The following is a 57,671-nucleotide window of genomic DNA, read 5'->3' as shown; positions in this document are numbered from 1 at the left end:
TCATCATGCGCAATTAGAGCCACAGTTTGCCTTAGCACCGGGACAAGCATTCCTACGTAAAGAAAATCGTGGTCAAGGCTACTACAGTTGTGGCTGGCTATTCGGTGCGGAGTATCTATTTGATTTTGATGAGTTATTTTCAATGCTTAGTGCCTTAACCGCTGAACGAGTGAAAGGGGTGCTGAATACGAGTAAAGGTTGTTATGCTTTTAATGCCAATAACGGGGTGTTATCGGTTAACGAGTTAACCCTACAAGGCTTTGAATCTCGTTTAGAAGTCATTGATTCACAATTGATGCCATGGGATCAGTTGGAGTCAATTTTATTGACCTTAGCCAACATCAAATGATGATTGATTCAGCAAGATAAGAAGACTGTTTCTCAGCCTTCTTATCTTCTCCCTAAAGGGAGGAGTTTAAGCGTTATTCGCTTTGATCGCAGGCTTATCCGATAACACTTTACCATCCTTAATAGTAATGATCCGCCGAGTGCGCTGCGCCAGTGCCACATCATGAGTGACAATAATCAGCGTTCGCCCCGCTTGGTGGAGTTGATTGAACAGGGCTTCGATTTCAGCTCCTGATGTTGAATCCAGCGCCCCTGTTGGTTCATCGGCCAAAATGATTTGTGGGTCATTAACCAGTGCTCGAGCAATAGCCACTCGCTGTTTTTGACCACCCGATAGTTGATTGGGTTTATGATAGAGGCGATCGCCCAAACCAACGCTCTCTAATAAATACTTTGCCCGTTGACGCCTTTCTTTCAACTTCGTTCCGCTATACACCAGTGGCAGAGCGACATTGTCAATCGCATTCGCATAATCAAGTAAATTAAAACTTTGAAAAACAAAACCAATTTTTTGATTTCTTATCTTGGCTAACTGGTGATTGCTTAACGATGATACTTGTTTGTCTTCGAGTATATAGTTACCACTGGTTGGGGTGTCCAAACAGCCAAGAACATTCATTAAGGTCGATTTGCCTGAGCCAGATGGACCAAGAATAGCAAGGTATTCCCCTTTATTGATATTCAGTGAGACATTATCCAGCGCTTTGACGTGTTCTTCACCACTTCGATAATGCTTACAGATATTGGAGAGTTGCACGAGAGGAGATTGATCATTCACTTTGTAATGCCTCTAATGGAGTGATATTTGCTGCGCGATTAGCTGGAAACCAAGCCGCAATGACGCCGATGATAATTAATGCTGCCATAACCAAAAGCAGAATTGGCCATGATAGTTCTGGTTGAGGTTTACCTAACTGATCATAAAGAAAGTTACCTTGCAGTGGTAATTGTTGAATAAGACGGATAAGTGCGTAGCTAAAACTCAATCCAACGATTCCCCCCATAGCCATCGTTAGGATGGATTGCACTAAATAATGCAGGCGAATATTGGTGCTGGTAGCGCCAACCGCCATTCTGACACCGATATCTCGCGTAGCGCGTTTGACGGTCGCATACATCACATTGGCGATGCCAATGCCCGCGACACTCAGAGTAACAAGACCAATCACACCTAAAAAACTTTGCAGACCGAGTAAAAAGCGTTGCATACTTTTTTGTCTGAGTAGCATATCTTGGCTTTGAATTAACTGCTCATCACTCGGATCGGCAGAATATTTTCTGGCTAACACTTGTTTGATCACTTGAGCTAACTGTTCACGATCCGCTTGCACAATGGGCTTGACGTTAATTGCGGCAATCGGTTGGTTGGGATGAAAACGTTGCCAAGTGCTCAAAGGGACAAACAATGCATAATCAATTGGTAGGCCTTGCTCTATCAGTGAAGCGTTGGATTTTATTACACCAATCACGGTAAAATCTTCATCACCGACTTTAACGATTTTGCCGACTGGATTGATGGTTAACACGGGCGATTGCAAAAAATCCTCGTCGCTCTCTTGATTGAATAGCTGGCTTGCAGTGGTATAACCCAGCACGATGACTTTACGTTGTTGCTGATTATCTAATTGATTAAACCAGCGTCCCCCGGGCATCATTTCTATTCCTGTCAGTTGAGCATAATCAGGACTAACCGCATACGGGGTTTGCCAACTGCTATTTTCCTGATAACGGACGGTTTTATCCCACCCGGCGCTAATCTCAGCCTGTTGCACGCTCGGTAATGCACGAACCACATCGACATCTTGCGCTTGTAAGGATAAAGCTTGCCCAGTAAAGAAACGACCACTGTTGATACTAGCGTAGCCTGGTGTGATATAAATCAGTTGACCATTACCGCTTTGCGAAGCACGGCTTAAGCCTTGTCTTAAGCCTTCACCGCTCGCTAACATGATGCTAATGCACAAGGTCCCCCAAGCGACGGCAAGTATCGTGAGTAAAAGACGCTGTTTTTCTGCCAGCATTTCTTGAACAATTTGTCTGATTGGCAGCATGCTATCCTCTTGCACTTAAAGCTAACACTGGCGTTAAATGGGCGGCACGGCGCGCTGGAAAATAAGCGGCACATAACGCGAGGCAAGTGGTGATCAAGAGCGAGCCAATGATCGATGCGCTGGTGATGATCGGCGTACCCAGCCATTCAGGCAAACCCAATTGATTGAGCGTTGCAATGGTTAAATACGAGAGGCCAATACCGAATGTGCAGCCAAGAGCAACCAATAACGTGCCTTCGAGTATAAATTGCCAGAGGATAGTGTTTGGGGTTGCCCCTACCGCCAGTCGCACACCTATTTCTCGCGTTCGTTCTGTCACCGATAAAAACATAATATTCGCTACGCCTAACGCGCCAACGGCAAGTGTTATCATGCCACTCGCACCTAAAAACAGCTGAATACCGCGAAATAGCGCATTGATAAATTGAGCACCACTACTGAAGTCTGGTAAATAAACCGCTTCGCTATCGGTTGGATCATAGTGTTGCTGCTTGGCAAAAAACGTTTGTATGGTGTGACGTAAAGCCAGTCCGGGAATATCTACTTTAGGTTTTACCAATAGAGAATAGGGTTTACTTTGCCATAAATCGGTAAAGGTCGTGCTAGGGATCATCAATTGATTACTTTCATTATTTAATGATACACCGCCTTCTTTTTGCTCAGTGATACCAATAATAAAAAAGGGTACGCCATTCACCTTAACGCTATCGCCGAGCGCCAATTGACCGACTTGGGCTAATTGCCAACCGATGATCGCTACTCTCGCATGATTGAGTACATCATTAGGGGTTATCGCACGCGACGCCGGACGTAAGGTTAGACTTTGTAAAGCAAAATAATGCTCATCAACCCCAGCGACATAACCTGGTAGTGAGCGTCCTTGATCGTTGGTGACGTTGGCATCCCATTTTCCGTACATCACCGACAGTTGCTCTATCGCTGATTGTCTGGCTAACGCGTGCATTTGCTCCTCGGAGATCCGGATCGGTCGTTTCGCTGGTAGCCCTTGCCATGGTTTAGTCGTTTGACTAGGAAAAGCCATCTGAGTATCACTCATCAGTAACGCAAAGGATTGAGTATTCACTCGATAAAACCCTTCACCTAAAGCGACTAAAACCAGTACCGACAGCATTCCCCAGACAATAGCGATAATGGCTAATGTGCTGCGTAAGCGGTGTGCCAACAAAGTTTGGGCAACTTGTAAAAATAGGCCGTTCATGACTGCAGTGCTCGTGCGATTAACGCGATACTTTCATCATCTAATTTGCCAACGGTTTTTAGCAAGGCAATGCGATGATGCCAGTAGTCGTATAAACGAGTTTGTAAGGTATGTTTACTATTAAACAGTGCATTATGAGCAGTGATCACCTCAGAAGCTTCGGTCATCCCGGCGTTATACACCGCTTGCTTACTTTCTAACGCAGTTTGTCGCGCCAACACTTGTTGCTGGGCAATTTCAATCCGTTGCCATTCCAATTGCAGTTGATGAAAGCGAGTTTGAATTTCTTGTTGAATATCAATCTCAACTTTTCTCACCGCTTGCTTGTTGTTTAATATAGTGAGTTGAGCGCGATCCACACTAGAACGTGTCGCCCCATTTAAATCGATAGGCACGCTGAGCGTCAGCCCTGCATTCAAATCACCATCACGACCTTGATCAGTACTTTGATAGGACACGCTACCTGATAACGTCGGGTAATATTTGGCTTTGGCGGCGTCATGGGCAAATTGAGCCGCAGTTAACTCTTGTATGCTGGCTAACAAGGTCGGACTGTTGTCTTTGGCAAGCTTAATCCATTGTTGTTCAGTCGCAAAAGGCAAAGTGGGTTGCTCTGATAGCTGCGTATTGATTTCATTGATTTTATCAACTGGCTGATTAATGAGTGCCGTTAACGCATATTGTTTACTAGCAAGAGCCGATTGTGCGGCAAGTAAAGCTGCTTGCTCATCAACATGATTGGCGCGCATATCTTCTAACTCTGTGGCGCGAATTTTACCGGCCAGATAGCGCTGCTCAGTGATCTGCAGTAATTGTCCACCTTCACGCCATTTTTCTTGAGCAAGATTCAAATCGCCTTGAGCGCTTGCCACATCAAGATAAGCGGTCAGTAAACGGGCAGCAAGGTGATTGTATTCCGCTTTTGCCCGCAGTTGCGTAGCGACATAGTGAGCTTGAGACTGATCAAGCGCAGACCAAGCAGAGCTATCCCAAAGGGTTTGAGTCAATACAGCGCCATAACCCCTTTGGTTGTCACCATCATCATTCCAACTGGTTTGCGCCGTGATATTCAGCGATGGGCGTAAGACGCTAGTGGCAGTGGCGACGTCAGTTTGACTAATTTGCGATTGGATTTGCGCCTGCATGTAGGTTGGATCAGCGGTTTTTGCCGCTTGCCAAGCTTGTTCTAACGTAATAGCAAAAGCGGGCTGACTGATCGCAAGTGCTAATAATCCATAACGGGTAAAATTGATCAAGGCATTAGTTGGCATAAGAATGACCCAGCATACTGTTATCCACAATGGTTTGTTGGTTTTCAAGCCCAGAGATAATTTGCACATTGATGCCATCGGATAACCCTAATGTTACCGGCTGTGCGGTGAATCCATGTTCTGAATCATCAGCCATTAATACTTCGGCTTGATTACCTTGAAAACGTAATGCACGTTCAGGGATCGTCACGACATCGTCGACTTTCTCTAAGATGATATGAGCGGTGGCTGAAAAACCGGAGCGAAGGGTAATTGTATCAGGAAAGCTCAGTTGGCTAATCTCGACTTCAAAACCATTATCAAACCCTGTGCTATTGGTTGAGCTAGGGTTATTAAGCTTTTCTGATTGCACTGCGACTTTACTTAATACGCCATCGATATTAATGGTTGGAAAGGGCGCAAGTACGACCGTAACTGGCATACCAACGGCTAATTGCGCGGCATCGTGTTCGCTGACACTGCCTTTAAAAATCATGTTGTTCATATCTGCGATGGTCATTAATTCGGTCGCGGCTTGGCTGGAGGCGGTAGAGATGATTGGCTCACCCACCTCAACGTTTAAATTTAAAATAGTGCCGTCAATCGGAGCTGTTAGGGTTGAAGTTAATTTTGCGTCGCCCATCGAGGCTTCACCGCTACGAATTAATTCCAAGTTTTGACGTTTTTGCACCACATCAGCTAATTTTGACTTCAGTTCCGCTTGAGCTTGGACATAGTCGCCGTAGTTTTTAGGAATAATATTTTGTTGTACCAACCGTTCTAAATTGGCAACGTTTTGTTTTGCTGATTCTAAGCTGGCTTCACTTTGCATTAACATGGTGGTTGCTTCAGTGAGTGCTTGCGGAGTTGGGTTAGGGGTAATTTTAATTAATGGCGTACCTGCAGTCACGTGTTCACCGACCTGGTGGAAAATCTCGCCAACGATACCTTCAATTTGCGATTTGACGGAAACCGAGTGAGCAGGAACGATTTTTCCTACCGCGACGGCTTGTTTTTCAATTTGACCTAATTGTGCCGTGAGGGTTGGCAGTGAAGCTTTGGGCTGAGAAAAATGTGATTTAACCCAATAACCACTGCCGATTAATACGATGCCGACTGCAATCCAGCGTTTTTTCATGTTAGGTTCCGTAAGTGAGATAAGATCATGAACGTATGATGGTAAATTGATGATTAGGTTCCGCAGATAATCATCAGACAGTGCTTTGTGAAAGCTATCTGTGGGTCTTAATACGCCAGATAGCCTAACTGACCATAACCTCGTTTGTCACTTAGTGATGTGTCTTGAAATGTACGTTTGTGTATTGCTAAACACAGGAAGTGAGTGAATCAAAGCCTTAGACGATTAAGCGAGGGAGATAAAAAAGCCACAACCTTAAGTGACGTTGTGACTTTTTGTGTGAGAGGTTTTGCGTTGTGCTCTACTCGCTAGCGTTTATTGCGTAAATAGCGTTTACGACGCTCTTCTTTTATTTTCGCTTTTTCTTCCGCTTTGCGGATTTCTTCTTGTTCGACTTCGATTAATTCATTTGGAATCATCTCTGGGTGTTCTAAGGTGATTTGCCCAAGTACCCCTTGACGAAGTTCATGTAACAGAATTTCCGATGCTTTATGCAAATCTACTCGTCCACCAGCGCGCAGCGCGCCTCGTTTTTGGCCGATTGCTTCCATCCATTCCACATCAGACTGCGGTGTGCCATCAACTTGATAACGTGCGGTGAGTTTGTCGGCATAATATTTGGCGAGATACTCGACTGTGTAAAACGCGACATCTTCGTACTCCATTGCGGTATCTTTAATCGCGCCTGTCGCGGCAAGGCGAAACCCACTATGAGGGTTTTCAACTTTCGGCCATAAAATACCGGGAGTATCAGATAGCACGATACCATTTTGTAAATTGATCCGTTGTTGGCGACGTGTTACCGCCGGTTGGTTACCGGTTTGGGCAATCGCTCGACCAGCCAACGTATTGATGATGGTGGACTTACCCACGTTAGGGATCCCCATGATCATGGTGCGGACATTTTTACCCACTTCTTCACGATGGGGAACCAGTTTGCGACACAAATCGAGAATTCGATGTACTTCTTGTGGATTCGCCGTGGTGATGGCCATCGCTTTCACCCCTTGCTCTTGCTCTAAATGAGCAATCCACAGCTCGGTCATTTCGGGATCCGCTAAATCACGCTTATTCAGTACCTTAACGCAAGGTTTGTCACCGCGAAGTTGAGAAATGAGCGGGTTTTCACTGCTATAAGGAATGCGTGCATCAAGCACTTCGATAATCACATCAATTTGCGGAATGACTTCTTCAATTTCTTTACGAGCCTTGTGCATATGGCCCGGAAACCATTGAATTTTATTGTTAACCATTTGAAAAATATACCTTTTGTTTTTATGGTTAAGCTGGTGGATTATCAAGTGGGATACCAAAAGAAAAAATCAGATAGTGGGGTACTAGAAGTACTTTAAGTGTCACCTGAAGCCACGACAGCATTGTTGTGATCATTTTAACACTTTAACGGTTAGGACGAAAATCTTAGTCACTTTAAAAATCTAACAAGCCAATTTAGACATAGTGCCATTCGGGATAGTCGAAATGTTTTTAGTACCTATCGGAGATAGTGAAAGAAATGAAACATATTAGTCTATGGTATGATTTGTATATTTTACATGTGGTGATTGATATTCAACCCATTGCATTTTATGCAAAAATAGTTTAGTAACTTAAAATTTTTTTGAGATAACTTAATAAATAGTGATTTGCATCAAGAAATTAGTGCAAAAATATACTTACTGTTAGGCACCATTGTGGAATGAGATGGGGTCTGGTGGCCCTCTTGGTCTTCAAAACCAAAGTGAGCCGCACAGGCTTTGGTAGGTTCGATTCCTGCCTCTTCCGCCAATTATGTCACTATATCAATCGCCTTCGTAGTGACCTTGTTGCATTGATAAGATAACAAGGAATCATTTTGAACTCACAATCACCCCAGCTTTCAGAGGTGAGTGCTTCTCGCATCAATTACCGTCTTCCCCAAGTCGAACAGTTACTACAACTTGCTATTCTTGCTCCTTTTATCAGTCAACTGAGCCGTCCTGTTGTCACCGATATTATTCGAACTGAGCTGGCGAGCATTCGTCAGTCCGAAGCTTTCAAGACCAAAGGGGCTCAGCATATCGATATTAATCTGCGCATTGTGCAGCGCTGTGAGCGCGTATCGTTACAACGTCAGCATCGAGTGATCAATGCCACTGGTATCGCGCTGCATACGAATTTAGGCCGATCGCCATTGCATCGCGAGGTGTGGGATGCGATCTCGGATGTGAATACTGGCTACACCAATTTAGAAATTACTCTGGAAAACGGCAAACGGGGCGGGCGAAACGGACTACTGACCACTTTAGTAAGAAGCTGGCTAGGCGCAGAAAATGTACTGTTAGTCAATAATAATGCCGCTTCAATGTATCTGGTGTTGCTGGAACTGGCGAAAGGCAAAGAAGTGATTGTGTCTCGAGGCGAACAAATTCAAATTGGTGGCGGGTTTCGCATTCCCGATATTTTGGCGCTGTCGGGCTGCAAACTGGTTGAAGTGGGGACTACGAACGTTACCACGGCCGATGATTACATCAACGCGATTACCGAAGATACGGCGATGGTTTTGATGGTGCATCAATCGAATTTCTTCATTGGCGGGTTTACCGAATCTCCTGATATTCGAGAGGTAAAACGTCGTTTGCCCAGTCATGTCAATTTGGTGATTGATCAGGGCTCTGGCATGTCAACTGAACGTTTTTCATCAGACGAAACGCAACTGGCGACCTATCTAGACATGGGCGCGGATTTGGTCTGTTTTTCCGGCGACAAAATTTTGGGGGGCCCGCAAGCTGGCTTGATCGCTGGTCGTGATGAACTCATTCAACGTCTGGGTCGTAACCCGATGATGCGCGCATTTCGTTGCGGACGAATTATTTTGTCACTGATGGAAGAGTTGCTGGTTCGTAAGCTTAACCAAGAGACTTCAGGGCAAGGCATTGCTGAACGCACGCTGGCCAACTTGCCGCAGGCGCGTCAATGGTGTGAAACGCTCGCGCAGCGTTGGCATCATAGAGTGACATTTGTGCAACTGCCCACTCAAGTCGGCGGTGGTGCTATGCCTGCACAAACCTATTCTGGTTGTGGTTTAGTGCTGAACACGCCACTGAAACCACAAGCATTACTTGACCATTTACGTCTTGGCACGCCTGCCATCTTTGGTTATTTGCACAACAATCAGGTGGTGTTGAATCTCACCACGGTGCTTGAGGCGGATCAGGCGGCCTTTGTCGAACGCTTAGATAGTTTTTTTCAACAGCTCGACCGTGGTGAACACGCATGAGTGGTATAGAAATGTCACCACAGACCGTTATTGGTCTAGCGGGTCACGTCGATCACGGTAAAACCACATTAGTAAAAGCGCTAACGGGTATGATGACTGCACGCCCGCACGAACAAGCGCTCGGCATGACGCAAGATTTGGGATTTGCTCATTTCGAAGACCAACAGGGCTGCACCATAGGCATCATTGATGTGCCGGGGCATGAGCGCTACGTGCGTAACATGGTGGCTGGCGTGTGGCACATCAATATTCTGTTGTTAGTGATTTCTGCCACCGAAGGATGTATGCCGATGACTTTCGCCCACATGCGCTTGGCGCGCGCGATGGGCGTGAAAAATATCGTGGTGTGCATCAACAAAAGTGATCTCGTGAGTGAACAAGTACTCGCAGAAGTTGAAGAGTCGGCATTAGAAAGCATTATGGACGTTACGGGCATCGTACCTGAAGTGGTGTGTGTGAGTGCGCTGACGGGACACAAGATTGATACGTTGCGCCAAACCTTACTCGACATGGTGACGCGAGTTGAACCGTCCGACGCGATGCCGGGTGATACGACTACGCCGCTGCTGTATGTTGATCGCGTGTTTGTAGCCAATGGCGTCGGCACGATTGTAACCGGAACGCTGGCCCAAGGTACCGTGAGTGTTGGTGATAAGTTACTCAGTCCAACTTATGGAACGACGGGGGCGATCCGTTCGATTCAGTGTTATCACCAACAAGTGAATGAGATCTCGGCCACCTGCCGTGTGGCGCTCAATATTAAAGGTTTAAGCCGAAAACAGGTGCAACGTGGTGATTTGCTATGTGCGCCGTCGGCCCCGGTGACACTTACTGACAGTTGCATTGTACGGCTGAACGATCGTTATAGCGATGCGAGTTTAACCCGTTCGACCGAAGTGGAAGTTGCGGTGGGTACGTGGCATGGTCTTGCGCAGTGTATTCCATTGCCCAATACCCATTTGGCGCGTTTGCTGTTTCGTCAGCCACGGCCGATGTTTTTTGGTCAGCGGTTGGCGATCATTCAAAGCAACGGTCATGGATTGCTGGCACAAGCCGATGTGGTGTGGACGTCGTTTATCGCAAAAGCGCGTAAACGTGTGATCTATCAGGCGTTGTCTAGTTTGCCTGAAACACTGACGGCGCACGCGCAACTGAACATGCTGCTGCAATTACAAGGCTATTATTCGGTGGCATTATTGTGTGGCGAATCGGCGATGCAAGGCGTGGTCGAAGGGCAGTATGTGTTTGATCCGCAATGGCTAACCGAGACGCAAGCGCGTCTTATTCAATTATTGTCGGAAGGCCGTGCGATGGGGGCGGGTGAACTGTCGAGTTCGCTACAAATCGAGCCAGAAATTGTACAAGTACTGACACAACAACTCAAACAGCAACAACGTATTTTTTACAGCTACGCGAAATGGCAGTTGGGTAATGGACCAAGTGAAGATGAATTGCCCGAGGTGGCGAAAAACATTTTACGGCTTGCACGTGAAGCGGGGCAGGCTGGTTTGGAGCTTAATAAAGTTTCGCTTGGCCAAGATAAAAAATGGCTTCGTCAACTCGCGCATCAGAAATACATCACCGCCATCGATGAACAAATTTACTTCGACATGGCGGTGTATCAGGCATTGGTTAGTCAAGCCATTGGCAGCAATCACCCCCAAGATCGCATTACCTTGCAAGAGATAAAACAACGGGTAAGTTTGAGCCGGAAATACCTTATTCCGTTTGTGAATCGAATGGAAAAAGATGGCTGGTTACGTCGCGATGATGAGGTTCGAATCATCCTAAAATCGTCCAGCAAATAAGCTAAAGTGCAACACAATATGACATCAAAACGGCAGAGGGAATTCCTTCTGCCGTTTTATTTTTTAAGCAAGAAAATGTGAATGTCGTCACAAGTGTCGACGATGCGTGTCGAAGGAGAGCGCAACAGCAAATGATATGTTTAAATATACAACAATCCTGGGGGTTTAATTGGTTTAACTTATTGTTTTTAAATGATTTAAATTTAAATTTACGTTTTGGCATGTTTTATGCTTTTCAATGGGTACAATTAACAACCAGGGTATACTATGAAAAGCTTTGTGGTTGCCGACCCAACAAAATGCATTGGCTGCCAAACATGCATGGCAGCGTGTTCCGAAGTGCATAAAAAGCAAGGGTTGCAAAGTCATCCTCGCTTAACCGTAGTCAAGCATAACGACGCGACTGCGCCGATTATGTGTCGACATTGTGAAGATGCACCTTGTGCAACGGTTTGTCCGGTTAACGCGATCAAAAAAGAAGAGGATCGCATTCTCTTGCAAGAAACATTGTGCATAGGTTGTACTTTATGTGCTGTGGCGTGTCCTTTTGGTGCGATCGCACTGGATGGCAGCCGTCCCGTAGCTATGGCAAATAGCTATGAAACCTTTATCCCTTCTACCCCCCGTTCTAGTAATCCTTGTACTTCGAATCCGAAAAGTTTTGGCCACGATCTTCTGGCTTGGGAACCGGGCGTGAAAAGTATTGCAGTGAAGTGTGATTTGTGCGGATTCCGCGATAAAGGTCCTGCGTGTATAGAAGTGTGTCCAACAGGTGCGATTGTGCTGGTGGACGAAGCGAGTGCTTTGCAAGCGCGTGATGCGAAACGTGAAGCGACCTCTAGCGTGTCTGCTATTGTCAAAATGGAGCCGTAATCATGAATCCTCTTGTGCTTACCGCCTTATCTCTGTGTGGTTATATTGGCGCTGCATTTGTTGCTATGTTTTCTCGCCATCATGAGCGGGAAAATCTGCGCTTATCCTGTGTGATCAGTATGTTTTCGGGCATATTGAGCCTAATTTCTGCTGTAGCGGTGATCGTCCATCCGGTTGGTTATACGCTGCAATTTAGCTTGTTTTACGATGTGTTTTTGCTGGATAAATTATCCGCGTTATTACTGTTGGTGATTGCAATTGTTTCCATCGCTGCTGCGGGATACGCGATGAATTATCTTGATGAGTACCTAGGCCAGGGAGCCCGTTCTATTACGGTATTATTTAACCTGTTTGCCGGTGCAATGACGGTGTTAGTTACCGCCAATCAGGCGATCGCGTTCTTAATCATTGTGGAAATCATCTCACTCAGCTCGTTTGCTTTAGTGATTCAAGGAAACACGGCAGCACACCGTAAAGCAGGTTTACATTACTTGGTGATGGATCATGTGGCGAATGTGTTTATTGTCGCGACCTTTGCGATTTTAGCTTACCACGCAAACAGCTTGATATTTAGTGATTGGATCGCCACGCCACCTCAAGGTGAAATGGCGTCGCTAACCTTTGTACTAGCGCTGATTGGTTTTGGCATTAAATCGGCCGGCATATTCTTTCACGAATGGCTACCCAAAGCATACCCACTGGCACCGTCACATTGTGCGACGCTGATGTCGTGTGTAATGGTGAAACTAGGTGTGTACGGCTTGCTGAAAGTGGCTATTGTTTTTCTCGGTGCAACGCAATGGTGGTGGGGACTTGTAGTACTGATTTTTGGTGCCTTGTCTTCGGTGCTCGGTGTGATGTTTGCTTTGGCTGAACACAACATCAAACAGCTCTTAGCCTATCACTCGGTAGAAAACATTGGGATTATTCTAATGGGTGTCGGTGTAAGCATGATGGGCATTGCGACCGATCACATGGTGATTGCCGTGTTGGGTCTGCTGGGCGCGTTGTATCATTTGCTTAACCATGCTGTGTTTAAAGGCTTATTGTGTTTGGGAGCTGGCTCGCTGGTTTATCGCCTGCACACCAAAGACATGGAAAAAATGGGCGGTTTGGCGAAACATATGCCACAAACAGCGCTAACTTTTCTGATTGGTAGCATGGCGATCTCTGCCCTGCCACCATTGAACGGTTTTGTCAGTGAATGGTTTATTTACCAGTCGCTGTTTTCGATTAGCCAAACGGGTAGCGTGGCACACCTAGTCTTTGGCCCGTTTGGCGCGGTGATGTTGGCATTGACGGGGGCATTGGCATGCATGTGTTTTGTCAAAGTGTACGGTATCTGTTTTGGTGGTGCGCCGAAATCTGAAGCAGCGGAAAAGGCTACCGAAGTGGGCCGAGCGATGGTCAATGCCACCATTGGTTTGTCTGTGTTGTGTGTGGTGTTGGGCATTGCTGCACCATGGATTGCACCTTACATCGCCGATATTGCTAGTGCAACGCTACGAACAGGGGCCGTGACTGTGGCACAAGATATTACCTTGTTCCCAGCCAACAATATGCAAGCTCTGCTATCTACCCCGATTATTTTATGTGCACTTGCACTGTTGCTGTTGGTACCAATGGCCATTTTAGCTTTCCACAAACGTCAACGTTTAGCCAATCGCCACCAAGGTGACCCTTGGGCGTGTGGTTATCAGTACCAACAAAAAATGACGGTTTCTGCGGGAGGCATCACTCAGCCGATGCGTCATATGTTCCGCTATATCTACCAGTCTCGACCTAACCGCACTTGGATGGAGCGTTTTTTACTGTCTCAACCTCCTGCAGGAGAAGAAATCTCGTGTCGAGCTTACCGTAGAACCATGATGTTCTGGATTGGCTTTGTTGTGCTTTGCACGATCTTTTTCCCGTTGATTTCTGGAGTTATGTAAATGTATTCACTAGAAATGCCCAGCTTAAACTGGGTGATCTTTGCGGTGTTTCAAGCGTTGCTGATGTTATGTCTGGCACCGTTGGCGACTGGTTTTTCTCGTGTTATTCGAGCCAGAATTCACTCTCGCCGTGGTCCTGGCATCCTGCAGGATTATCGTGATATCGGTAAGTTATTACGTCGTCAATCGGTGGCACCAGCCAATGCCAGTTTTGTGTTTTGGATGATGCCTTGGGTACTGCTGATCAGCCTGTTACTGGTTGGTATGTCACTGCCAACACTCACTAGCATGTCACTGTTTCCGGTCTCTGGTGATTTGATCACCGACATTTATCTGTTAGCGATAGGTCGTTTCTTCTTTTCGTTGTCCGGTATTGACTCTAACAGCATGTTTGCCGGTATGGGCAGTAGCCGCGAATTAACATTGGGTATTCTGATTGAACCCATCTTTATTCTCGCAATTTTCATTATGGCATTGGGCGCTGGGTCGACCGACCTTGGCGTGATCAGCCACACCGTGCAAAGTGGCGAGTGGGCGCGTCCGGTGACTTATCTATTTGCGGGGATTGCGTGTGCGTTTGCGGTATTTGTGGAAATGGGCAAATTGCCGTTTGACAGTGCCGAAGCAGAACAAGAACTGCAAGAAGGCCCAGTGACGGAATATTCCGGTGCGGGTTTGGCGATGGTGAAACTGGGCTTGGGATTGAAACAGTTAGTGGTGGCTCAGCTATTTTTGGCCATTTTCATTCCTTGGGGACGCGCGACGAATTTGGACGGTGCAACGCTATGGAGCGCTGCGTTAATCCTGTTGGTAAAACTATTCGTTGTGTTCTTGTTAGCTGGCATTGTCGAAAACTGCATGGCGCGTATTCGGTTTCTCAACATGCATCGAACGGTTTTCCCCGTTATTGGCGGCACCGTTCTCGCGTTGGTCTTTTTTATTTTGGGTTGGTAACAGATGATGACAATGAATACACAAAACGATGCCTTGGCAAAAACGGGCAAACACTATCTGGCGGGGTTGGTGCAAAAATTCCCGAATGCCATCCTTGAAGAAGAGTGGCAAACCACGACTCAAGTTACCATCACGGTGAAAATGACCTCGCTGGTTGAAGTGATGCAATGGCTTTACTACGATCAAGGCGGTTGGCTGACAGTGTCATTTGGTAACGACGAACGCAGCATTCATGGTCACTTTGCGGTGTACCACGCGTTGTCGATGGAAGGGGTTGAAAAATGCTGGATCACCGTCAAAGTATTGGTGGATGCCAACAGCCAAGAGTTTATTTCTATCACACCAACCATTCCTGCAGCGGTATGGGGCGAACGTGAAATTCGTGACATGTTCGGTCTGCGCCCAGTAGGCCTGCCTGATGAGCGTCGCTTGATCTTACCGGATGACTGGCCAGACGATGTGCACCCACTACGAAAAGATGCGATGGATTATCGTCAGCGTCCACAACCGACCACGGAAACTGAAACATACCCGTTTATCAACCAACGCGGTGATGATTCCAACCGCATCGTGCCAGTTGGCCCAATGCACATCACTTCCGATGAACCCGGACACTTCCGCCTGTTCGTAGATGGTGAAGATATCGTTGACGCCGATTACCGGATGTTCTACGTCCACCGAGGCATGGAAAAATTGGCCGAAACTCGCATGGGTTATCACGAAGTGGCTTTCTTGGCCGACCGCGTTTGCGGGATTTGTGGTTTCACCCACAGTATTGGTTACGCCAATACTGTTGAGAACTCGCTGAATGTCCAAGTGCCATTACGTGCGAAAATGATCCGTACCATTTTGCTTGAAGTTGAACGTTTGCACAGCCACCTATTGAACATTGGTTTGTCGAGCCATTTTGTGGGGTTTGACTCAGGCTTTATGCAATTTTTCCGCGTGCGTGAAAAAACCATGGAACTGGCCGAGCTGCTGACAGGCGCACGAAAAACTTACGGTATGAACCTGATTGGCGGTGTTCGTCGCGACTTTTTAAAAGCGCAACGAGAAAAAGGCATCGCGATGGTACGTGAAGTTCGCCACTCATTCCAAGCGTTAGTGGAAGTATTGCTGTCAACACCGAACATCGATAGCCGTTTGGTGGGGGTCGGTGTGTTGGCAAAAGACATCGCACGCGATTTCAGCCCAGTTGGCCCGCTGATTCGTGGTAGCGGTTTTGAGCGAGATGTACGTGTTGTACATGGTCAATCACTAGAAGCGTACGCCAACGTGCCGATTGAACTGCAACACATGGGCAACGGCGACGTGCAATCTCGCGTGATCGTGCGCATTCGTGAAGTGTTGGATTCTCTCAACATCATCGAATACGGTTTAGATAACCTGCCAGCCGGTGCGATTTTGACGGAAGATTTCGAATACACACCCTACAAATTTGCGCTCGGCTTTACCGAAGCGCCGCGTGGTGAAAACGTTCATTGGAGCATGACGGGCGATAACCAAAAACTGTTCCGCTGGCGCTGCCGAGCGGCCACTTACGCGAACTGGCCAACCCTGCGTTATATGTTACGTGGTAACACCGTAGCAGATGCGCCGCTCATTATTGGTAGTTTGGATCCTTGCTACTCTTGTACTGACCGCGTGACCATTGTGGATACCAAGAAAAAGCGTAGCCAAACCGTGCCCTACAAAGCCATTGAGCAATACAGCGTGAGCCGTAAAAACTCACCGCTGAAAGGACTGTGAGGTTGTCATGATTAAATTACTCAAAACCATTCTCAAAACTGGTGTCGTCACGGAAAAATATCCGTTTGCACCATTTGAGGTTGCCGAGGACTTTCGTGGTAAACCAGAATTGAATGCAAGTCAATGTATTTCGTGTGGTGCGTGTACTCGCGCTTGTCCTGCGAATGCCTTGATCATGGAAACCGATGAGCAGAAAGGCACCCGCCGTTGGGAGTTATCTCTGGCGCGCTGCATTTACTGTGGTCGCTGTGAAGAGGTGTGCCCAACTCACGCGATTGAACTCTCCGAAGCGTTCGAATTGGCCGTAACCAAAAAAGAAGATCTGTATGAAAGTGCCGAGTTTGAATTGGCTAATTGCACCTGCTGTAACCGTCCGTTTGTAGCGAAAAAACTGCTCAATTACGTGGTGGATTCCCTCGAGCAAGCGGGGTTGCGTGGTGAAGCGCTCGCTACCCGTCGCCGTCAACTGGAAACCTGTCCGGCCTGCCGCCGGGCAGACAACATGCTTGATGGCACCAATTTGGCGACACATCGTTATATGACCAGTCCTAATGATTTAATCCTGATGAGTTCGGAGGATATGTGAAAGGTATTAAGCAACTGTCTGGCGAAAAACACACTACCGCCGTACCAGTCGACGTCTCTCCACAGCATGAGAAGCTGAAACAAGTGCTGATCAAGCAGATCAAACGTTCTGCTTACGTTTACCGCGTGGACTGCGGCGGTTGCAATGGGTGCGAAATCGAAATCTTCGCTGCGACGACACCGGTCTACGATACCGAACGTTTTGGGATCAAAGTGGTGGCATCTCCGCGTCATGCCGATATTTTATTATTTACCGGTGCGGTAACGCGTGCTATGCGCGCTCCGGCGCTACGTGCGTATGAAGCTGCACCGGATCCGAAAATAGTGGTCTCCTATGGCGCATGCGGTTGTGACGGCGGTATTTTTCACGACTTGTACTGTGTGTGGGGGGGAACAGATAAAATCGTGCCAGTCGATGTTTACATTCCGGGCTGTCCTCCAACGCCTGCGGCGACCCTGTACGGTTTTGCGGTGGCGCTTGGTCTGCTTGAGCAAAAAATGCATGCCAAACAGCATGATGCGCAATCCACTTCTGCCACATTGCGTCATACCGGTATCCCGATGGATATCCGCGTGATGGTGGAACGTGAAACGCGTCTATTGGCCGGTTACCGCCAAGGTAAACGCATCGCTAATGAACTGTTAGCGGTGCTGGCAAATAGTACAACTGACAACGTTGACAGCAATGTTAGTTGTTACTTGAGTGAGCGCGATGATCCACGCTTGAGCGACATTGTCAACAGCGTGATGCGTTCTGTGATGCGTCAAATCACTGGTGGCGATCAACCTAAAGGGGCTTGTCATGGCTGTTAGTGAATCGCGCCATTTGGATGGCCAAGTCTACTTTTACCGCTTGAGTCGTAAATTTGTCGATGACAAATACGATGTGCCCGACGAAGCGAAGCAGATCATGTATTACAGCCTGACCATCGGCCACCACCTTGGCATTGTCGATTGTTTGAAATCTGAAATGCAATGTTCGGGGCAGGAGTATTTGACTTGGATCTCTGCTCTTGATGAACACAGCGAAGCGTACCGCAAACTGAAAGGCTTTTTGATGTTTGGTGAAATCAGTGTATTTCCCGAGCATATTCACATGTTGGCGATAGCGCTTGACCACATTGATAGCACCACACAATCAGAAAAAAGCCAGCAGTTGACGAAAGGCATGATCGCGATTTTGAATGCGATCTATAACGAACCAACGATGTATTTGATGATTCGGGGTGGAGCATGAGCCAAGACTTACTGTTAACCGTTGGCAATAATATGATGGGAGATGATGGCGCAGGCCCACTGTTGGCACAACTGTGTCGCGAGAATCCAGTGGGATGGAGTGTGATCGAAGGTGGCACCATGCCGGAAGATAGCTTGCATCTGATTCGAAAAATTCAGCCACGACGTGTTTTGGTTGTGGATGCGGCCGACTTTGGCGAAAAGGCGGGTGAAGTGCGGATTATTGAGTCTGAGACCATCGCTGATATGTTTATGGTATCAACGCACAGTTTACCGCTGAACTTCCTGATTGATGAGCTAAAAACGTTCGTACCCGAAGTTACATTTGTCGGCATTCAGCCTGCAATTGTGGCCTTCTCGTTTCCGATGACCGAAATGGTTACCGAGGCCGTGACCGAGTTACATCGTCGTCTTCCTGAGTGGCAAGGCCATGGTGGTTATGAGAGCTGCTAACTCGTGATTACGCTGAGTATCGACACTTATGTCGAAAATTACCGACATAAGTGTCGATATCGTTATCCGCTCAGTTAAATCATCGTGATGATTCGATATTTTATCACGAATTTTTTATTGTTTTTATTTTAAAAACAATGAGTTAAGGTTGATTTTTTGACCTTTGAAATATTGGCACACATTGTGCTTATAGGGGCTGGGTGGTTGACTCGGTCCTATCGACACAGAAGGATATCCCATGAATCGATTTATCTTTGCTGACGCTAATAAATGTATTGGTTGTCGCACGTGTGAAGTGGCCTGTGCGATTTCACATCAAGATGAAGGTATCGGGACACTGCAAGATCGTGAGAGTTTTTTACCTCGGTTAGAGGTCATTAAAAATGCTCACGTCACCACGCCGGTGATGTGTCGTCAATGCGACGATGCGCCTTGTGCTCAAGTGTGTCCTAATAACGCGATTGTTCACGAGGACGGTTACATTAAAGTGATTCAATCGCGGTGTATTGGCTGTAAAACCTGTGCCATTGCTTGCCCCTACGGAGCAATGAATGTGGTTACAACCATGGTTGAAGACACATCACGTAGTGCTTTATTTGCTCGAAAAGTGCCTAAATCACAAGCGATTAAATGTGATTTATGCGCCCATCGTGCTAATGGACCTGCGTGTATGGAGGTTTGCCCAACAGGTGCGATTTCTCTGATTGAACCAGAGGAAATTCATCAAACCAGCCAGAGCAAACGTGAAGCGGCTGCCAGCCGTATCGCGATTCTCACTGTCTGATTTCTTGAAATAGTTAAGAAGGTAACTATGAAAAAATCCATTGTAGTTTGTCCGTACTGTGGTACGGGATGCAAACTAAAGCTACTTGTTGAGAACAACAAAGTAGTGGGCGCAGAACCGGCCGATGGTCGGACGAATGAAGGGCAATTGTGCCTGAAAGGTTATTATGGTTGGGATTTTCTCAACGATACTAACTTACTGACTCCTCGTCTTAAAAAACCCATGATTCGTCGTACTAAAGACGCGAAATTGGAAGCGGTTTCTTGGGATGAAGCATTAGACTTCACGGCTGAAAAGCTGATGGAAATCAAAAGCAAATATGGTCCAGATGCAATCATGACAACCGGTTCGGCTCGCGGACCTGGTAATGAAGCTAACTTTGTGATGCAAAAGTTGGCGCGTGCCGTTATTGGAACCAATAACGTCGATCACTGCGCTAGGGTGTGACACGCGCCATCAGTCTCCGGTCTGGAGTCAACAGTAGGTAATGGAGCAATGAGCAATGCCATTCCCGAAATTCAAGAAACAAAATGTTTGCTCATTTTCGGTTACAACGCAGCGGATTCTCATCCAGTTGTAGCAAGACATATTATCAAAGCGCGTGCGAATGGTGCCAAGGTCATTGTTTGTGATCCACGTAAGATTGAATCTGCGCGTATTGCGGATCAGTGGTTACCACTGAAAAATGGCTCGAACATGGCGCTGGTGAATGCACTGGCTTACACTATCATCGAAGAAAACCTGTACAACAAAACCTTTGTTGAACAATACACTGAAGGGTTTGATGCGTTCTACGATATTGTTAGAAATTACGCACCAGAAACGGTAGAGGCAATAACGGGGCTCGATGCGGCATCGATTCGTTTAGCCGCTCGCACTTATGCGGCTGCGCCCGAAGCGATGATTCTTTGGGGCATGGGCGTGACCCAATACGGTCAAGCGGTCGATGTTGTTCGTGGCTTGGCTGGCCTAGCAACATTGACAGGTAACTGGGGGCGTCGTGGCGTGGGTTGTGGCCCGGTTCGTGGTCAAAACAACGTACAAGGTACGTGTGACTTAGGTATGTTGCCGCACCAATATCCAGGTTACCAAAATGTGACTGATGATGCGGTCCGCGCGAAATTCGAAAAAGCGTGGGGAGTGTCTTTGTCGCCAAACCCCGGCTACCGCCTGACTGAAGTGGGTCATAAAGTCGCAGAGGGTAAATGCAAAGCCTTCTATATCTTTGGTGAAGATCCTGCTCAGACAGAAGCTGACCTGAACGCGATGCGTAATACGTTGCGTAAGATGGAACTGGTTATTGCACAAGATATCTTTATGACCAAAACGGTTGAAATGGCCGACGTGGTTTTTCCTGCCACCAGTTGGGGGGAACATGAAGGTGTCTACTCAAGTGCTGACCGTGGTTTCCAACGTTTCTATAAAGCGGTTACCCCGCCAGAAGGCGTGAAACCCGACTGGGAAATCTTCAGCTTGTTAGCGACTCGCATGGGATATCCAATGCACTACAACAATACCCAAGAGATTTGGGATGAGTTGCGTTCATTGGCACCACTTTACGCCGGTGCAACCTACGAAAAAATGGCGGATCTGAAATCGGTACAATGGCCTTGCCCAACCGAAGATCACCCAGGAACATCGTTCTTATTTGAAGGCAATAAATTCACGACACCATCAGGTAAAGCGCAGTTCATTGCCGCAGATTGGCGTCCGCCGCTAGAACAACCGGATGAAGACTATCCACTGGTATTGTCAACCGTGCGTGAAGTTGGCCACTATTCTTGTCGTTCAATGACGGGTAACTGTTCTGCACTGTCAGCTTTGGCTGATGAACCAGGATATGTTCAGATGAACCCACAAGATGCAGAAAAATTAGGCATTAAAGATCAACAGCTTGTTTGGATTTCATCGCGTCGCGGTAAAGTTATTTCTCGAGCAAGTTGTAGTGAACGAACCAACAAAGGTGTGGTGTACATGACCTACCAATGGTGGATCGGTGCTTGTAATGAGCTGACGATTGAACATCTGGATCCAATCTCAAGTACGCCGGAATTTAAATATTGCGCCGTGAAAGTTGAGAAGATTGACAATCAAGATTGGGCTGAAAATTATGTACAAACTGAATATAGCAACATGAAAGCGCGATTAAAGTCGCAAGTTGAGTTTGCTTAATTCGGTAATCAATAGCTCTTCGTATGCGTTTATTATGCGTTTATAATGCTAATAAATACGAAGAGCTATATAATTTATTATTGTTGTTATGAATAAAACAGAAAAAGAATTAACTGCCTTTTCTAAGGCAATGTTGCTAATTCATGGTATTTCTGATCTGCTTACATTTCTTCATAGTGAAGAGTGTGAATTTTTACATGTAGAGAGAATAAATATCATTCTAAATGATGAACGGCTAGGTGAAGCGGTCGTTTATTTTTTTGATGCCAATAAGCAAATCCAAAGTGATGTGGTATTTCATCATAATATTGATAATTATCATCAAAGTTACGAAGAAAACGTTTATCAACTTGACGGTGTTGATTTTTACTATTCACACCCTAAGCTAGCTCAGCATCCGGCTTACCAGAATGTGCGTAGTTACTACAAGATTCCGTTAGATAAACAGCTAGGTGCTATCGAACTGATTAACCCGATGTTTGACCAATTAGATGGAGGTGAAAATCAATTTAAATTATTTAATAGTATGTTGGTTTCATTTATTACGCATGTGTTGGATCATCAACATGAAAATACATTAACGCGACATATTAGTAATGAAAGAGACAATTATCATATTTTGGTAGATGTCACCAATGCCGTGATTAGTCAGAGCAGTAAAGAAAATCTATTAACATCATTACTCAATTGTTTACATCCTTATTTTAAAATAAAAGAATTATCCATTATTGAGACGGATAAAGGGCGTTGTATTCAGCGTGATGGACGAATTATTGGGAATGATATTCAAACGCAGTGTTTTTTCTTTAATGATATCTCTGGAAGCGTGCTCGATATTTATTGTTCAGAGACAATCATTGTCACCGGTGATGATCTCAAACAATTACGCGCAGAATATTCCGATTTCAATATTGAAAATGATATTGAATGTTTAATTTTAGCACCATTGATTTTCCGCCGGGAATTGGTGGGGAAAGTGGCTTATATGTTGAGCGATGCTGCACAATTGCAAGAGATTGATATTGCATTGATGCAACAGATTGCGGCGCGGGTAGCGCTGAGTATGCACAGTTTACGTGGAAGCCAGCACAGTACACACTCGCAGGCGAAAAGCACCGACATTCTCATCGAAGAAACGTACGACCATTACCAGATCTTTGACGACATCATCAGCCAAAGTGAAGTAATGAGTAACGTATTGGATCAGGTCGCCATGGTCGCGAGCTGCGATAGTACGGTGTTGATCGAAGGGGAGACGGGAACCGGTAAAGAACTAATTGCAGCAGCGATTCATAAGATGAGTCGCCGCTGTAATCGCCAGATGATCAAAATGAACTGTGCGGCGATTCCGGATGGTTTGTTTGAAAGTGAGCTGTTTGGGCATGAACGCGGCGCATTTACTGGTGCGATCAAAAACCGAGTGGGCCGCTTTGAGTTGGCAGACCAAAGTACGTTGTTTTTGGATGAAATCGGCGATTTGTCGCTAGCGCTGCAACCAAAGTTACTGCGAGTGTTGCAAGAGCATGAAATTGAGCGCGTAGGTCACAACCAATTGATTAACGTCGATGTACGTTTGGTGGTGGCGACCAACGTCGATTTGCTGGCACGGGTGGAAGATAAGCAGTTTCGTAGTGATCTATATTTCCGCATGAATATCTTCCCAATTAGGTTACCGCCGCTGCGCGATCGTGCGGAAGATATTCCGTTGCTGGTGAAGCATTTCACGCGCCTGATTTCGAAAAAAATGGGCAAAAACATTCGCGCCATCACCCAAGAATCAATGCGTTGTATGACCGAATATCAATGGCCGGGTAATGTACGTCAGTTGAAAAACTTTATCGAACGATCAGTGATTTTAACCCGCGGCGAAGTACTGAATGCACCAGTTCATGAGCTAGTTGGCATGGGGCAACCTGTATCGGGTCATGTATCAGCGAAGGAATTTAGCCCAGTAGCGGTTCACAATAACGATGAAACAATCTCTCGTGAAGCGATCATTGAAGCGCTGAAAGAGAGCAACGGCATTGTCGCTGGGCCAAGAGGCGCGGCTGTGAAACTCGGACTGAAAAGGACAACCTTGTTGTCACGTATGCAAAAAATGGAAATTAGCAGTAAGGATTATCTTGTTGAGCGTTAAGCCGCTTTGATTGCGGGTAGCTTGATCGACAGACAATAAACAAAGGTATCAATGATGAACGAAGAACAACATACGGTCTGTCATCCCGAAGTGACTACTAGAAGTATCACTAAATATCAATGCGCTCGAGGACAGTGGACTCAAGATGACATTTTGATAGAGGAAACGCCGATTGCGCTGGAATACAACGGTATTGCTTATACCGTCATGATGGGAACGCCACGAGATTTAGAAATGTTTGCGCTGGGGTTTTCACTCAGTGAAGGCATCATCGAACACCCTCGTGATGTTCACGACATTGATGTGATCCACAACGAGCAAGGTTGCACGGTGTCAATTGAATTAGCCAATCGCTGTGTTGCCCGTTTGAAAGCGCGTCGCCGCTCAATGGCCGGTGTGACTGGATGCGGGATCTGTGGCACGGAACAACTCAGTCAGGTCGTGCGTTGCCTGATGCCATTACCCACCACCGCGCAGTTTTGTTTTGATTATTTAGATCATTCGCTTAAGGCGTTAGAGCAGCAGCAACGTTTGAATCAACTGACGGGTACGACGCACGCTGCCGCTTATCTTGATCAGCATGGCGATGTACAAGCGTTGTTTGAAGATGTTGGCCGCCACATTGCGCTGGATAAACTGCTCGGATGGGCGAGCCGCCAGCAAGTGAAGGGGGGCGCTGTATTGGTCACCAGCCGCGCCAGTTTCGAAATGGTGCAAAAAGTGGCAGCGTGCGGCTTTGAAATTTTGCTCGCGCTATCGGGCCCAACCTCTATGGCTGTCGAACTGGCAGAACGTCTTAATGTGACGTTATGTGGCTATTGTCGCGAAGGCCGACTCAATATTTACGCACACGCTGAGCGTGTGCGTTATCAGGAGATAGCGCAACGCGATGTCGGTTAATCACGTTGATAAGTGGTCGTAAGGCTCATGGCTATTGGATTGCCAGTATATGTCTGCAACTGCAAGTTGTTTGGGTATATATGAGGAGTCGTGAGTTTTCGTTTTTATTTTCTTGTTCATTTTTAAGAGCTTTTTATTATGGGTAAAAAAAATACAGCAATTGTTAGTCTATGCCTTCTTTTCTCACCAATGGTGTTTGCTCACCCGGGGCACATGGGCAGCCATGGATTGGAAAGTGGCTTTATGCATCCGCTAACCGGTTTGGATCACATGAGTGTCATGATTGGTGTGGGGCTGCTTGCGGCACTGTTTGGTGGTAAAAACCGCTGGACGATGCCCCTGAGCTTTATCGCCTTTATGGTGGTTGGCGGCGTGATGGGCATTTCAGGCTTTGTGGTGCCAGGTGTCGAAACCTTTATCGCACTGAGCGTGTTGATGATGGGTGTCATGCTGTTTCGTGGCGCGAACATGCCACAAAAAATGGTGATCGCACTGATTATGGCGTTCGCGGTGTTTCACGGTATGGCGCATGGCGCAGAAATGCCAATCAACGGCCAAGCGATCAGCTACTTCTCTGGTTTTATTATCGCTACCGTTGGGCTGCATATTGCCGGTATCGCATTGGGTGAAATGGTAATGCGCTTTGCGGCCAGTAAACGGCTGACGAAACTGGCTGGAGTATTTATCGCTCTGCTGGGTGGCTCATTCCTGTTTTCATAACGGATAGAAACGATGATACGTTGTCTGATTGAAATCAAAGGGCAAGTACAAGGGGTCGGTTTTCGTCCCTTTGTGTACCGTCTTGCGACAGAGCATCAGTTGAAAGGCTGGGTGAGTAATGATGCGCAAGGCGTGCGTATTGACGCACAAGGTGAACAGCGTTTATTTGACGCATTTTATCGTGAATTATTGCTTAAAACCCCACCGTTAGCACGGATTGATAATATGACATTGCGTCCGTTGGAGCTGACCAGTTTTACGGAATTTTGTATTTTGTCCAGTCGTGGGGACAATGAAATTAGCGTCAGTGTTCCTCCCGATCAAGCCATTTGTATGGATTGTCGCCGGGAGCTGTTTGATCCTAATTCGTGCTTTTATCATTATCCTTTTATCAACTGCACTAATTGTGGGCCGCGCTATACCATCATCAAAGCCTTGCCGTATGACCGTCATCAAACCTCGATGGCGAATTTCAAGCTTTGTCCAGCTTGTGCGTGCGCATACCAAAACCCAATGGATCGCCGTTACCACGCGCAACCGGTCAGTTGCGCGCACTGCGGTCCATCGGTCTCTCTACTTAGCTCACAACAAACATGTATCGCCAAAGAACAACAAGCGATTGAATGCGCGGCCGAACAACTGATCGCCGGTGGTGTGATTGCGCTCAAAGGTCTTGGCGGATTTCATTTGGTGTGTGATGCCACGTCGTCTCAAGCGGTTGCACGGTTGCGTGATTTAAAACATCGTGCCAGAAAACCGTTGGCGGTTATGGTAAGCGATGTGTCGCAAGCTAAACATTACGTGCAAGGTGAAACATTGGAGTGGCAAACGCTGGCATCGCAAGCCAGTCCTATCGTTTTGATGCATAAAGCGATGCACATCGATGAGAGTAGAGCCCCCGTGGCTGACAACGTTGCACCAGGTGTCCATTGTCTTGGCGTGATGCTGGCGTATACACCGTTGCACTTGCTGCTGATCGAAGCGTTACAACTGCGCGGTTGTTTTGCCCCCTTAGTGATGACCAGCGCTAATTTGTCGGGCTTGCCATTGGCAACTGAAGCGCAGCACGTGTTTACGATGTTTGGTTCTTCCCTCGATAGCGTGCTCGATCACAACCGTCCAATCGTCAATGCTTGTGATGACAGCTTAGTACAACTCGCCGCCGGTAGCATGCGCGTGTTGCGTATGGCGCGCGGTTATGCGCCGCTGAGTTTTCCGCTCGTAAATCGTGTTCCGGCAACCTTGGCTGTGGGGGCGCAGCAAAAATCCACCGTTGGGTTTGCGGTGCGAAATCAATGGTTTTTATCACCTTATCTGGGCGATCTTAATGATCTTTATACTCAGCAACGTTTTATCGATGCCTCTCATGACTTCCCGAAGCTTTATCAAGCACCGATTGAGCGTTGGGTGTCAGATGGTCATCCAGGTTATTTTTCAACTCAATGGGTGAACGAGCAAACTGATTCAGCATTGCACGTACAACACCATTACGCGCATATTTTGTCGGTGATGGCGGAATCGCAACTCAATGGCCCAGTTCTTGGCGTGAGTTTTGATGGTACCGGCGCGGGTGATGACGGTACGGTATGGGGTGGGGAAGTGATGATTACGGACCGACTCGGTTATCAGCGTATTGCGCATCTTCGTCCTTTTCGTCTGATTGGTGGGGAGCAAGCGATCCGTGAACCAGCACGTGTGCTATACGCCTTGTTGCTCGAAATCATGCAGCCGGAACAGATCCAGGGGTTAAATCTATCAGCGTTTGCGACCTGGTCTGCTTCGCGTTTTCAAAACCTGTTTCACCTCTGGCGCAATGCCAAACGTTCACCGTTGTGCAGCTCGGTTGGTCGCTTATTTGATGCGTGGGCGTGTTTGTTGGGGTTAGTGCAGACCCCTGATTATGAAGGAGAAAGCGGACTGCAAATGGAAAATGCTGCGCGCCAAGCCGGTGATCACCAGTTTGCACTGACCTTACCTTGGCGCGATCAGCGACTCGATTGGGCACCTGCGTTGCAGCAATGCTTGACCGCTCACGAAGCGTCGACCAAATGTTGGGCTTGTGTATGCAGTGACGCCTTTATTAGCGCGTTGGCACAAGCGGTGGTCGATATCGCGCAGCAATATGCCAACTTACCATTGGTGCTCAGTGGTGGGGTGTTTCAAAACCGCTGTTTGCTGGATGCCATTGAAGCGATGTTTCCTGATTCAGCGTGCCCGTTTATCACGGGAAGCGATATTCCGGTCAATGATTCTGGAATCGCCGCCGGTCAGCTTTGGCATCAATTGGCATATGACATTTAGTTGAATCTAAAAAAGTAACGTCACCGCGATTCATGGCGTCGTGGCTTCATTATCAAGAAATCAAAAAGTGAGAGCACTATGTGTTTATGTATTCCTTCCTGCGTGTTATCTGTCGATGAACATGCGATGACAGCCAAAGTGGATACCTTGGGCGTGTGTAAAGAGATCAGTATCCACCTGATCAGTGACCCCATTGCAGTCGGCGATCATCTACTGGTTCATGTGGGTTTCGCTATCAGTAAAATTAATCAGCAGGAAGCAGAAACCAACCTAGCAACGTATGAAGCTTTGTTGGCTGAAATGGAGCGTGAAGACGTAGCGGTGTTGCTTTCATGAGTAGTACGACTAATTTTTATCAAACTTATCGACGTCCAGATGTTGTGAAAGCGTTATCGGATAAAATTCATCAACGTGCAGCACAGCTTAGCCAGCCGTTATATATCATGGAAGTGTGCGGTGGACACACCCACACCATCATGAAATATGGCTTGAAACAGCTGCTGCCTGAATCGCTCAATTTTGTGCATGGCCCGGGTTGTCCGGTGTGTATTATGCCAAAAGAGCGCATCGATCACGCAATCGCGTTGGCTCAATTGCCGGATGTGATGCTGGTTTGTTTGGGTGACATGATCCGTGTACCGGGTTCGCGGCTTTCTCTAGCGCAATGCCGAGCTGAAGGTGGGAATGTGGTACCGGTTTACGATCCGATGGATGTATTGAAGATCGCTAAAGAGAACCCAACCAAACAGGTGGTCTATTTCGCAATCGGTTTTGAAACCACCACGCCAATGACGGCGGTGTTGGTTGATTTAGCTGAACGCCAACAGATCAACAATCTCTACTTTCATATCAACCACGTGTTAGTACCACCTGCGATGAATGCCGTGATGGCCGACGAACGCACACCGGTGAATGCCTTCATTGGCCCTTCACATGTGAGTACGGTGACCGGGTCACATATTTATCAACCGATTGTTGAGCAATACCATGTTCCGGTGTTGGTGGCGGGCTTTGAACCGGTCGATGTTCTGGAGTCAGTATTGATGTTGGTTGAGCAAGCCGTTTCCAATCAGGCGGCGCTGGAAATTCAATATTCTCGCGTTGTCACATCGGAGGGGAATATGGCGGCGCAAACATTTGTCGATAAAGTGTTTGCCGTGCGCGATACATTTGAATGGCGGGGGCTGGGTAACATTCCACGTTCAGCATTACAACTGCGTGATAGGTACGCGCATCGCGATGCAGAATTACGTTTTGCAGCGCAACTGCCACACCAACATCACGATGATCATAAAGCGTGTCGTTGTGCTGATATCTTACGCGGCTTAGCGACTCCGCCAGACTGTAAGGTGTTTGGGCGTGCGTGCAAACCAACCCGCCCAATGGGCAGTTGCATGGTGAGCTCTGAAGGCGCTTGTAATGCTTATTATCGCTATGGTGCCATTGAGTCGGTATCTTTTTTGGCTGGAGGAAACGAAAATGAGTGAGATGACTCACGTACAAATTAGCCATGGTGGTGGTGGCCAGGAAATGGGCCAGTTTATTCGCCAATTATTTTTCTCTCGCTTTGGCAATGAAATTCTCAAACGCGACGAAGATGCTGCGAGCTTGTCCATTAGCGGCCCGATTGCGATGACGACCGACAGTTTCACTGTTTCTCCGCTATTTTTTCCAGGCGGTAACATCGGTTCGTTGGCGATTGCGGGCACATGTAACGATCTAGCGATGGCGGCAGCAAAACCGACTTACCTCAGTTGCGGTTTCATGATTGAAGAAGGGCTGGCGCTGAGTGAGCTGACCGAAATTGTTGACACCATGGCCAAAGAGCTCAGTCGTATTGGTGCGCAGATTGTGTGTGGTGATACCAAAGTGGTGCCCAAAGGCAGTGTCGATAAAGTGTTTATCAATACCACCGGTATTGGTTCGATCCTGAGCGAGGGTGTGTCAGCGCATAACCTGAAACCGGGCGACAGCATTTTGGTGTCACGTGATATTGGTTGTCACGGCGCATGTGTACTGGCCCAGCGTGAATCGATGGCGTTAGAGACGCAAATCGAAAGTGATTGCGATTTGTTGTGGCCTGCGGTTGAAGCACTTTTACAGGCCGATATAGAGATTCACGCCATGCGCGATGCTACTCGCGGTGGTTTATCTGCGGTGTTAAACGAATGGTGCCAAACCAGTCAAGTGCAGTTAATGATTGATGAGCAAAGTGTGCCCGTGACCGACGCGGTACGCGGATTGTGCGAACTGTTTGGGTTTGAACCTTACGATTTGGCCAATGAAGGTACCTTTGTGCTGGCCGTGTCAGCCAAAGATAAAGAGAAAGCTCTGGCAGTGCTGCGCCAACATCACAGCAGTGCTGCGTGTATTGGCACCGTGCAAACTGGAACGCCGGCTCGTCCTATTTTACAAAACCCGTGGGGAAGTCGTCGTTACCTTGATTTTCCGGCGGGCGAGTTACTGCCACGAATTTGTTGAGAAGCGTCATGCATGAACTTTCCATTAGCTTGAAAACCATCGATTTGGTTGTTGAGCAAGCTCAAAAGCACCGTTACCGTAAGGTCACCAAAATCACGCTTAGCGTGGGGGTGTTGTCATGCATTGAGTCAGAAGCGTTGCGAACCGGGCTGGAAATGGCCAGCCGAGAAACGATCGCCCAAGACGCCGAAGTGGTGATCGAAACCTTGCCAGCAATTGCTGTGTGCCAAGGATGTCATTACTCGTTTACCATTCAAAATTATCAAGACAGTTGCCCGCAGTGTCACAGTTACCAATTGACTGTGCAGCAAGGCGAGGAACTACAAATTAAAAATATCGAGGTTGAATAATATGTGTACTGTTTGTGGCTGCGGTGATAGCCAAGTTGAGCACGATCATCATGAACATTCCCATTCTCATGGACATTCACATGAGCACGCTCATGGCCATGACTACGGCGAGCATCACGCTCATCACAATCAACAACCGATGGCGATTCACCACCATTACTACCACCAAGGCGATGTTCATCATCACGTTCATTTTCATGATGATGTGTCGAACTCGGCGGCACAAGCTCAGCATTATCAACAAGATCATCATCAGCATAGCCATAGCCATCACCAACATCACCTAGATTCAGCGCAACACCATCAGGCTGATACACAGGCAAATGGCGATATGCATTTTGGCCGTGGCGAAGCGCAAGTGCACGTGGCCGGAGTTTCTCAGCGTCAATTGCTGACGTTGGAACAAGATATTCTGGGTAAAAATAATGAAGTGGCGGAACACAACCGGGCTCATTTCATTGCTGCCGGTCAGTTGGTGCTTAACCTTGTATCAAGCCCAGGTTCAGGCAAAACGACCTTATTGGTTGAAACGTTAAACCGCCTGAAAGAGAGCTTGCCCTGTGCGGTGATTGAAGGGGATCAACAGACCAGTAACGATGCTGATCGTATTCGTGCCACGCAAGTGCCTGCGCTGCAAGTCAATACCGGTAAAGGCTGTCATTTAGATGCGGACATGATTCACCATGCATACCACCAATTGGCGTTTGATCAAGCCGGGGTATTGTTCATCGAAAACGTAGGAAACTTGGTTTGCCCAGCCAGTTTTGATCTGGGCGAACGCTGCAAAGTGGCAATTTTGTCGGTCACCGAAGGTGAAGATAAGCCACTCAAATATCCCAATATGTTTGCTGAGTCAGAGTTGATGATCATTAACAAAATTGATTTGCTGCCTTATGTGAATTTTGATGTCGTGAATTGCACCCATAATGCCAAGAAAGTGAATCCAAAGATTCAAGTGATTGAGTTATCGGCGACTACGGGCGAAGGTTTCGACACTTGGTTAAGTTGGCTGACTGAACAACGCACGGCAGTGACCTGTTCCGTGGCAAATGCTTGATGTTTATTCTTTACAAAGGTGGAAGTAATGCAATCTCAAAATATTGTGATGACGTTGTCTGGTAGTCCGTATGGCTCGGAAGCGCTGTTTAATGCGCTGCGTTTGGCTATGACGCTTAAAGAGCAAGATGACCAAAGCGTCAACCTGAAACTGTTTTTGATGTCAGACAGCGTATTTGGCGCGCTGAAAGGACAGAGTACGCCCGATTTCAGCTTTAACATTGGTCAAATGTTAGAGGTGCTATTGGCGCAAAATGTTAGTGTTCGATTGTGCAAAACTTGTATTGCGGCTCGTGGTGTGTCAACACAACAACTGATTGATGATGTGGCAATCGGTACCATGGCTGATCTCAGCGAGTGGGTGCTGTGGGCCGATAAAGTCATTACCATGTAGTTCTGAATGATGGGCAATACCGTCCATCATCTGGATTCAAATCAACGTGAGTTCAAAGGTTAGATCATGCGTTTACGTCAAGCATTCCTTTTTTTCTGTGGTTGCAGTCTCAGCTACATGGCTTCTTCAGCGACTTTTTTCGACGTCTTGGAGAGCCAACTTTATGATGTGCAAATTGTCGATTGTCGCGATAGTAACTTTTATAACGGCTGGCCAGAGAGGGGGCAAACCGCTGGCGGTCACATTCCAGGTGCGGTGAACTTTGATGCACATTGGGTCGACATGATGTCAGCCGATGAACTGAAGCAGCTCATTGATAATAAGTCGCTGATTAAAGAGCATCACATTTTTCTTTATTGCGCCGTTGACCGTGCGACCCAGTTGAAAACAGCACTGGTGAAACAGGGTTTTCAATCTGTCGAGGTGATTGATCAGCCGTTGGCGCAATATCAAGGTGAGTTGGTGGCGCTACCTCGTTATCAAAACTTAGTGCCAGCATGGTGGGTTAATGATGTGATCCAAGGCAAAAAAGTGCAACACGCGCCAAGCAAAAATTACACACTGCTGGAAGTGGCGTGGGGGCCTGCAACCAAATACCTTTGGGCGCACATTCCGGGTGCTCAGTATGTCAATACCAACGATATCGAATCAAAACCTTGGTGGAACCGTGTGTCTAACCAACAGCTAGAAGTTCTGGTTAATAGCCTCGGTATTGAGTACGACAGCACCGTGATTTTGTACGGTCGCGAAAATATGGCAGCAGCGCGCCTTGCAAACATTTTGATGTATGCAGGGGTGCAAGATGTACGTTTACTCAACGGTGGTTGGCAGTCGTGGGAAGCTGGTGGCTACAAAACAGCTATGATGTCACCGGACGTATCGATGTCTCGTTCATTTGGTAAAACCATTCCTGCTAATCCAAACTACATTCTTGATCTGCCAGAAGCGAAAGCCTTGTTGACGCTGCCACAAGACCAACAATCACTGGTGAGTATTCGTACCTTGGCCGAATTTAATGGCGAAACCAGCGGCTATGATTACATCCAGTCCAAAGGTCATATTCCGGGTGCGAAATGGGGCCATGCGGGCAGCGATGCGTTCCATCTGGAAGATTTTCGTAACCCAGATCAAACCATGCGCAGCGCCGACGAAATCACACAATTCTGGCATGAATCCAACATCGAACCTCAGCAACAAGTGTCGTTTTTCTGTGGGACGGGCTGGCGAGCTTCGGAAGTGTTTTTTGATGCTTATGTGATGGGGTGGGAAAATATCAGCGTTTATGACGGCGGTTGGTATCAATGGGCGGGGAAATAAAGCTTAACTTTTGCAGTGAATCACACCTATTGTTGCCACGTGAGTGATCGAAGTTGAAATAGAAGAAAATAGCGCGCCGGCTTGATGGAAATGAATTTCATTAAGTCGGCGCTTCGTTTATTTTGACGCGGCAATTAGAGAAATTGAATGCGGCACGCCTCATTGTTATGCGCTGAGAATTGACCAACTTTAAACAGAGCAAGGTTGTTTTCAGCCAGCAGTGTTTCCAATTGCTCAGCGTGCTGTGGATCGATAGCAATCATCAGGCCACCGCTGGTTTGTGGATCGCACACAATATTTTTTTGTTGCGCGGTCATTTTGGGCAAACTGTCGCCATAACTCGCAAAGTTGCGGTGTGTGCCACCCGGTACGCAACCTTGTTGCAGGTACTTATCCACTTTTGGCAATAATGGTAATTGTTGGGTATGAATGGTGGCGTTTAAGTTGGCACCGCGGCACATTTCAAGCAAGTGTCCGGCAAAACCAAAGCCAGTTACGTCCGTCATGGCGTGCACACCGTCAATTTTCGCGATCTGTTCACCGATCTTGTTCAGTTGACACATGGCATTGACTGCAATGTCGGTGTCACCTTGTGCAATTTTCTTTTGTTTCTGCGCGGTTGTCAGAATGCCAATACCCAGTGGTTTGGTAAGATAAATGAGGTCACTTTCTTTCGCTGTATCGTTACGTTGAATGCGATCTAGCGCCACTTGACCGGTCACGGCCAACCCAAAAATCGGTTCTGGTGAGTCGATGCTGTGACCGCCTGCTAAGCAGATTCCCGCATCGGCACACGCTTGACGCCCGCCATCAACCACTTGCTGCGCCACGTCAGCCGACAGGGTATTAATTGGCCAGCCAAGGATCGCAATCGCCATAATGGGTGTACCGCCCATGGCATAAATATCACTAATGGCGTTGGTTGCTGCAATACGTCCGAAGGTAAACGGGTCGTCCACGATAGGCATAAAGAAGTCTGTAGTGCTGATGATGCCGACTTCATCATTGAGTTGGTAGACTGCGGCATCGTCACAGCTTTGGTTGCCAACGAGCAGGTTAGGGTCGATAAAATGAGGTTGCTGTGAGGCAAGGATGGTGGCAAGAACTTCAGGCGATATTTTACAGCCGCAGCCCGCACCGTGGCTGTATTCAGTCAAGCGAATCGAATCTTCAATCATAATTAACGCTCATATTTGGTTACTAAACAAATTTTGAATTTTTAAAATAATATATGAATGGTGACTCAACTCGCTGATCTACATCATGACTCAGCGATGATACGAATATCAATTTGAAAATAGTCACTGCAGAGTTGACCTAGTTAAGCATGCTTAATTGTCGTGTGAGTTGAAAAGGATGCAAAGCCGAATGTACTCTGATGTAAAAAACGAATAAAAATCATAGAAACTAAAATTTACATTAAATCCCTATTTTTCTTTGAACATGCAGAGATTTTTGCCGTTTAAAATTCGTTGTAATGCTTCTGTCTACTAACGAAATGGTATGGGTATGATAGTAAGCAATGTATCTGATGAGTTGATCACTGAAAAAGCAAAGCTTGAATGGCTAGCATATTGGCGACATTTTAGTACTTCTAGGCAAGGTTACTGTTCGGAAGTGAATTGTATTGCACACCAAGAACATGGCGTGTTGGTAACAATAGCTGGAGAAATCGATAAAGTGTTCGTCATTCCGTTATGTAAAGCACATAGTGAGAATATAGAACGCTTGGAGGTATCAGAAAGCACAGAAATTGTTCCTGTAGATTTAACGCTGTAATTAGCGTTGTGAATTATCGCGACGTTTAGGGAGCGCTTTGGATGGTAGGGTTCCAAAGCGCTCTACCTGATATTATTTCTTTTTTTGATAAACCCTCTCAGGACGGCCGACTTTACCATGTTGAATCTCAGCGAATAAAAAGCCTTGAGCAACTAAAAATTCAAGATAGCGTCTTGCGGTTGTTTTACTTATTCCGACGGTATTTCCTAGCAATTCAGCCGTATAAATGATGGTTGTCTCATCAAATGCACGGATGACTTTATCAAGAGTGAGTTCATCAATGCCTTTGGGCAAAGTGTGCATCTGTGATGATTTAGATTGAAAGTTAAACAATTCATCAACATGACGTTGGTTAATGTTGTCATTGGCTTTTAATGAGCTGGTATATTTCAGGTAGCGTTGTAAAGAATCGGTGAGACGATCATAGGATATAGGTTTTAATAAGTAGTCAAAAGCGCCACATCTTACCCCCTCTCTGACGGTTTCCATATCATTAGCGGCGGTGATGAATATGACATCAGGAGAATGCTTTGTGGCGGTGATGTCTTTTAATAAATCAATGCCTTTTCCATCAGGCAAATAGTTATCGAGCAAAACAAGTTTTGGCTTAAGTAACTGAATCATTTTTTTTGCTTCAGCGATATTTTTCGCAATTCCAATGGGTCTGAATCGTTGCGTCTGCTGAAGATAGTAAGAATGAAAATCAGCGATGTTAGCTTCATCTTCTACGATCAAAACGTCATAAATTTCCATTTTCTAAGCTCTCGTTAGGAATAAATAAAGAAAATATAGTCCCTGCTGGTTCGGCATTGTCGATTAATATTGTTCCACCAACATGATTTACTAACTGATGAACTAAATACAAGCCAATGCCATGGCCTGGCTGTGTTTTACTTGTACTCCCCTTAATAAATAAGGAATCTCTGATCTCTTTGGGTATTCCTGTACCATTGTCTGCGACTTCCACTACCAATTCAGCGGCGTTAGCATCAGAAATTAAAATAGAGATACAGCGGTTACTATGAGCGTTTTTAAGGGTTGCTTCATAGGCATTATCTAATAAGTTGCCGATAATAGCGGCTAATTCATCATCGGTAAGCCTTGTTGGAGAGTGACTTAATCGGCAATAGGGGTCGAAATGTAATTCAAGGCCAAGTTCTTTTGCTCGACTGTATTTTCCGAGTAATAACCCCGCTATCACTTTGGAATTAAACGTAGATGAAATGAAGTCAATCAGTTGTTGGTGTGTTTCCGTTTCTTGTCTTATTGTTTTTAATGCTTCTTCATAAGCACCGATTTGGATTAACCCACTTATGGTTGATAGTTTATTCGCATATTCGTGACTTAACACCCGCAAATTGTCAGTTTGTTGTTGCACCTGTGTGAGTTGAGACGTTAAGGTGCTGAGGTCATTGCGCGGTCGGAAACTGACGACCCAGCCGGAGTGCTTATTTTCTTCCAAGATATTGACTCGTGTGGCAACCAGCGTTTCTCCATTACAAGTAATAACCTCATGCTTTCTTTGGCTCATTTTTGAAAAATCATCCATCTTTACGCCTAAGAAAAAATCAGCAGGGGTGACGTATTCATTGATCATTCGGCCTTGTAAATAGGATAAATTACGTGCGATGCCGAGAATTTTAAGACCTCGCTGATTTGCCGATAGAATTCGTCCTTGTTTGTCAACGGCGATAATTCCTTCATAAACAGCTTCAAAGACTGAATTTTGAACTCGTAACGAAAGGGCTATATCTTCAGGTTCCATGCCATACATCTGGCTTTTTATATGTCGAGAAAATAACCAAGCCCCTAATGATGAACACATTAAAATAATAAATAAAGCAAAGAAAAAGGGGGTAGAGTAAAGACGTAGCCAGTTGCTAACGGTATCTAATAAGTACCCTACAGAGACGACGCCAATAATTTCGCCTGTAGGTGAAACGACTGGCGATTTCCCCCGGATGGCAAATCCTAAACTCCCTTTCCTGATGGAGTAGTAGTGTAAACCTTCTTGTAATGCGCGCCTGTTATCACCTCCTTGCATTGGATAGCCTATATTAGATTTGTCTGGATGGGCGAGACGAATGCCATTTTGGTCACCAACTACAATAAAATTGGCATCTGAAATCCCTTGAAGGCGTTTGATTTGTTTTTGAATGCGCTCGGTATCGTGTAGCAAGATGGCTTGGATGAGTTGCGGATCACTGGCTATTTCACGTGCTTGAATCACCGCTCGTGTACTGACTTGGTGTCTTAAGGTGTCTGAAACAATGTAGTGAAAATAACCAGCAATTAGAAGGAGCTGGAAAGAAACGACGATGAAAAGTAATAACCAGACCCGTTGTCTAAATGAGAGATTACGGCAGAGATAATGGTGGAATTTCGGATCTGGCATGGGCTATTAACTTCTTGTTCGTTAAAGGATAAATTATCAAATGAAATGAACAAGAGACCTGATCGAGATCTAGTGAATAGATAAATTCAGGTCTCATTTTTTATATAAGTGTTTATCCGATCACATATTTAATCATCACTCCTGCTGCCACCGCTGAACCAATGACGCCAGCCACGTTTGGTCCCATTGCATGCATCAATAAAAAGTTCTGATTATTTGCTTCTAGACCAACTTTATTTGACACTCTTGCAGCCATCGGTACGGCTGATACGCCAGCGGAACCAATTAATGGGTTTACTTTTTCATTACTGAAACGGTTCATCAATTTTGCCATTAAGATGCCAGCGATAGTACCAATACAGAAAGCGATAATACCAAGGGCGAGGATGCCAATGGTTTGTGGTTGTAGGAATTTATCGGCGACCAGTTTTGAACCAACAGAAAGCCCTAAAAAAATCGTGACTACATTAATAAGAGCATTTTGTGCTGTTGCTGATAGTCGCTCAACAACCCCGCATTCACGCATAAGATTACCAAAACAAAACATCCCTAAGAGTGGTGTTGCTGAAGGCAGCAACATGGCGATTAAAATAAGCAGCAGCAGAGGAAAGCTTATTTTTTCTAACTTTCCGACACTTCTTAGTTGTTGCATGGTGATTTGGCGTTCAGATTCTGTGGTCAGCGCTCGCATTATAGGCGGTTGAATCAAAGGCACCAACGCCATATATGAATAGGCGGCAACAGCAATAGCCCCTAGCAACTCTGGTGCCAGTAAACTTGATACATAAATCGCTGTTGGCCCATCGGCACCACCAATAATGCCCACGGCTGCAGCTTGTGCAACACTAAAATCCATGACACCGATAGCGCTCAAGCCTAGTGCACCAAGAACGGTTGCAAAAATGCCAAATTGGGCTGCAGCACCCAATAGAAGAGTTTTGGGATTGGCAAGCAGTGGGCCAAAATCTGTCATGGCTCCGACGCCCATAAAAATCACTAATGGCCCAGCGCCTGAAGCAATAGCAATGCTATAAAACAAGTACAGCATACCATCTGAATATTGGTATTCTTGAGCAAGCAAATGAATATTTGCTAATTGAGTAGGGGTAGCGTTCGATAACGCGATTTTAATTTCAGTGGCGGAATGAGTTGTTATATTTAACATCGACCCAAAGGCAGACATGACTTCTGGCTTTGCTGCGTAAAGTGCATTATCAACGGCAGAAAGCGCTAACCCTGCATCAGGTAGGTTGGCCAGAATACCACCAAATCCGATAGGAACTAGAAGTAAAGGCTCAAATTGTTTCTTAATCGCTAGATATAACAAGAACAAGCCGATTAAAATCATCACAGCTTGTCCCCACTCAAGATGAAACAAGCCAAAGTCGTTAATGAGGTTTAAAGCATTTTCCATAGTTAATATCTCATTATGCTAATTGAAGCAAAGGTTCGCCAACATTAACTGCATCGCCTTCTGATACCTTGATATTCAGGATGCGACCTGCTCGAAATGCTCTGATTTCAGTTTCCATTTTCATGGCTTCTAAAATAAGTAGGACATCGCCTTTTTCTACGGAATCTCCAGGCTTGACATGGATCTTCCAAATATTGCCAGCTAAAGGCGCGTTTATGGACTCGGAATCCTCATGACTTAAGTCGGATTTAGGCACTATGGTTTGTGTTGTTGATAGTGACTCTATGTTTCCTCCTGTATTGACTTGAACGACATAGCTTTGGTTGTTAACGGTAATGGTATAAATGTCATTTTTAGGGGTTGAGGTCATGGACTGTTTCTCTACTATGGCGTTATGGGGCATTGGTGTAGGCTCAAATGCATTAGGATTATTGCGATTTTCCAAGAATTTCCAGCCAACTTGTGGGAAGAGTGCGATGGTCAATACATCCTCGATACTCTGTTCAGCAAGGACAATGTTTTTCGATTTTGCTTGCTCAGTAATTTTATTAATCAATGTTTTTATTTCAGGTTCAATTTTATCCGCTGGACGACAGGTAATCGGTTTCGAGTCTTTCAATACTCGGTGCTGTAGATCAGGATCGACGGGCGCAGGCGTTAGGCCATATTCTCCACGTAAAATACCGGCTGTTTCTTTCGTGATGTTTTTGTAACGTTCTCCCATGAGAACATTGATAACCGATTGAGTACCGACAATTTGAGAGGTAGGAGTCACAAGAGGCAGATAGCCAAGTTCTTTTCTTACTTTAGGGATCTCTTGAAGTACCTCATCGAGCTTATCTTCTGCATTTTGTTGTTTAAGCTGACTTTCCATATTAGTTAACATCCCGCCGGGAACTTGAGCGACAAGAATTCTCGAATCGGAACCTTTTAATTGGCCTTCGAAATCGATGTATTTTTTCCGAACGTCTCTAAAATAAGCAGCGACGGATTCTAAGGCTGAAATGTCTAATCCCGTATCATATTTAGTCCCTTGTAATACTGCCACTAAAGACTCTGTTGCTGGATGACCATATGTTCCGCTCATGGAAGAAATGGCTGTGTCTACTCGATCAACGCCTGCTTCAATTGCTTTCATCAAAGTCATCTCTGCCATACCCGCAGTCGAATGACAGTGTAAATGAAGATCTACATCTACTTGTTTTTTTAGTGTTGCTATCAATTCACTTGCTATAGTTGGTGTTAATATACCGGCCATATCTTTGATGGCGATAGAATCAACACCTAGTTCACTCAATTGCTGTGCAGTATCAACCCAAGTTTGTAGGTTATGGACAGGACTGGTGGTATAGCACAGTGTCCCTTGTGCATGTGCACCTTGTTTTTTGACCGCTGAGATTGCTTGCTGCATATTTCGGCAGTCATTCATTGCATCGAAAATTCGAAAAACATCCATCCCATTCATGACAGAGCGTTCGATAAACATATCGACGACATCATCGGCGTAATGGCGATAACCTAGTAAATTTTGACCTCTTAACAACATCTGAAGTGGTGTTTTGGGCATTGCTTTTTTTAGCTTACGCAGTCTTTCCCATGGATCTTCACCAAGAAAACGAATACAGCTATCAAAGGTAGCTCCTCCCCAGCATTCCAGTGACCAATAGCCGATATTATCCAATTCTGCTGCAATGGGGAGCATATCTTCAATACGTAATCGGGTCGCAAATAATGATTGGTGGGCGTCACGTAGTACAACATCAGTAATACCAATGTGTTGAGTTAACTTAGACATTCGTTTTCCTCTTATTACGAGTTTTGTTGATGGTGGTGAACAGCGGCAGAGAGAACCGCAATTAGCTGATTTTCATCTTGTTTTTGTTGTTTTTTATGTGTTTTCTTGGCCAACGTTGAGGTGGAATGAATACGCTCCAAAAAGTAAGACATTCCCTTTACAGTAAAAACTAAGAAAACAAGAAAAGTAAAAACAAACCCCATTCCTAAAGTCATGAGGTTGACGCCTTCTGTGAATAAATAACTATTCATAAGAATCTTCCAATAGAGAAAAAGAGCAAAGTGACGGCTTTACTCTTTGATAAATAGAGAGGGGTTAACTGCCTAGCATACCGAAGACAACACTAGCGATGACCAACACTACACCGCCACCAAGACGAGAAGAAATTTGGGCATAAGAAAGCAAACTCATTCGATTAGATGCAGCTAATACTTCTAAATCGCCAGATCCGCCACGGTTAGCCATACATAGTCCAGCGGTGATTGAGGATTCGATAGGATAAAATCCCATAAACCATCCACCAATGGATGCACCGATGATGGCTCCGAATACAATTAGGGTCGCTATGATGAGGTTTATAAAAGTTAGCGCATTGATAATTTCTCCAAGATCGGTATAAGCGATACCAACACCGACCATAAGTAACCACAACAGTTGTTTGGAAAAGAATGCGGATAGACGTTTTGCACCTTCTTTAATCTCTTCAGAGCAAATGCCACAGCCGTTAACAATCGCTACAATAATAACCATGTAAGCAAAGGTATGGATTTTGACATCGCCAAAACCTGGCAGAATTTGTTTAGAGAGAGCTGATGCAAAGGTATAAATGCATGCTGCCATCATTAGACCTATTGCGATTTCTCGTGGCGTTATTTTGGGCGTTTTTTGTTCTTCAACATCAAAGGTTGATTTTCGTAATAGTTCACCATTACCTGTCAGTGCTGGGACTTTCTCGCCAATGCTATTGAGCACTGCAGCAGCAATGATGGCTACAATGTTTGCGATGGTGAGGATTGCAATGGCGACGGAGTAATATTGCTCTTTGGAACCTCCTGTGACAGATTCATATATTTCAGATAAAGGAATAGCGCCAGCGCCATTGCCACCACCCATAATCGGTAATACGTAAAGCATCATGATTTTCTCAATAGAAATACCAAATACCATGCCACCTAAAATACCTAAGATAGAGGCTCCAGCGACAGCCGCGAGGATGGTTGGGATATAACCGACTAACGATTTAAGTAGTAGCTTTCGATTGACAGCTAGGATTGAGCCTGTAATTAAAACTGCAATAAATAAATCTAAGAAATCTGTTTTTTTCATAACGGCGGTAACGGTATTAATTTCATTCTGAGTCAGCAACCCTGCATGAACAAACCAAGCGGCGACTAGGAAGATCATAACAGGTGCACCACCAATATATTTATTGAATATTGGTAATCGTTTACCTAATTCGCCAAAAAGAGCACCAATAACAAACATAAAACCAAATCCGCCAACAATGTTATTGGGTATGGTGTCTGTTATATGGGCAATTAAAGTTACTGCAAACATAAAAGCATATAATGGAAGAGGTAATCCAAATATTCGGAATTGAGATAGGGCATCCAATCCTAGACTTTTTGTTTCTGGTATTGAAATCGTTTTTTCGTTCATCATTATTATTCCATTCCGTGTTGATTTAACATCGAGTAATTTATATTTCAAATGTTGAACTAACTGTGAGAGTGATCATTTTAAACTGTAGAGTATATCTACACTTATGAATTTAAAGTTTTTAATTAGTTTTCTTTTTAATTACAGTGAGTTGAGTGATTAAATTCATTAAAATCATAAATGACTTTTAGTCGAAGAAAATAATCGATATTGATCATTATTTTTCACGTTTAAGTCACGCATGATGAGGGGGTAGCAAAAGAGGGTAGAGCAATGATTGATACGTATTCATTTAGTCGAGTTAGCCGAAATCAATATGACAAGTTTGGTGCTATTACCGAATTTCTTGCTGGTTACGGTTTAGGTGTTGACGCTGATGTTGAACGATTTGTGGTCGCGAAATCTCAAGATCAAATTATTGCTTGTGGAGGGCTGGCCGGTAACATACTGAAGTCAATAGCAATCGACCCTGTGTTGCATGGTTCCGGATTTTCTCTTCGATTAATGACAGAGCTTACGGCAATGGCTTATGAAATGGATCGCTTTGAACTTTTTCTATTTACTAAACCAGAAAATATAAAATTATTTCGAAACTCTGGTTTTTACCCTATTGCGTATGCTGATGATAAATTAGTTTTGATGGAAAATAGTCAAACCAATTTAAGTAATTTTATTAATGAATTAAAAAAAGATAAAAAAACAGGAAAGAAAATAGGAAGCATTGTGATGAATGCTAACCCTTTTACCTTAGGACATCAATATTTGGTTGAGGTGGCCGCAGCTCAATGTGATTGGTTGCATGTTTTTATCGTGAGTGAAGAAGGCTGCGGTTTTTCTTATACTGATCGTTTTAATATGATAGTGATGGGAACGGAAAATATTACCAATATTACTTTACATAAAAGTTCTAACTATATCATTTCAAAAGCAACATTCCCCACCTATTTTATTAAAGATAAGTGCTTAATTGATTATTGCCATACGGCAATTGACCTCAATTTATTTCGTCATCATATTGCACCAGCACTAGGAATTACTCATCGATTTGTAGGTAGTGAACCAGAGTGTATGGTTACTAATTATTATAATCAGCAAATGAAATATCGATTGACAGTAGAAGAACTAACTAGCCCTGTGGTCAATGTGGTAGAGGTCGCGCGTAAGTGTACCTCTGGCCAGCCCATTTCGGCTTCTACGGTTCGAGGACTATTAAAAAAAGGGGAGTGGGAATTGTTGAGTTATTTTTTACCTATTACTTCCATAGATTATCTACATCAGCATCCAACTTGGTTTGCTTGGCGTAATGAAGAAATTGCAGCGGCTTAAATTAGCCAGCTTTTATTTTAACCAATGTGTTAAAGGTCATTTTAATGAAAATCATAAAACCCGCTTTTGCAGGGACACTTGAGTCAAGTGATCTGCAAGTTCGTATATCACCTAACCCTGATGGTGATATCCATATTTATCTTGATAGTACTGTACAAAAACAGTTTGGCAGAGCGATAGAAAAGTTGATCCAAGAAGTTCTTCGTTCAATGGGTGTGTCGTCAGCAATTGTAGAAGTCGAAGATAAAGGCGCGCTAGATTGTGTTATTAAAGCTCGTGTACAAGCCGCGGTGATGCGTGCAGCAGAGAACAACCAAATTCAATGGAGCAAATTATCATGAGTAAATTGCGTCGTAGCATGTTATTTGTACCTGGGGCAAATGCAGCCATGTTGAGTAATAGTTTTATTTATCAGCCCGATACCATTATGTTTGATTTAGAGGACTCGGTGGCATTACGGGAGAAAGATACCGCTCGTATGCTGGTTTTTCATGCCTTACAGCATCCACTTTATCAAGACATAGAGACGGTTGTTCGCGTAAATCCCCTTGAATCTGAGTTTGGTTTAAAAGATCTTCATGCTGTTGTTCGTGCGGGTGTTGATGTTGTCCGCTTACCCAAAACAGACAACGCAGAGGATGTTTTGGAAATGGAACGCTGTATAGAAGATATCGAACGTGTCTGCGGACGAGCAGTAGGGAGTACCAGAATGATGGCTGCAATAGAGAGTGCAAAAGGCGTCAATAATGCCATTGGTATCGCACAAGCCTCGCCTCGTTTAATTGGTATTGCGCTGGGTGCTGAAGATTATGTACGAGATCTAAAAACACAGCGAACGCCCGAAGGTGTTGAATTATTATTTGCTCGTTGCTCAATATTACAAGCGGCTCGTGCTGCTGGGATCATGGCTTTTGACACGGTTTATTCTGATGCCAATAATGAATTAGGATTTATCAATGAAGCTGAACATATTAAAACACTAGGCTTTGATGGTAAGTCGCTCATTAATCCAAGACAAATCGAGTTACTCCATAATGTTTTTGCTCCAACCCAAAAAGAAGTTAATTATGCAACTCAAGTGATAGAAGCTGCAGAAGAAGCGCAAGCCCAAGGGCTTGGTGTTGTTTCTCTCAATGGAAAAATGGTCGATGGGCCAATCATTGAACGAGCTCGTTGGACATTACAAAAAGCACAATCTGGGATTAAAGAGTAGGGCTAGATCATGAAAAAAATGGAACCATACACCTCATTATCATTGCCTGAAACAATGACGTTGTTTTCAGGAGCAAATACCTTAACACCACACCTTAATGAAGCAAACATAAACCTATCTAGAAAATTACAACCTGATTTATCTCAAGCTATTATCAAAGCTGGACTTAAAGATGGTATGACAATTTCTTTCCATCATGCCTTTCGTGGCGGGGATAAAGTCGTTAATTTAGTCTTAGAAACCATTGCGAATATGGGGTTTAAAAATTTAACGTTAGCTTCTAGTTCCTTAACCAGTGTTCATTCACCATTGGTTAATCACATTAAAAATGGGGTGATTAGTCGGATCTATACATCGGGTATACGGGGAGAACTTGGAGAAGCCATTTCACAAGGGATTCTTAAACAACCGGTGCATATCCATTCTCATGGTGGACGTGTTCATCTTATCAAAACGGGTGAATTGAAGATCGATATCGCATTTATCGGGGTTCCATGCTGCGATGAATTTGGTAATGCAAATGGGATGCATGGCCAATCACGTTGTGGTTCACTTGGATACGCAAAAATTGATGCGCAACATGCGAATCAAGTTGTGGTATTGACCGAATCTCTAGTTGATTATCCCAATCATCCGGCTTCAATTAGTCAAGACACAGTGGATCTGATCGTTCAAGTTGAGGAAGTGGGTGATGCCAGTAAGATTGGTGGCGGAGAAACTCGTTTAACCACTAATCCTCGTGAGTTGTTAATTGCGAAACGAGCTGCAGATGTGATCATTCACTCCGGTTATTTTAAACAAGATTTTACGGTACAGACGGGGTCTGGTGGCGCTTCTTTAGCGGTAACCCGTTTTTTAGAAAAGAGTATGGAAAAGACGGGGATTACCGCGGAGTTTGGGTTAGGTGGCATCACCTCGACTATGGTATCAATGTACGAAAAAGGCTTAATTCGTAATCTGCTCGATGTTCAATGTTTTGATTCAGGAGCCGTCGATTCACTTGCTCGTAACGTAAATCACGTAGAAATCTCAGCCAATGAATATGCTAATCCTTCTTCGAAAGGAGCTGTTGTGGATCGACTCGATCTTGTCGTTCTTAGTGCACTTGAGATTGATGTTAACTTCAATGTAAATGTGATTACTGGTTCTGATGGTGTCATACGAGGCGCATCTGGTGGTCATTGCGATGCAGCCGCTGGTGCTAATCTAGCGGTGGTCGTTGCCCCATTGGTACGAGGGCGGATTCCAACAGTCGTTGAGCAAGTCCTAAATGTCGTTACGCCCGGGCAGTCAATTGATGTATTAGTAACAGATCACGGTATTGCAGTTAACCCACTGCGGCCTGAAATTAAAGCGAGGTTATTAAAGTCAGGTCTTCCTGTTTTCGATATCGAAGCGTTAATGGTTAGAGCTCAATTGCTAACCGGCACAGCTGAGCCGATTGAATATGAAGAACAAGTCGTTGGTTATATACGCTATCGAGATGGCTCAGTCATTGATGTGATCAAAAAGGTAAAAATGGTATGAGTCTTGATTATGGGCAAACTGTGAGCCTCGACCAAGTGTTGGCGAACAAAGAAGCTCGGGTGCAACGACAAGCAGAGTGGCTGAAACGCTACTCTCTTCCTTTAGTCTCGTTTTCCGTCAATATGCCGGGTCCACTAAAAATGACGGATTGTACGAAGTTGATATTTGATCAAGGAGTACAAGCCATTCAGGAAGCTTGTATTAAAAAAGGGTGGCGGATTGAAGGGCGTCAGTTGTTATTCCAATTGACGGGCCCTGAAGCCATTTTTTCGGTGAGAGTATCAGAAGCCATCGCCCTAAAGCGTGTCATGATAGCGATAGAAAACCAGCACCGCTTAGGACGAGTTATGGATATAGATATCATTGATGTAAATGGAAAAGTTATCTCAAGAAAAGGACAGGGCATGGCAAGGCGTACATGCTATATCTGTGATAACGATGCGGTAGTTTGTGCCCGCTCTCGTCGTCATGATGTACAAACCTTAGTATCTTATATCGAGGCGATGGTGTGCCATGACCAATGTTGCTCTTAAATTATTGCTCGATCAGGATGTCGGCAATTTAACACAGGTTAATCCGCGAGTGAGAGGAAAAGCTCATCTATTTTCATTAATTGCAGAGCTTGCTTATCATTCTATGCTGGTCGAAGTTCACCTTTCACCTAAACCTGGATTAGTGGATTTGATAAATAATGGTTCACACTCAGACATGGATGTCGCTTTGTTTGAAGCCAGCGCGGATGCAATACGACCTTTTTTAAATGATTTTCTTTATGCAGGTTTTGAGCATTCTCAATGTTCAGTTGAGAGTCTGATCGATGTGTTGCGTCCCATTGGCTTGAAAGCTGAAAATGCAATGTTTAACGCCACGAGTGGAGTTAATACTCATAAAGGGATGATATTTTCTCTTGGGCTGGTATGTGGCGCAGTGGGATGGTTGGTTGGTAAAGGTATCACAATTGATGCGAATTATATTAGTCAAGTTATAAAACAGAGTTGTTCTTTATTGATTGTGCGAGAATTGGATGATTCAACTAAGGTGCATACTCACGGACAAAGGTTATATCGAGAATTTGGCTTAACTGGTGCCCGAGGAGAAGCGGCGCGGGGATATCAAACGGTACTGACTTATAGTTTACCAGCATATCAAACCGCCCTCTCTGAGGGGGCTTCAGCCGAAGAAGCTCTCTGGCAGAGCCTTGTTACTCTTATGGCCTATAATCAAGACACTAATGTGGTATCTCGTGGCGGTATGCATGGTTTACGTTATGTTCAGAATATGTCAAAAAAACTATTAATGCATGGCGGTTGGCTTGACCCTCAGTTTGAAGGAAAATTAATTGACTTTGACAGAGAGTTAATCAAGAGAAACTTAAGTCCGGGTGGGAGTGCAGATCTATTAGCCATAACATGGTTATTGGCAGAAATAGAGCCATTGAGTCAATACTCGGCGATAGATATTGACTAATGTCCTACTGCTATTATGAATATTAATAGTAGTAGGGTTTTCCTACTCGCATAAAACTTACCGTAGCATAAAACTTACCGTGTGCTAGTACACCCAATATATTCCACATCGTTAGTGCTGATGACGATGTGCAACAAACTCAAAGCTGTGTTGATGGAGTCTAAAATAGTTGATGGTAAATTCAAATGGTCGACCATCGACTAATTCACTTACCGATTCGACGCGAAGGATAGGAGCTCCCACCTCGCTATTAAGTAAACAAGCCAAATTTTCGGTCAGTGTATCTGGCCAAACCACTTGTCGGCTTAAGGCTATCGTCAGTCCTTTTTGATTCTCAATATAATCGTATTTTGAGGTTTGCATCACTTCTAAACTTAAGTCGGTAAACATCTCGACCGGTAAATAAGTGCACTCTAAAATTTCCGGTTCCTTATCTATCAAACGTAAGCGTTGTACGGCATAGATAAGTTGCCCTTCTTCTAGTTGTAATTTTTGGGCAATTGAAGCATTGCAGGGTTGAATTTCAAATGTGATCACTTGCGAAGACGGTTCTCTGCCTTGTGCTGACACTTCTTCAATAAATCCGCTTAACTCAAAGGCATTATGTTGAGTTTTTGCTGCTTTGACGTAAGTACCACTCCCTCTGACACGAACAAGTAAATCTTGTTCAACCAAGATCTCCATGGCTTTACGAATCGTCACCCGGCTCACCGAAAATATATTTTGTAGTATTGCTTCTGTGGGGAGCAGTGTTCCCGGTTTATATTCACCACTTTTGATACCTGCGATCAATTGATCGGCAATCTGTAAATATCTTGGTTTGTCCACGCAAGTCCTCCTTCCATTAATGCTAGCCATGATAGCAAAACTGTGATCGTTAATACATTTAAAATACATTTTCGACAGTTTAGTGTTGATTAGATCAAAAAACAATCTTATATGTATTACTTTTGTATTGTATGTTTGATACTTTAATAATACAAAGTGGCTGGTTACAGAATGAGGATAACAGCATGAAAAAACAAAAACTCACCATCGTTGGAGCGGGTAGTACCTATACATTAGGTATGATCAATAGCTTGATTGCAGAGAAAGAGAACTTTCCACTCAGTAAAATTACTTTCTATGATATTGATGAACAGCGCCAGGCTTCGAATGCTTTAGCGACCAAAATTGTTCTGCGTGAAGCCTATCCAGAAGTTGAAGAATTTGTCTATACCACGGACAAAGCAGAAGCGTTTAGCGATAGTGATTTCTTTTTTATTCAGATCCGCACCGGTGGCCTAGCGATGCGGGAACGTGATGAGCAAATTCCGCTTTCATTCGGTTGTGTCGGTCAAGAAACCTGTGGGGCAGGTGGTATGGCTTACGGTCTGCGTTCTATTGGTGATATGATCACCTTAGTTAATGAGATCCGCCATTATGCTCCGGATGCATGGATTTTAAATTATACCAACCCGGCCGCCATTGTTGCAGAAGCCTTAAATCGAGAGTTTCCTGACGACAAACGAATTCTTAATATCTGTGATATGCCAGCGGCGATCATGGTCAGCTATGCTCAGCTACTTAATTGCGAAATTTGGGATTTGGTTCCAGAGTATTTTGGCCTCAACCATTATGGATGGTTTACTAAAATTCGTAATCGCCAAGGGGAAGATCTGACCGATAAAATTAAACACATTATCCTTGAGCAAGGGATCAGTGCAGTGGATGCCGAAATTGCCGATGATCCTTCATGGCAAGCAACATTTAAAAATATGCAGATCATGTTACGTGATAATCCGCAATTTTTGCCTAATACCTACCTGCAGTATTATCTCTATCCAGAAAAAATGGTTGCTAAAGAAGACATTAATAACACTCGTGCCCGTCAAGTGATTAATGGTCGAGAGAAGCGAGTGTTTGAGCTTAACCGACGCATTATTGAAGCGGGCACAGCACAGCATGAGCAGTTACATGCCGATATTCACGGCCGTTATATGGTCAGAGTGGCTGCTTCACTAGCCTATAATCTTGGAGAAACCTATCTTGTGATTGTGCCGAACCAAGGTGCAATTGCAAATATTCAGTCCGATGCCATGGTTGAAGTACCAGCAGCGTTGACCAATGACGGCCCAAAACCTTTTGCGGTTGGTCATATTCCAACCTTCCAAAAAGCCATGATCGAAACTCAATTGGGTTATGAGAAATTAGTGGTTGATGCTTGGTTTAGTGGTTGTCGTCAAACCTTAGTTAACGCTTTAACGTTAAATCGCACCGTGGTAAATGTGCCGACGGCACAGGCCATCGTGGATAAATTATTAGTAGAAAATGCCTCCTACTTACCTCAATTTAAATAAATTTTCAGGCCCAGTTATACGGGCCTATTTTATAAGATAAACCAAAGGATGAGGTCATTATGAAAGATATGATCCAACGTTTTGGCGCTGCGATGTTTGTTCCAGTGCTATTGTTTCCGGCAGCAGGGATGTTGCTTGGATTCTCAGTTATGCTACTCAATCAAGATTTATTTCCTTGGGCTGTTGAAGGGAGTACTTGGGTAAAAGTATCCACTATCTTACTGCAGGCATCATTGGCGGTATTTAAGAATATGTCTTTGGTGTTTGCGGTGGGATTACCGATCGCCTTGGCAAAATCAGCCTCTGGTCGTGCGGTACTGGCTACTTTAGTTTCTTACATTACCTTTAATTATGTAGTGGGTGGGATACTACAATTTTGGGGGCCAGAATTAGGGGTCAATTATGCTGCGGGTGAGCGTGGTTTAACGGATATTGGTGGAATTTTAACCCTAGATACTAACTTGATTGGTGCAATTGTGATTGCAGGGATCTCGGTATGGGTTCATAACCGCTACTTTGACAAAAAATTACCAAACTGGGCAGCGGTGTTTGGCGGCACCCCATTAGTCGTGATCATTAGCTTCCCCATTATGGTGTTGTTGGCGATCGTTACCTGTTTAGTGTGGCCAAGTATTCAACATGGCATCAATAACTTACAAACCTTTTTAGTCTCTGCTGGTTCATTTGGTGTGTGGGCATTCACCTTCCTTGAGCGAATTATGATCCCAACAGGATTACATCATTTTGTTTATGGTCCGGTGTTTTATGGCCCTGTGGCTGTGGATGGTGGGACGGTTGCCTATTGGATTCAACATATTCCAGAGTTTGCGGCTAACCCAGCGCCACTGACCGAGCAGTTTCCTCAAGGGGGTTTGATGCTAACCGGGATGGGTAAAGTCTTTGGTTGTACGGGTATTGCACTCGCTTTATATTCTACAGCGAAGCCAAACAACAAAAAAATGGTGTTGGGTTTAGTTTTGGGAGCGTCTTTGACGGCCATACTCACCGGGATCACTGAGCCGATTGAGTTTACTTTCTTATTTATTGCTCCGCTATTGTTTGCTTTACACGCTGCTTTATCGGCCACCATGGCAACGATTGCTTATTGGTTTGGTGTGTCAGGTAACTTCCAGACAGGTTTGATTGATTTTGTGTTCCAAAATTGGCTACCTCTGGGCAGCAATCATGCTGGAACTTATGTCATTCAAGTTTTCATTGGCTTAAGTTTTACCGCTATCTATTTTGTTGTTTTTCGTACCTTAATTTTAAAATACGATATTCCTACCCCTGGACGTGGTGATGCGCAAGCTAAGCTATACACTAAATCTGACTTTAAGAAAGGTGCGGCGGTTGGTGAGGAAGCGAGCACTAGCGAAGACAGCCAAGCGCTGGCCTTTATTGAGGGGTTAGGAGGTAAAGAAAATATTGCGTTACTGACTAACTGTGCCACTCGCTTAAGAGTAAAGGTACATCATCCAGAAAACGTTGCTGAAACAGAATTCTTTCAACACCATGGCGCAGTAAATGTGGTGAGAAATGGTGACAGTTTTCAAATTATTGTTGGTTTAACCGTTCCTCAAGTTAGAGAAGAAATGAGCCAGCATATACGATTACCTGCTTAATCACCGGTTTGCTCCTGTGTTTATAGTTGCTAGGTAACCCCCAGCCCCTATCATTTGTAAGGTAGGGGCTTTTTATTACCGATAATAACAAGGTTAAGTTGATATTTTTTGTAATAAAAACACATTTAACATTTTTAAAACTTTCACATGTGATATTTTTCACAAAATTAATACCAGTTAAAACGAAGTTATCATGATTTTAAGTTCGGCCTCATCACAATAAAACATGTGTCAATCCATTTAATGTGATTTAAATAGGAATTTTTATTTTTATTTTAAATATTGTTTATGTGATTTTTTGCACTTTTTGTGTATTGATTTGTAATTTTAACCAAATAAGTAAAAAACTTTCATTCTTTAAATGAGAAGTTAAGCATGAAAAAAGGCTTGATGTAATTTTTTTTGTAATAGAAATCACGATTTGGTCTTATTTCCCATGGCTTCTTTTTCCATTGATAATGCCTTTAACCACAACGGACAACAGTAATTGAGGTTTATCATGCTGTATGATCTTATTGATCATGAACTTATTGATGTGATTGATGATCGCCCTTATCAATGGCAAGAGGCGGTAAAAAAGACCACTCAATATCTAGAAGATAGAGGATATGTCTCGCAACAATATGCAGAGGCTATTATCCAATCAACCAAAGAGAATGGACCTTATTATGTTTTATGTCCAGGGTTGGCGATGCCTCATGCTCGCCCAGAAACTGGCGTACTAAAAACTGGTCTAGGCATTCATATCTTTCCTACTCCCGTTGATTTTGGTTCGGATCTTGGTCCGGCCAATATTTTGATCACTTTAGCTGCAACAGACTCTGATACCCACATAGAGGTGATTCAAGCACTAAGCGAGATGTTTGTGGACGAAGAGAATATTGCAATATTGGCACGAGCCTCTTCTAAAGAACAAGTGCTAGAGATAATCAAAGCATACTAAAAGCATACTAAAAGGAACATAACGTGAAAGCAAACATGCGAGCGAATGTGCAAGCCTTTGGTGGATATTTAACTGCCATGGTGCTGCCAAATATTGGAGCCTTTATCGCTTGGGGCTTTATTACCGCACTTTTTATTCCAACAGGTTGGATGCCAAACGAAGCGTTTGGTGAGCTTGTTGGGCCGATGATTACTTATTTACTGCCGCTATTGATTGGCTATACCGGTGGTCAACTAGTGGGAGATAAACGCGGAGCCGTTGCGGGTGCTATTGGGACTATGGGTGTCATTGTGGGAGCCAACATACCCATGTTTGTCGGCGCAATGATCATGGGGCCACTGAGTGCTTGGGTTATGGTTCAGGTCGATAAGCGTATCCAACACCGGATTCCTTCAGGGTTTGAGATGGTCGTGAACAACTTCTCACTCGGTATTATCGGCATGATCCTATGTTTATTTGCCTACCACATTGTTGGCCCATCGGTCACGGCAGCAAATTTATTTGTTAAGTCGGGGATTGAAGCATTAGTCGCGACAGGTTTTCTTCCTTTACTGGCTATCATTAATGAACCAGCGAAGGTTTTATTTTTAAACAATGCGATTGATCAAGGGATCTATTATCCATTGGGTTTACAAGCCGCTGCAGAAACCGGTAAGTCGATCTTTTTTATGGTAGCGTCGAACCCAGGCCCTGGTTTAGGTATGTTGTTGGCTTATGCTAAATTTGGTCAAGGCCTTTCTAAGCGCTCAGCACCGAGTGCCATCATCATTCATTTTTTTGGTGGTATTCATGAGTTGTACTTCCCGTATGTACTGATGAAGCCAATCATGATCGTCGCCATGATTGCGGGAGCAGCAACAGGGATCATCACTTTTAATCTGTTAGGTGCAGGTTTAGTCGCAGGGCCAAGTCCGGGTTCCATATTCTCTTACTTAGCACTGACTCCCAAAGGTGGATTTCTAGCCACCATCTCAGGTGTAACAAGTGCGACAATCGTTTCTTTTTTGGTTGCAAGTGCAATATTAAAAATGAGTAAATCTGTAGAAAAAGAAAGCGAATTCGAAAAGTCCGTCACAAATATGCAAGCGATGAAAGCACAAGGAACGGTCAAATCAAACACAGTAGGGCAGGCTCAAGCATTAGCAAAACCAATTGCATTTATTGCCTTTGCTTGCGATGCCGGAATGGGATCAAGTGCGATGGGGGCATCGATATTTAAACGTAAGCTCACCCAAGCTGGAATAGATATTCAAGTGCAGAATTTTGCTATCGAAAATGTGCCTAATGACGTTGATATTGTCATCACACATGAAAGCCTAGAAGAAAGGGCTATCAAAGCGACAGGTTTACCCGTTATCACGATTAAAAACTTTCTTAATGATCCCGCTCTTGATGAGTTGATGGTGATGATTGAGAAACAAGGCTAATAGGTTATTATGGGGCGGTCTATCCGCTCCATTGAGGAGAGGAATCATGGTAAAAACAACAGCAGCGGTGATCTGTGGTGAAAACGATGTCCAACTTAGAACGTTTGATTTACCCAGCATTTCCGCGGATGAACTTTTGGTCAAAAATATTTCTAATAGTATTTGCTTATCCACTTACAAAGCCGCATTACTAGGTAGTAAACATAAACGTGTACCTAATAATATTGATCAAGTCCCGGTGATGACAGGTCATGAATATGCTGGTGTGATCATACAAGTAGGAGAGAACCTAAAAGATCAATTTACCGTCGGCGACTACTTTGTTCTACAACCTGCGATGGGCTTACCTTCTGGCTATTCCGCGGGTTATAGTTATGAAACATTTGGTGGTAACGCGACTTATTCTATCATCCCTAAAATAGCAATCGATTTAGGTTGTGTTTTACCCTATCACGGGGATTATTTTGCGGATGCTTCGCTGGCAGAGCCAATGTCTTGTATCATCGGCGCATATCATGCAAGTTACCATACAACACCGTATATTTATGAACATCAAATGGGGATCAAAACGGGAGGGGCACTGGCTTTACTTGCTTGCGCCGGCCCGATGGGGATTGGTGCTATTGATTACGCAATTAATGGGCCAGTGAAACCTAAGTTAGTGGTGGTTACTGATATTGATGCTGCACGTTTAGAGCGTGCTGAAACCTTAATTCCCATTTCACAAGCAAGAGCGCAAGGCATTGAATTACATTATGTGAATACGGCGAAATGTGATGATCCTGTCTCTCATCTTAAAGCTCTTAACCAAGGTAACGGATATGATGATGTGATGGTTTATGCGGCAGTTGCACAAGTATTAGAACAAGCAGACGAATTATTGGGTAATGATGGTTGCTTAAACTTTTTTGCAGGGCCTACGGATAAAAAATTTAAAGTCCCGTTTAATTTTTATAATGTGCATTACGAATCAACACATATTGTTGGCACATCTGGCGGCTCTACCGGAGATATGTTGGAATCTCTTGAATTGTCTGCACAAGGAAAAATTAACCCATCCTTTATGATTACCCATATCGGTGGGCTACAAGCAGCACCACATACTATTTTACATCAATTGGATATTCCCGGAGGGAAAAAGCTAATTTATCCACACATTGATCTCCCCTTGACCGCTATTGATGATTTTTTATCACTCGCGGATCAAGATCCATTCTTTATTGAGTTAGATGCTATTTTGAAAGCAAACCACTATGTGTGGAATGCATCAGCAGAGAAAGCGTTATTAGAATTTTATGATGTGAATTTAACGATTTAATGATCATTATTTTATGTGGTAGCCTTTGGGTTACCACATCATAAAGAGGTGATAAAGCGTTGTCCCGTGTAGATGCATTACTGGAGAAGTTAGATGAGTGTGAAAGTGCCACTGCATTTCTTCAGATTTCTAACAAAATCATCAACCTCAAGCTAAAAACGTTACTGCCGAATATCTTTGTTCAAGACGATTTAGTGAAAGAGTATGCAGTGGAACCTTTATTAAAAAAAGATGGGCCACTGGAAACCACCGATGTTATCTCTAAATTGATGTTTGCTATGGGTAAAATATCATTGCAAACCTATGCTGACATTGGTTTGTATGAACAAATGTTAGAGTATGGACTTTCTCAACCCGAAAAGATTAAATTTTCCGATAACATTATTTATGACTTTATTAAGAATCAAGCAGTGCTCTCTTCACAACAAGATAGCGTCTATCTTGACTCGATCAATCAGTTAAAGTTCTCTTCATTTGAGTCCTTTTCACAGATGAGATATGAATCTCTGATTAAAACCGTATTGAAATTATCGTGTGAAATGTTGATCGAGAAAATCGAAGAGGAAATTAATCAGTAAGGCCTTAACATGAAAGTAAACTTAAATGTCAGTGGTTTTGAAATACAAGCGACTTTCCCTCGTGTGGATGTCAAGAGAGTTCATCAGCCTCTGATCGAAAAATTTACCCGTCTTTATTATGAGAAAAAAGAAAGGATCGTTATTTTCCTATGTGCTCCTCCTGGTAGCGGTAAATCTACCTTAGCGGCATTTTGGGAACACCTTTCACAGAGCAATGAATATGTCGAACCGCTGCAAGTACTGCCACTAGATGGTTTTCACTATCCGAATGATATTCTGGATAATAATATGATTGAACGCAATGGCGAAAAAATATTATTACGGACAATTAAAGGTTCTTACGAAACATTTAATTTAACCGAGCTGATCAGCAAGCTGAAACAGTTAAAAATTAAAGATCCTAAGTGGCCTTATTACGATCGAAATCTGCATGATCCAGTTGATGACGCTATTACCGTGAATCGTAATGTAGTGGTGGTAGAAGGTAACTGGCTATTATTAAATGAACCTGTTTGGAATGAACTCTACCGTTTGGCCGATTTCACCGTCTTTATTGATACAAAAGCAGAATATCTTCAAGAGCGATTGGTTAATCGAAAAGTTCGCGGAGGTTTATCTCTCGAAGAGGCAATAACGTTTTATCGTCATTCAGATGCAATCAATATTGATAAAGTACTTAATCATTCGATTGCTGCTGATTTGACTTTATTTTTAAATAAAAAGGGTTCATTCGAAATCGACTAAATAGCCTTATGACTTTAGGGGATAAAATATGAATATCGTTATTGATAGCCACACCCATACGATTGCGAGTGGGCATGCTTACAGCACCATTTTAGAAAATGCGTTAACTGCTAAGAATAAGGGGCTAAAACTTCTTTGTACCACGGATCATGCTCCTAAAATGCCGGGAGCCCCCCACTACTGGCATTTTAATAATCAAAGAATTTTGCCCCGCTTTCTTTACGATGTGGGTATTTTACGAGGTGTCGAGGCCAATATTTTAAATGTTGCCGGTGAGATTGATTTACCTTTTTCATCAGACCAACATCTCGATTGGGTCATTGCTAGTTTCCATGAGCCGGTCTTTGAACCCGCAAATGAAGCGCTGCATACAGAGGCTTTAATCAATATCATTAAGAGTGGACGAGTCGATGTTCTGGGACATTTAGGTAATCCTAACTATCCATTCGATATGGAACGTGTACTGCACTGTGCTAAAAATTACCATGTGGCTATTGAAGTCAATAATACCTCGTTGACAGGGAAAAGCCGAAAAGGTAGCGATCAACGATGTGACCAGATTGTTAAGCTCGGTCAGGCTATCGGCGTATTTTTTAGTACAGGATCGGATGCTCATTTTTGTGAAGAGATTGCCCGTTTAGATTTAGTCAAACCACTAC

At 44.5% G+C, this 57,671-nt stretch carries 53 protein-coding genes and 1 tRNA gene (2 of these 54 cut by a window edge); 40 read left to right on the top strand and 14 right to left on the bottom strand.

Translation table 11 applies throughout. The features are described 5' to 3' along the window. A protein-coding gene (locus FKN05_RS11465; protein WP_170887527.1) for a CobW family GTP-binding protein crosses the window boundary here: on the top strand, positions 1-349 show its final stretch. It extends 635 nt beyond the left edge of the window; 349 of the gene's 984 nt are visible here — the last part of the coding sequence; its start codon lies off the left edge, out of view; it ends in the stop codon at positions 347-349. A gap of 66 nt (positions 350-415) precedes the next feature. Here FKN05_RS11465 and FKN05_RS11460 read toward each other — a convergent pair whose 3' ends face one another. The 6 genes from FKN05_RS11460 to ylqF all read right to left on the bottom strand — a co-directional run bounded on the left by FKN05_RS11460 (position 416) and on the right by ylqF (position 7,259). After that, a complete protein-coding gene (locus FKN05_RS11460; RefSeq protein ID WP_099611317.1) occupies positions 416-1,126 on the bottom strand; it encodes an ABC transporter ATP-binding protein in 711 nt (236 codons plus the stop codon). Further along, complete coding sequence (locus tag FKN05_RS11455) at positions 1,119-2,399, bottom strand: ABC transporter permease (RefSeq protein WP_170887526.1); 1,281 nt, start codon at positions 2,397-2,399, stop codon at positions 1,119-1,121. The genes FKN05_RS11460 and FKN05_RS11455 overlap by 8 nt, the downstream gene beginning before the upstream one ends. A 1-nt stretch (position 2,400) precedes the next feature. Further along, positions 2,401-3,618, bottom strand: a complete 1,218-nt coding sequence (locus FKN05_RS11450; RefSeq protein ID WP_170887525.1) for an ABC transporter permease — start codon at positions 3,616-3,618, stop codon at positions 2,401-2,403. Next, entirely contained in the window at positions 3,615-4,889 is a 1,275-nt protein-coding gene (locus FKN05_RS11445; protein WP_170887524.1) for a TolC family protein, read from the bottom strand. Before FKN05_RS11445 ends, FKN05_RS11450 begins: the two co-directional genes overlap by 4 nt. Beyond that, positions 4,879-6,006: an efflux RND transporter periplasmic adaptor subunit gene (locus tag FKN05_RS11440; RefSeq protein ID WP_170887523.1), complete on the bottom strand. Its 1,128-nt coding sequence runs from the start codon at positions 6,004-6,006 to the stop codon at positions 4,879-4,881. The genes FKN05_RS11445 and FKN05_RS11440 overlap by 11 nt, the downstream gene beginning before the upstream one ends. 308 nt (positions 6,007-6,314) lie before the next feature. Then, positions 6,315-7,259, bottom strand: coding sequence for a ribosome biogenesis GTPase YlqF (ylqF, locus tag FKN05_RS11435; RefSeq protein ID WP_099611313.1), 945 nt, complete (start codon positions 7,257-7,259; stop codon positions 6,315-6,317). A gap of 440 nt (positions 7,260-7,699) precedes the next feature. Here ylqF and FKN05_RS11430 point away from each other — a divergent pair. The 24 genes from FKN05_RS11430 to FKN05_RS11315 all read left to right on the top strand — a co-directional run bounded on the left by FKN05_RS11430 (position 7,700) and on the right by FKN05_RS11315 (position 33,466). Beyond that, positions 7,700-7,791, top strand: a tRNA-Sec gene (locus FKN05_RS11430). Between the two features lie 67 nt (positions 7,792-7,858). Further along, positions 7,859-9,262, top strand: a complete 1,404-nt coding sequence (selA, locus tag FKN05_RS11425; RefSeq protein ID WP_170887522.1) for an L-seryl-tRNA(Sec) selenium transferase — start codon at positions 7,859-7,861, stop codon at positions 9,260-9,262. Then, the gene (gene selB, locus FKN05_RS11420; protein WP_170887521.1) at positions 9,259-11,070 is read left to right on the top strand and encodes a selenocysteine-specific translation elongation factor; all 1,812 of its coding nucleotides are present in this window, start codon (positions 9,259-9,261) and stop codon (positions 11,068-11,070) included. Before selA ends, selB begins: the two co-directional genes overlap by 4 nt. 267 nt (positions 11,071-11,337) lie before the next feature. Continuing rightward, positions 11,338-11,943, top strand: a complete 606-nt coding sequence (locus FKN05_RS11415; RefSeq protein WP_170887520.1) for a 4Fe-4S dicluster domain-containing protein — start codon at positions 11,338-11,340, stop codon at positions 11,941-11,943. Positions 11,944-11,945: 2 nt separating this feature from the next. Continuing rightward, complete coding sequence (locus FKN05_RS11410) at positions 11,946-13,877, top strand: proton-conducting transporter transmembrane domain-containing protein (protein ID WP_170887519.1); 1,932 nt, start codon at positions 11,946-11,948, stop codon at positions 13,875-13,877. Continuing rightward, on the top strand, positions 13,878-14,831 hold the full coding sequence (locus FKN05_RS11405) for a respiratory chain complex I subunit 1 family protein (RefSeq protein ID WP_099611310.1): 954 nt from the start codon (positions 13,878-13,880) through the stop codon (positions 14,829-14,831). It abuts the gene before it with no gap. 3 nt (positions 14,832-14,834) lie between these two features. Then, positions 14,835-16,580, top strand: a complete 1,746-nt coding sequence (locus tag FKN05_RS11400) for a hydrogenase large subunit (protein ID WP_099611309.1) — start codon at positions 14,835-14,837, stop codon at positions 16,578-16,580. A 7-nt stretch (positions 16,581-16,587) separates the two neighbouring features. After that, positions 16,588-17,166, top strand: a complete 579-nt coding sequence (locus tag FKN05_RS11395; protein ID WP_170887518.1) for a formate hydrogenlyase complex iron-sulfur subunit — start codon at positions 16,588-16,590, stop codon at positions 17,164-17,166. Then, the gene (locus FKN05_RS11390) at positions 17,163-17,978 is read left to right on the top strand and encodes an NADH-quinone oxidoreductase subunit NuoB (RefSeq protein WP_099611308.1); all 816 of its coding nucleotides are present in this window, start codon (positions 17,163-17,165) and stop codon (positions 17,976-17,978) included. The genes FKN05_RS11395 and FKN05_RS11390 overlap by 4 nt, the downstream gene beginning before the upstream one ends. Further along, positions 17,968-18,402, top strand: a complete 435-nt coding sequence (locus FKN05_RS11385; protein WP_099611307.1) for a formate hydrogenlyase maturation HycH family protein — start codon at positions 17,968-17,970, stop codon at positions 18,400-18,402. The genes FKN05_RS11390 and FKN05_RS11385 overlap by 11 nt, the downstream gene beginning before the upstream one ends. Continuing rightward, positions 18,399-18,854 (top strand): hydrogenase maturation peptidase HycI, encoded by a 456-nt coding sequence (gene hycI / locus FKN05_RS11380; RefSeq protein ID WP_099611306.1) that lies wholly within the window; start codon positions 18,399-18,401, stop codon positions 18,852-18,854. The genes FKN05_RS11385 and hycI overlap by 4 nt, the downstream gene beginning before the upstream one ends. 238 nt (positions 18,855-19,092) lie before the next feature. Further along, positions 19,093-19,638: a 4Fe-4S dicluster domain-containing protein gene (locus FKN05_RS11375; protein WP_099611305.1), complete on the top strand. Its 546-nt coding sequence runs from the start codon at positions 19,093-19,095 to the stop codon at positions 19,636-19,638. A gap of 27 nt (positions 19,639-19,665) precedes the next feature. Further along, positions 19,666-21,810 carry a formate dehydrogenase subunit alpha gene (gene fdhF, locus FKN05_RS11370; protein WP_161428519.1) on the top strand — a complete coding sequence of 715 codons (2,145 nt, stop codon included), beginning with the start codon at positions 19,666-19,668 and terminating at the stop codon, positions 21,808-21,810. A gap of 88 nt (positions 21,811-21,898) precedes the next feature. After that, positions 21,899-23,947 carry a sigma 54-interacting transcriptional regulator gene (locus FKN05_RS11365; protein WP_099611304.1) on the top strand — a complete coding sequence of 683 codons (2,049 nt, stop codon included), beginning with the start codon at positions 21,899-21,901 and terminating at the stop codon, positions 23,945-23,947. 51 nt (positions 23,948-23,998) lie between these two features. Beyond that, positions 23,999-24,847, top strand: a complete 849-nt coding sequence (gene fdhD, locus FKN05_RS11360) for a formate dehydrogenase accessory sulfurtransferase FdhD (protein ID WP_249339306.1) — start codon at positions 23,999-24,001, stop codon at positions 24,845-24,847. Between the two features lie 138 nt (positions 24,848-24,985). Continuing rightward, complete coding sequence (locus FKN05_RS11355) at positions 24,986-25,567, top strand: HupE/UreJ family protein (RefSeq protein ID WP_170887517.1); 582 nt, start codon at positions 24,986-24,988, stop codon at positions 25,565-25,567. 12 nt (positions 25,568-25,579) lie between these two features. After that, entirely contained in the window at positions 25,580-27,868 is a 2,289-nt protein-coding gene (hypF, locus tag FKN05_RS11350; protein ID WP_170887516.1) for a carbamoyltransferase HypF, read from the top strand. A 78-nt stretch (positions 27,869-27,946) separates the two neighbouring features. Next, positions 27,947-28,204: a HypC/HybG/HupF family hydrogenase formation chaperone gene (locus FKN05_RS11345; protein ID WP_099611300.1), complete on the top strand. Its 258-nt coding sequence runs from the start codon at positions 27,947-27,949 to the stop codon at positions 28,202-28,204. Then, positions 28,201-29,355, top strand: coding sequence for a hydrogenase formation protein HypD (hypD, locus tag FKN05_RS11340; RefSeq protein WP_161426912.1), 1,155 nt, complete (start codon positions 28,201-28,203; stop codon positions 29,353-29,355). The genes FKN05_RS11345 and hypD overlap by 4 nt, the downstream gene beginning before the upstream one ends. Position 29,356: 1 nt before the next feature. Beyond that, the gene (gene hypE / locus FKN05_RS11335) at positions 29,357-30,349 is read left to right on the top strand and encodes a hydrogenase expression/formation protein HypE (protein WP_170887566.1); all 993 of its coding nucleotides are present in this window, start codon (positions 29,357-29,359) and stop codon (positions 30,347-30,349) included. Between the two features lie 8 nt (positions 30,350-30,357). Further along, positions 30,358-30,699: a hydrogenase maturation nickel metallochaperone HypA gene (gene hypA / locus FKN05_RS11330; RefSeq protein WP_099611299.1), complete on the top strand. Its 342-nt coding sequence runs from the start codon at positions 30,358-30,360 to the stop codon at positions 30,697-30,699. A 1-nt stretch (position 30,700) separates the two neighbouring features. After that, positions 30,701-31,756, top strand: coding sequence for a hydrogenase nickel incorporation protein HypB (hypB, locus tag FKN05_RS11325; protein ID WP_170887515.1), 1,056 nt, complete (start codon positions 30,701-30,703; stop codon positions 31,754-31,756). A gap of 27 nt (positions 31,757-31,783) precedes the next feature. After that, positions 31,784-32,149 (top strand): DsrE/DsrF/TusD sulfur relay family protein, encoded by a 366-nt coding sequence (locus tag FKN05_RS11320; RefSeq protein WP_161426914.1) that lies wholly within the window; start codon positions 31,784-31,786, stop codon positions 32,147-32,149. A 66-nt stretch (positions 32,150-32,215) separates the two neighbouring features. Further along, complete coding sequence (locus FKN05_RS11315; protein WP_170887514.1) at positions 32,216-33,466, top strand: rhodanese-like domain-containing protein; 1,251 nt, start codon at positions 32,216-32,218, stop codon at positions 33,464-33,466. A 134-nt stretch (positions 33,467-33,600) separates the two neighbouring features. On the opposite strand, the gene selD is transcribed toward FKN05_RS11315, so the two are convergent. Beyond that, on the bottom strand, positions 33,601-34,641 hold the full coding sequence (gene selD / locus FKN05_RS11310; protein WP_346656356.1) for a selenide, water dikinase SelD: 1,041 nt from the start codon (positions 34,639-34,641) through the stop codon (positions 33,601-33,603). Between the two features lie 334 nt (positions 34,642-34,975). On the opposite strand from selD, the gene FKN05_RS11305 reads away from it, so the two are divergent. Further along, a complete protein-coding gene (locus FKN05_RS11305; RefSeq protein ID WP_099611349.1) occupies positions 34,976-35,245 on the top strand; it encodes a hypothetical protein in 270 nt (89 codons plus the stop codon). A gap of 72 nt (positions 35,246-35,317) precedes the next feature. Here the strand turns inward: FKN05_RS11305 and FKN05_RS11300 are convergent, their stop codons facing one another. From FKN05_RS11300 to citS, 6 genes are all read right to left on the bottom strand, one after another. Then, on the bottom strand, positions 35,318-35,998 hold the full coding sequence (locus FKN05_RS11300) for a response regulator (protein ID WP_099611295.1): 681 nt from the start codon (positions 35,996-35,998) through the stop codon (positions 35,318-35,320). Continuing rightward, positions 35,985-37,640, bottom strand: coding sequence for an ATP-binding protein (locus FKN05_RS11295; RefSeq protein ID WP_170887512.1), 1,656 nt, complete (start codon positions 37,638-37,640; stop codon positions 35,985-35,987). The genes FKN05_RS11300 and FKN05_RS11295 overlap by 14 nt, the downstream gene beginning before the upstream one ends. 112 nt (positions 37,641-37,752) lie before the next feature. After that, positions 37,753-39,054, bottom strand: coding sequence for a sodium ion-translocating decarboxylase subunit beta (locus FKN05_RS11290; protein ID WP_099611293.1), 1,302 nt, complete (start codon positions 39,052-39,054; stop codon positions 37,753-37,755). A 13-nt stretch (positions 39,055-39,067) separates the two neighbouring features. Beyond that, positions 39,068-40,849 (bottom strand): sodium-extruding oxaloacetate decarboxylase subunit alpha, encoded by a 1,782-nt coding sequence (gene oadA / locus FKN05_RS11285; RefSeq protein WP_099611292.1) that lies wholly within the window; start codon positions 40,847-40,849, stop codon positions 39,068-39,070. A 14-nt stretch (positions 40,850-40,863) separates the two neighbouring features. Continuing rightward, positions 40,864-41,100, bottom strand: coding sequence for an OadG family protein (locus FKN05_RS11280; protein WP_099611291.1), 237 nt, complete (start codon positions 41,098-41,100; stop codon positions 40,864-40,866). Between the two features lie 64 nt (positions 41,101-41,164). Continuing rightward, the gene (gene citS, locus FKN05_RS11275; RefSeq protein ID WP_161434007.1) at positions 41,165-42,508 is read right to left on the bottom strand and encodes a citrate/sodium symporter CitS; all 1,344 of its coding nucleotides are present in this window, start codon (positions 42,506-42,508) and stop codon (positions 41,165-41,167) included. 273 nt (positions 42,509-42,781) lie between these two features. On the opposite strand from citS, the gene citC reads away from it, so the two are divergent. Genes citC through citG form a run of 6 tightly spaced genes read left to right on the top strand, consistent with a single transcriptional unit; the run spans position 42,782 to position 48,041 of the window. Continuing rightward, positions 42,782-43,834, top strand: coding sequence for a [citrate (pro-3S)-lyase] ligase (gene citC / locus FKN05_RS11270; protein WP_099611290.1), 1,053 nt, complete (start codon positions 42,782-42,784; stop codon positions 43,832-43,834). A gap of 44 nt (positions 43,835-43,878) precedes the next feature. Continuing rightward, positions 43,879-44,175 carry a citrate lyase acyl carrier protein gene (gene citD / locus FKN05_RS11265; RefSeq protein WP_099611289.1) on the top strand — a complete coding sequence of 99 codons (297 nt, stop codon included), beginning with the start codon at positions 43,879-43,881 and terminating at the stop codon, positions 44,173-44,175. Continuing rightward, positions 44,172-45,047 (top strand): citrate (pro-3S)-lyase subunit beta, encoded by an 876-nt coding sequence (gene citE, locus FKN05_RS11260; protein WP_170887511.1) that lies wholly within the window; start codon positions 44,172-44,174, stop codon positions 45,045-45,047. The genes citD and citE overlap by 4 nt, the downstream gene beginning before the upstream one ends. A 54-nt stretch (positions 45,048-45,101) precedes the next feature. Further along, positions 45,102-46,574 carry a citrate lyase subunit alpha gene (gene citF / locus FKN05_RS11255; protein ID WP_161428399.1) on the top strand — a complete coding sequence of 491 codons (1,473 nt, stop codon included), beginning with the start codon at positions 45,102-45,104 and terminating at the stop codon, positions 46,572-46,574. Beyond that, the gene (gene citX / locus FKN05_RS11250; protein WP_099611286.1) at positions 46,571-47,107 is read left to right on the top strand and encodes a citrate lyase holo-[acyl-carrier protein] synthase; all 537 of its coding nucleotides are present in this window, start codon (positions 46,571-46,573) and stop codon (positions 47,105-47,107) included. Before citF ends, citX begins: the two co-directional genes overlap by 4 nt. Continuing rightward, the gene (citG, locus tag FKN05_RS11245; protein ID WP_099611285.1) at positions 47,088-48,041 is read left to right on the top strand and encodes a triphosphoribosyl-dephospho-CoA synthase CitG; all 954 of its coding nucleotides are present in this window, start codon (positions 47,088-47,090) and stop codon (positions 48,039-48,041) included. Before citX ends, citG begins: the two co-directional genes overlap by 20 nt. A 111-nt stretch (positions 48,042-48,152) precedes the next feature. Here the strand turns inward: citG and FKN05_RS11240 are convergent, their stop codons facing one another. Continuing rightward, complete coding sequence (locus FKN05_RS11240) at positions 48,153-48,869, bottom strand: GntR family transcriptional regulator (protein ID WP_346656355.1); 717 nt, start codon at positions 48,867-48,869, stop codon at positions 48,153-48,155. Positions 48,870-49,054: 185 nt separating this feature from the next. On the opposite strand from FKN05_RS11240, the gene FKN05_RS11235 reads away from it, so the two are divergent. The 8 genes from FKN05_RS11235 to FKN05_RS11200 all read left to right on the top strand — a co-directional run. Beyond that, positions 49,055-50,380 carry a 6-phospho-alpha-glucosidase gene (locus FKN05_RS11235; protein ID WP_170887509.1) on the top strand — a complete coding sequence of 442 codons (1,326 nt, stop codon included), beginning with the start codon at positions 49,055-49,057 and terminating at the stop codon, positions 50,378-50,380. 59 nt (positions 50,381-50,439) lie between these two features. Next, on the top strand, positions 50,440-52,002 hold the full coding sequence (locus tag FKN05_RS11230) for an alpha-glucoside-specific PTS transporter subunit IIBC (protein ID WP_161433675.1): 1,563 nt from the start codon (positions 50,440-50,442) through the stop codon (positions 52,000-52,002). A 499-nt stretch (positions 52,003-52,501) separates the two neighbouring features. Continuing rightward, positions 52,502-52,945 carry a PTS sugar transporter subunit IIA gene (locus FKN05_RS11225; protein ID WP_099611282.1) on the top strand — a complete coding sequence of 148 codons (444 nt, stop codon included), beginning with the start codon at positions 52,502-52,504 and terminating at the stop codon, positions 52,943-52,945. A 23-nt stretch (positions 52,946-52,968) separates the two neighbouring features. Continuing rightward, positions 52,969-54,372 (top strand): PTS mannitol transporter subunit IICBA, encoded by a 1,404-nt coding sequence (locus FKN05_RS11220; RefSeq protein ID WP_099611281.1) that lies wholly within the window; start codon positions 52,969-52,971, stop codon positions 54,370-54,372. A 46-nt stretch (positions 54,373-54,418) separates the two neighbouring features. Beyond that, positions 54,419-55,690, top strand: coding sequence for a zinc-binding dehydrogenase (locus FKN05_RS11215; RefSeq protein ID WP_170887508.1), 1,272 nt, complete (start codon positions 54,419-54,421; stop codon positions 55,688-55,690). 59 nt (positions 55,691-55,749) lie between these two features. Further along, positions 55,750-56,268 (top strand): MltR family transcriptional regulator, encoded by a 519-nt coding sequence (locus FKN05_RS11210; RefSeq protein ID WP_099611280.1) that lies wholly within the window; start codon positions 55,750-55,752, stop codon positions 56,266-56,268. Between the two features lie 9 nt (positions 56,269-56,277). Next, entirely contained in the window at positions 56,278-57,012 is a 735-nt protein-coding gene (locus tag FKN05_RS11205; RefSeq protein WP_099611279.1) for a nucleoside/nucleotide kinase family protein, read from the top strand. 28 nt (positions 57,013-57,040) lie between these two features. Then, a protein-coding gene (locus FKN05_RS11200) for a phosphatase (protein WP_099611278.1) crosses the window boundary here: on the top strand, positions 57,041-57,671 show its 5' portion. The gene runs 116 nt beyond the window's last position; 631 of the gene's 747 nt are visible here — the first part of the coding sequence; the start codon lies at positions 57,041-57,043; the stop codon falls past the right edge of the window.

Origin of the sequence: Vibrio sp. 1-1(7) (assembly GCF_013048485.1) — a bacterium.
In the GTDB taxonomy this organism is placed as follows: Bacteria; Pseudomonadota; Gammaproteobacteria; order Enterobacterales; family Vibrionaceae; genus Vibrio; species Vibrio fujianensis.
This window is presented reverse-complemented; position numbering and strand designations above follow the sequence as displayed.

What these genes read in the sequence shown, in the direction of transcription:
- ylqF (WP_099611313.1), bottom strand. Translation starts at nt 7,259, where the DNA reads ATGGTTAACAATAAAATTCAATGGTTTCCGGGCCATATGCACAAGGCT.
- FKN05_RS11455 (WP_170887526.1), bottom strand. Translation starts at nt 2,399, where the DNA reads ATGCTGCCAATCAGACAAATTGTTCAAGAAATGCTGGCAGAAAAACAG.
- citS (WP_161434007.1), bottom strand. Translation starts at nt 42,508, where the DNA reads ATGAACGAAAAAACGATTTCAATACCAGAAACAAAAAGTCTAGGATTG.
- citF (WP_161428399.1), top strand. Translation starts at nt 45,102, where the DNA reads ATGACGTTGTTTTCAGGAGCAAATACCTTAACACCACACCTTAATGAA.
- FKN05_RS11300 (WP_099611295.1), bottom strand. Translation starts at nt 35,998, where the DNA reads ATGGAAATTTATGACGTTTTGATCGTAGAAGATGAAGCTAACATCGCT.
- FKN05_RS11385 (WP_099611307.1), top strand. Translation starts at nt 17,968, where the DNA reads ATGGCTGTTAGTGAATCGCGCCATTTGGATGGCCAAGTCTACTTTTAC.
- FKN05_RS11235 (WP_170887509.1), top strand. Translation starts at nt 49,055, where the DNA reads ATGAAAAAACAAAAACTCACCATCGTTGGAGCGGGTAGTACCTATACA.
- FKN05_RS11355 (WP_170887517.1), top strand. Translation starts at nt 24,986, where the DNA reads ATGGGTAAAAAAAATACAGCAATTGTTAGTCTATGCCTTCTTTTCTCA.
- hypD (WP_161426912.1), top strand. Translation starts at nt 28,201, where the DNA reads ATGAGTAGTACGACTAATTTTTATCAAACTTATCGACGTCCAGATGTT.
- FKN05_RS11295 (WP_170887512.1), bottom strand. Translation starts at nt 37,640, where the DNA reads ATGCCAGATCCGAAATTCCACCATTATCTCTGCCGTAATCTCTCATTT.
- citE (WP_170887511.1), top strand. Translation starts at nt 44,172, where the DNA reads ATGAGTAAATTGCGTCGTAGCATGTTATTTGTACCTGGGGCAAATGCA.
- FKN05_RS11410 (WP_170887519.1), top strand. Translation starts at nt 11,946, where the DNA reads ATGAATCCTCTTGTGCTTACCGCCTTATCTCTGTGTGGTTATATTGGC.
- citX (WP_099611286.1), top strand. Translation starts at nt 46,571, where the DNA reads ATGAGTCTTGATTATGGGCAAACTGTGAGCCTCGACCAAGTGTTGGCG.
- FKN05_RS11415 (WP_170887520.1), top strand. Translation starts at nt 11,338, where the DNA reads ATGAAAAGCTTTGTGGTTGCCGACCCAACAAAATGCATTGGCTGCCAA.
- FKN05_RS11405 (WP_099611310.1), top strand. Translation starts at nt 13,878, where the DNA reads ATGTATTCACTAGAAATGCCCAGCTTAAACTGGGTGATCTTTGCGGTG.
- FKN05_RS11375 (WP_099611305.1), top strand. Translation starts at nt 19,093, where the DNA reads ATGAATCGATTTATCTTTGCTGACGCTAATAAATGTATTGGTTGTCGC.
- FKN05_RS11395 (WP_170887518.1), top strand. Translation starts at nt 16,588, where the DNA reads ATGATTAAATTACTCAAAACCATTCTCAAAACTGGTGTCGTCACGGAA.
- FKN05_RS11290 (WP_099611293.1), bottom strand. Translation starts at nt 39,054, where the DNA reads ATGGAAAATGCTTTAAACCTCATTAACGACTTTGGCTTGTTTCATCTT.
- fdhD (WP_249339306.1), top strand. Translation starts at nt 23,999, where the DNA reads ATGATGAACGAAGAACAACATACGGTCTGTCATCCCGAAGTGACTACT.
- hypE (WP_170887566.1), top strand. Translation starts at nt 29,357, where the DNA reads ATGACTCACGTACAAATTAGCCATGGTGGTGGTGGCCAGGAAATGGGC.
- FKN05_RS11305 (WP_099611349.1), top strand. Translation starts at nt 34,976, where the DNA reads ATGATAGTAAGCAATGTATCTGATGAGTTGATCACTGAAAAAGCAAAG.
- FKN05_RS11440 (WP_170887523.1), bottom strand. Translation starts at nt 6,006, where the DNA reads ATGAAAAAACGCTGGATTGCAGTCGGCATCGTATTAATCGGCAGTGGT.
- FKN05_RS11320 (WP_161426914.1), top strand. Translation starts at nt 31,784, where the DNA reads ATGCAATCTCAAAATATTGTGATGACGTTGTCTGGTAGTCCGTATGGC.
- FKN05_RS11400 (WP_099611309.1), top strand. Translation starts at nt 14,835, where the DNA reads ATGATGACAATGAATACACAAAACGATGCCTTGGCAAAAACGGGCAAA.
- FKN05_RS11215 (WP_170887508.1), top strand. Translation starts at nt 54,419, where the DNA reads ATGGTAAAAACAACAGCAGCGGTGATCTGTGGTGAAAACGATGTCCAA.
- selB (WP_170887521.1), top strand. Translation starts at nt 9,259, where the DNA reads ATGAGTGGTATAGAAATGTCACCACAGACCGTTATTGGTCTAGCGGGT.
- citC (WP_099611290.1), top strand. Translation starts at nt 42,782, where the DNA reads ATGATTGATACGTATTCATTTAGTCGAGTTAGCCGAAATCAATATGAC.
- FKN05_RS11345 (WP_099611300.1), top strand. Translation starts at nt 27,947, where the DNA reads ATGTGTTTATGTATTCCTTCCTGCGTGTTATCTGTCGATGAACATGCG.
- citG (WP_099611285.1), top strand. Translation starts at nt 47,088, where the DNA reads ATGACCAATGTTGCTCTTAAATTATTGCTCGATCAGGATGTCGGCAAT.
- hypB (WP_170887515.1), top strand. Translation starts at nt 30,701, where the DNA reads ATGTGTACTGTTTGTGGCTGCGGTGATAGCCAAGTTGAGCACGATCAT.
- hypF (WP_170887516.1), top strand. Translation starts at nt 25,580, where the DNA reads ATGATACGTTGTCTGATTGAAATCAAAGGGCAAGTACAAGGGGTCGGT.
- FKN05_RS11365 (WP_099611304.1), top strand. Translation starts at nt 21,899, where the DNA reads ATGAATAAAACAGAAAAAGAATTAACTGCCTTTTCTAAGGCAATGTTG.
- hypA (WP_099611299.1), top strand. Translation starts at nt 30,358, where the DNA reads ATGCATGAACTTTCCATTAGCTTGAAAACCATCGATTTGGTTGTTGAG.
- citD (WP_099611289.1), top strand. Translation starts at nt 43,879, where the DNA reads ATGAAAATCATAAAACCCGCTTTTGCAGGGACACTTGAGTCAAGTGAT.
- FKN05_RS11230 (WP_161433675.1), top strand. Translation starts at nt 50,440, where the DNA reads ATGAAAGATATGATCCAACGTTTTGGCGCTGCGATGTTTGTTCCAGTG.
- FKN05_RS11315 (WP_170887514.1), top strand. Translation starts at nt 32,216, where the DNA reads ATGCGTTTACGTCAAGCATTCCTTTTTTTCTGTGGTTGCAGTCTCAGC.
- FKN05_RS11225 (WP_099611282.1), top strand. Translation starts at nt 52,502, where the DNA reads ATGCTGTATGATCTTATTGATCATGAACTTATTGATGTGATTGATGAT.
- FKN05_RS11445 (WP_170887524.1), bottom strand. Translation starts at nt 4,889, where the DNA reads ATGCCAACTAATGCCTTGATCAATTTTACCCGTTATGGATTATTAGCA.
- hycI (WP_099611306.1), top strand. Translation starts at nt 18,399, where the DNA reads ATGAGCCAAGACTTACTGTTAACCGTTGGCAATAATATGATGGGAGAT.
- FKN05_RS11450 (WP_170887525.1), bottom strand. Translation starts at nt 3,618, where the DNA reads ATGAACGGCCTATTTTTACAAGTTGCCCAAACTTTGTTGGCACACCGC.
- FKN05_RS11205 (WP_099611279.1), top strand. Translation starts at nt 56,278, where the DNA reads ATGAAAGTAAACTTAAATGTCAGTGGTTTTGAAATACAAGCGACTTTC.
- FKN05_RS11280 (WP_099611291.1), bottom strand. Translation starts at nt 41,100, where the DNA reads ATGAATAGTTATTTATTCACAGAAGGCGTCAACCTCATGACTTTAGGA.
- oadA (WP_099611292.1), bottom strand. Translation starts at nt 40,849, where the DNA reads ATGTCTAAGTTAACTCAACACATTGGTATTACTGATGTTGTACTACGT.